Genomic DNA, 57,094 nt, shown 5'->3' with positions numbered 1-57,094 from the left:
CGAACACTCCGCCGATCCGCCGTGCACGTCTTATGAACAACTTTCTGGCTCTGGTGCGTGAGCACAAGGACGAATTGGCGCGCGCGATCACCGTCGAGCACGGCAAGGTTTTCACCGACGCCCAAGGCGAGGTTGAGCGCGGTATTGATATCATCGAGTTTGCCTGCGGCATCCCGCAACTCCTCAAGGGCGATTACACGGAGCAGGTCTCCACTGGCATGGACAACTGGACCACGCGTCAGGCGTTGGGGGTTGTCGCCGGGATCACTCCCTTCAACTTCCCGGTCATGGTGCCGATGTGGATGTTCCCGATCGCCATCGCCGCAGGCAATACCTTTATCCTGAAGCCGTCTCCGACCGATCCGTCGGCCTCTCTGCTGTACGCGAATCTGATGCAGAAGGCGGGTTTCCCTGATGGTGTGTTCAACGTCGTACAAGGTGACAAGGTCGCCGTGGACGCGTTGTTGGAGAACGACGACGTCAAGGCCGTGTCCTTCGTCGGTTCGACCCCGATTGCGAACTATATCTACGAAGTTGGTGCTCGGCACGGCAAACGGGTTCAGGCTCTGGGTGGCGCAAAGAACCACATGCTGGTGATGCCCGATGCCGACATGAACAAGGCTGCCGACGCCCTGATTGGTGCGGCCTTCGGGTCGGCGGGCGAACGCTGCATGGCGATTTCTGTTGCCCTGTTGGTTGGCGATGCCGCCGACAAACTGATGCCGGTCCTGAAAGAGCGCGCCGAAACTCTGAAGATCAAGAATGGCCTTGAACTGGACGCCGAGATGGGCCCGATTGTCACCGCCGCTGCGCGTGATCGGATCAAAGGCTACATCGACTCTGGTGTTGCAGAGGGTGCTGACCTGCTAGTCGATGGTCGCGACTATACCGTCGAAGGGCACGAAGAAGGGTTCTTCCTGGGCGGCACCCTGTTCGACAACGTCACGCCCGACATGAAGATCTACAAGGAAGAGATCTTTGGCCCCGTCCTGTCCTGCGTCCGCGTCTCGAACTTTGCCGAAGGCCTTCAACTGATCAACGACCACGAGTTCGGCAACGGCGTGTCACTGTTCACCCGTGACGGCAACGTTGCGCGTGAGTTCGGCAAACAGGTTCAGGTCGGCATGGTCGGCGTCAACGTCCCGATCCCGGTTCCGATGGCATGGCACGGCTTTGGCGGCTGGAAGAAGAGCCTTTTCGGCGACATGCACGCCTATGGCGAAGAGGGCGTTCGTTTCTACACCAAGCAGAAATCCATCATGCAGCGCTGGCCCGAGAGCATCTCGGAAGGTGCCGAATTCGTCATGCCAACGGCAAAATGATCATCCGATCCAAGGAGTGAAGAAAATGTTCATTGGTGTTCCCAAGGAAATCAAGAACCATGAATATCGGGTTGGCCTGACCCCCGAAAGCGTCGCGGAACTGGTTTCTCATGGTCACAACGTCATCGTGGAAACCAATGCCGGCATCGGCATCGGCGCGGATGATGATGCGTACCGGGCCGCGGGCGCAGAGATCGCCGAAACCGCAGCCGATATCTTTGCCAATGCAGAGATGATCGTGAAGGTGAAGGAACCTCAGGCTGTGGAACGCGCCATGCTGCGCGAAGGTCAAATCCTATACACCTATTTGCATCTGGCCCCCGACCCGGAACAGACCAAAGATCTGGTCAACTCGGGCGCTGTCTGCATCGCTTACGAGACAGTCACCGACGATAATGGCGGTCTGCCCCTGCTGAAACCGATGAGCCAGGTTGCCGGTCGCATGTCGATCCAGGCCGGTGCCAGCGCTTTGGAGAAAGCAAAGGGCGGTCTGGGCGTATTGCTGGGCGGCGTGCCCGGCGTGAAGCCCGGCAAAGTTGTGGTCATCGGTGGCGGTGTTGTTGGGTTCAATGCGGCTCAGATGGCTGTTGGCTTGCATGCGGACGTGACTATTCTAGACCGCAATCCGGCAGTTCTTGAGAAGTTGGAGAACCATTTCGAGGCGTCCGCCAAGGTTGTCTATTCGACCAAGGCTGCGCTGGAGGAAGAAGTCACCAATGCCGATCTGGTTGTGGGCGCGGTTCTGATCCCGGGTGCCGCTGCACCCAAGCTGGTCACGCGCGAGCTGATCTCAAAAATGAAACCCGGTGCGGTCGTCGTGGACGTGGCGATCGATCAGGGCGGCTGCTTTGAAACGTCCAAAGCCACCACTCACGCAGAGCCCACGTATGTTGTCGACGATGTTGTTCACTACTGCGTCGCCAACATGCCGGGCGCAGTCGCCCGAACGTCGACCTATGCACTGAATAACGTCACGCTGCCGCATGCTCTGGCCATTGCCAACAATGGGTGGAAGCAAGCACTCGCAGACAATCGTCACCTTATGAACGGCCTGAACGTGGCCCACGGGAAGGTGACATACAAAGCTGTGGCCGATGATCTTGGATATGAGTTCATCGCCCCGGAACTTTGCTGAATTGAAGCAAAGAAACGTCCCGCCGCGCGCAATGCGGCGGGAGACCCACCACTGAGGAGGAAACCTAATGATTACGAAGATTAACCGCCGCGCCCTTGGCGCGATGGGTGCCGCGGCTTTGCTTGCTGCAACCACAATCTCAACAGAAGCCGCAGCAGAAGACATGACTCTGCGCTTTGCCGGTGTGTTCCCGATTGACCATCAGGGCACGAAAATGATGGAGCAGGTCGCAGCGGATGTCGCGGCAGCAGACGTCGGCTTGAAGATCGAAGTATTCCCGGCAAACCAACTGGGTTCGGGTGAGGCGCTGTTCGAAGATGTTGCGCGCGGTAATATCGACCTGGCATCGGCGTTCATCTATGCCGATACCGATCCGCGTTTGGAATTCCTATCAATGCCGTTCCTGCTGGGCGGCTGGGATGACATGGAAAGCACGCTTTTGAACATGGATTCCGAGTTCAACACCATCCTGCAAGAGATCACCGACGAATACGGTGTTCGCGTGATGGCACAGAATCCGGAGGGGTTCATCGGTATCGTTGCTTCGCAAGAGCCCGACAACTGGAATACCTTTGACGACAAAGGCATGAACATTCGTGTCTGGTCGTCCAGCGTCGTGAAGTCGATGGTCGAAGAACTGGGTTACCAGGCGACCACCATGGCATGGGGCGACATTTTCCCCGCACTTCAGGCCGGCATTGTCGATGGGGCCATCTGCTGCACCAAGACTGCGACCTACTCGATCTTCGCAAAGTCGGATGTTGGCACTCACTTTGTCGAATACAACTCGATCTCAGAGCTGACAACTTTCTATGCGTCGCAGCGGACGCTCGACAAGTTGAACGACGAACAGCGTGCCGCGCTGCAGGCCGCGATGACCAAGGCGTCCGAAGACTTCTTTGCCTACAACCGTGAGAATGACGAGGTGTTCGGCCAGAAACTACTCGACAAAGGCTACACCATCCTGCGCCTGAGCGACGAAGAACAAGCTGCGATGGCCGCTCATGTCCAGGAAACGGTCTGGCCCGCGATGGCACAAAACGTCGGTCAGGACATCATCGACCGCCTGCTGGCAGCAAAGGAACAGCAATAAACACTGAAAAGAAGGGCCAGCAGATCAGCTGGCCCTTCTTTGGTCTTTGGCGCAACAAAGGGAGGGAGAAAGATGTCTAGTTCTGAAGCTGAACGTCCGTTGGTCGTCGAAAGTGCAGAAAAGAAGAGCTCGCAAAAAATCACTGACGAGTTGCCGGTTATTATAGGATATCCGCTGAAAGCAGTGGCCTTTGTCATGAGGCAGATCGTTATGTTTGCCGGTTTCCTGATGGCTTTCACATTTGGGGCAGTTGTTGTCATCCGCTATGGATTTGGCGGTGATCTGTTTGCCTACGAAGAGTGGCTTTTGGGCATTAGCATCATCGGGTTTTTTGCAGGCGCAGTGCTGGCCTCTGCCCGCAACCTGCATATCAACGCGGATATTCTGGGCATTGTAATCCAAAACCCCCGGTTGATCTGGTGGCGCGGCTTTGTCGTCCTGACAGTCGAGGTGCTGGTGATCCTGTTTCTCATGTATGCGTGCTACGTTTCGCTGCTTGATGACTTCTCATTCCCGCGGTTGCGCGCAACCCCGGTGCTGCGCATTCCATTTGTGACCTGGCGGATCGCAATCATGATTGCCTTTGGCCTCATGGCAACGTTCACGGCGGCATACTTGTACGTACACATCCGCAAGGGGCTCGGGCTTCCCCTGAGATCAGAAATGCAAAAAGGAGAAACCCAATGATCATCGGAGGAAGTCTCCTTATTGTCTGCTTTATGCTGCTGTTGGGCGTTAGCGTTTACGTGGCATTCGGATCGGTCTTGATTTTCATCGCAATTGTTGGAGATCAATCCATCACCGGCTACCTGCCGACCGGCTCTACAGGCATCCGTTCATTGGTGCTTTTGGCGATCCCGCTCTTCATGATCGCTGGTGGCATCATGGAAAAAGGCAAAATTGCCGCCCCTCTTGTCTCATTGGCTGAAATGTTCATTGGCCATATCAAAGGGGGATTGAGCGCGGCAGGAGTACTGGCCTGCGGTGTGTTCGGCTCTATCTCCGGCAGTGCGAACGCAACGCTGACCTGTATTGGCGGCATCATGATGCCCCACCTTAAAAAGGCCAACTATCCGGGTGGGCAATCTGCGGCTTTGATCGTAGCGGCCAGCCCCTTAGGTCTGTTGATCCCACCGAGTTCGTCGCACATCCTTTATGGCTGGGTCGCACAGCAGCATGTACTAAAGTGCTTCTTGTCCACGGTCATTCCGGCGATCATCCTGATCACGCTATTGATAATCGTTAATCAGTTCATGCTGCGGAAGTATGACGACATTAACCTGACGGAACGTCCTAAACCGTTTCTGCCGACATTCGGAGTTCAGGCGCGCCTGGCCGGACCTGCGCTTATGATGCCTCTGATCATTCTGGGCGGAATCTATGGCGGTATCATGACACCGACCGAAGCCGCCGGTATCGCAGTGGTCTACTCGATCCCAATCGCGATCTACTTCTATCGTGGCCTGACCTGGAAAACTCTGGCCCAGACCATCCAGAATTCCGGTGTTACGATTGGTGTGGTCATGGTCATGATCTTCATGGTTCTGATCGTGTCGGACAACCTGATCTCGCAGGGTGCCCCTCAGTTGGCCAAAGATCTGGTCTATTCCGTTTCGGATAATCCGGTCGTCATCCTTCTGATGATCAACGTCGTGATGATCCTGATCGGGATGCTGATGGACGATATCTCGGGTTTGCTGCTGGCGACACCGATCTTGCTGCCCATCGCGCAGAGCACTGGAATGGATCCGATCCATTTTGCGGCTGTGATTGGCGTGAACCTGGGTATGGCGAACATCACCCCTCCAACTGCGCCGCTGCTTTACCTTGGAGCTCAGGTCTGTGATGAGCCGGTTTCGCGCATGCTGTGGCCGACTTTGATCTTCATTGTCTTTGCATGGCTTCCGACGCTGATGCTGACGACTTTTGTACCAGAGTTGGCTCTCTTCCTGCCTGATCTCCTGCTCAGCCGGTAGTGGCAAGAAAGCGCAAAAGCCCAAGACGAAATAGCACGCACCCCAACCTTTCGGCTGGGGTGCCTGAGCGCCCTCCTAAAGATGAAGTGGGAGAGGCCAGTTCGCAGAAGAAAACTGAAAACCAAAATACGGAGGTTTAAAATGTACAAAAATATTCTAGTCGCGCTGTCGCTGGAGCATGGCATCAGTAAACACGCGCTTGCGGCGGCACATGCCCTTGTATCCGAAGGTGGAAAAATCACTGCCGCGCATATCCATGAGCCCCCAAACAGACAGATAATGTACTATATGGATGAAGGGATTGCAGAAAAATCTCTCCAGAAAGCAAAGGCGCGCTTGGCCGAGCGCCTAACAAGTGAGACCGACGTGTCGTCTATCCTGCTCGAGAGCCAATCGGCAGGTCGCGCAATCACCGAATACGCCAACAAACATGGCATCGACTGTATCGTCCTCGCTTCACATAAACCTGGGATGAAAGAGTTCTTTTTGGGTTCCACGGCTGCTCTCGTTGTTCGCCATGCTCAGTGTTCGGTGCATGTACTACGTCTGTGACGCTGGCACCCACAATATTTAGCAACTTTGCCCTGAGAAATCTGCGGTGATAAGCACGTCTCAATGCGACCTGGGGTCAGGATTCATAACCAATAGATGACGGTTGCTGCAAGTGCGATTGCGGAGAGGAAGACTTTGGGACAGCGATCATAACGTGTCGCTACGCGCCTCCAGTCCTTGAGCCTATTGGGCCTCCATAGAAGTGCGCGCAAACCATGCCGCTCAGCAGGATGGTTCTGTCGCAAACTTTGTTCCCACCTGTCAGGTCAAGCTTAGTTTTGGTAGCGCATGCTCTAAATGACAGGAGCAGACTGTGACAATCTCATTCAAAGGCGCACATTTTCCGAAAGAAATGATCTTGTACGCGGTTTTCTTCTACCTACGCTACGGTGTTTCATACCGGGATCTGGAAGAAATCATGGCGGAACGCGGCGTTGAACTCGATCACGCGACCTTGAACCGCTGGGTGAGCCGATATGCCGGTCTTGTCGCTGATGCTTCGCGGCACAAAAAGCGTCCTGCCGACCGTTCATGGCGCATGGATGAGACCTATGTGAAGGTGAAGGGTGAGTGGGTTTATCTCTATCGCGCCATCGACAAACACGGCAAGACCCTTGAATTCATGCTATCCAAGCGCCGAAATAAAGCGGCTGCGACCAAGTTCTTCGCTCGTGCGCTTGAGGTAAACGGATTACCACGGAAAATTGTCATCGACAAAAGCGGTGCAAACACAGCTGGCATCAAAGCAATAAACAAGATGCTGAAAGGCTTTGGTTGCCTGGTACCGATTGAGATGGTGAGGCGGAAGTATCTCAACAACATCATTGAACAAGACCATCGCTTCATAAAACGTCGGATCAGGCCAATGCTGGGTTTCAAGTCTTTCTCTTCAGCTGCATCTGCCCTAGCTGGTATCGAAATGGTTAACATGATCCGCAAAGGTCAATTCACGCCCGAACTCCGTCCGTTTCAGCAGTTTGCTCAACTGGCAGGATAATCAACCTGCCTACGCCATCTCCTCAGCCTTCAAAGGAATTTGCGACAGAACCATGCTCGGGTCAACAACTTGGCAATACCCAAGAAACCGTTTCCCAAAAATTATCGTGTCGCAATCCCCATACCTGCTTTACGCGCAAAAACAGACTATTTTGATCGTTACTTTCGTCATGCCATCAAATTTCAATAAAACCTGATAAGTATCGCTTATCAGATGTGATTGATTTCCCGCCGATTTGCGCGCAGAGTGGCCGCCATGAAGCCCGTGTTCTCGCGTCACATATTGCAAATTGCAATCTCGAGCCAGAATCGAGGCTCCTACCGTGACCTGAACGTACGAACCCGGACAAGACGCCGTGATGTTAGGCCCCGACAGCACTCCGCGAAACCGACTGTTCCAGAACCAACGTTAATGGCTGACTCCACATGCCTCGACCTCAAGCCCCTGCCCCGCCGGTTTCAGGTCACAGCTTCAAGGCAAGAAGACATATGACAGGAATCCACTGCTGAGAACGCCCTGGCTTTTGCGACAAGACAAAGGCGCCGGATTCGACCGGCGCCTTTTCTCAGACCTTCAAACCAAACCTTACCCGTGGGTAAGATCGTCTTCCTCGGGAAGAGCATCGATGAAAGCAGCTATTGCCGCCTCAAGTTTGCTGCGATCAACACGCGTAAAGTCCAAATCGTATCTCAACTCAATTCGACCACTGGATGCCGAGCACTTGGCGATCCCTGCCCGCCCTGATACCTGAAACGTGGTCTTTGCACGTCGTGGTTTATCGGCGCTTTCAACCGGGGCCTTCTTCGCCACGCTTGTTTCCGGCGCGCCCAGAAATGACCTGAGGATAGCAACCTCCCGCGCTCCGTCACGGTCCGGCTCGCTCATGACCGCGGCACTCACCTGGCGCACCAAACCGGGCGTTGCATCCAGTTTGCGCTTCAGCTCTACGCCTACGTTGCGCGGAATGTCGTTCGGATGTTTCAGAACCTTGTCCAACATCATCAGCAAACTGGCAAATGACCTAATGTAACTCCGCTTTGTGTAACTGGCGGATTTGAACAGCGTGGACACCGCCTTGTCTACATCCGGGCAATCATTTGCCGGGTCCTCGGCATACGCGCGTGCCAAAGCACCCATTTCCGCAAACGAGATATCCTTGCGGATCAGGTTCTCATCCACCATGCGCCGGTAGCTGCTGTCGAGATCGCCCGCCTCTGAAATTCCCGCTGGAATTCCGGCATAGGACTCATCGCCCGTTTCTTCATATAACGCCCGATAGGCAGACAGGCGCCGCATCCCCTGGATCAGTTCAAATCGTCCATCTGAGCGTCGCTCAAGTCGGATGGGGTTGGACAATCCAATTTCCTGAATTGACGCTTTTAGCTCGTCCAGTTCCGGATCCGGCCCTGGTTTGCGATCCCGCGTCAGCTTTTCAAACAGAATGTCATCCAGTGCTACGCGTTCGGTCACAAGACCTTCGGAACGCAGGCGCACAAGTTCATGCGCAAGACGATCGTTTTCTGCGCGAATGGTTTCTTCCGTCGATTGCTGGTCGCGCAGCGCATCGGCATTTTCCGAAATGGCCGCAGCCATCGGGCCCCGCCGCTTTTCAAGAACCTTGTCCGGAACCTTGCCGACAGGAATGTCATCCATTGCAGGCAGGTCGATATCAAACATTCTGCGCTTGCGGCTCATGCGTCATCCTCCAGCTTGTCCCAGGCAGACAGCATCACTCCCCGGAATTCTTCGTAAACATTGTCGAATGTCGAGCGGGCCCGACGCCAGGTTTCACGGGTCATCTCTCGGTAATCCATCTCGTAAACCGAGCTCAGAAAACGGCCGGATTGTTCGACCGCGCGGGTCATTTCAACAGGGTGCTGGGCGACGTGGTCTCCGAAAACCTTCTGAAACGCGTCGAACATCGCCAGATGCAACGCGTTTCCGGGCTCGTACCGTGTAAGCAGGAACCGCAGCTCGCAGAAGGTTTTGGGAAGACCAATCTTACCCGTGGGTAAGGTTTTGTCGAACCCGTAGGCCAGGTCCTCCAAAGCTTCTGCCAGCTGACCTATAAAGGACGTGGTCGAGTCGTATTCCCAGTATCCCGGTCCGGACGGGATGTACAACATGTCTGCCGCGAACACCGCGTTCATGGACTGATACCCAATGGCCGGCGGGCAATCGAACAGAATCAGGTCATAGGCGTCGTCGGGAATTTGATCCAGATACCGGGACACTGCGGCAAAGAAAGACCATTCAGGGTTCAAGTGGCGATACTGTGCCGAGGCAAATTCGACGAAGGCTGCGTTCGCACAGGAAGGGATCGCATCGATGGTGGACCAAGACGTCCGTCTGATGAAATCGCTGATCCGCAGATCTCCAAGCCCCATATCGGTGATCGCCGGGGGCAATTCCCGGCGGGGCAGGGCGGTGCCGGACTCGGCCGCGGCAGGCCGGTTGTTCATGCGCTCGGTCTCGCGGATCAGGTCACGCGCCATGATCCCCCAGACAGTGTAATCCTCGGCGACATCGGTCAGGCCCATTGAATGGCTCAGCGTGGCCTGCGGGTCGAAGTCAACGACAAGAACACGGTACCCATCAAGCGCGGCGGCATGCGCAAGATGCAATGCCACCGTTGACTTGCCCGCCCCGCCCTTGAAGTTCGCCACGGCTGCACGAATAGCCCGCTTGCCCTCGGGACGCGGCGGCATGAGGGACTTGCGGTTCACCTTGAGCCGCCGCCGCAACTCATTCACCTCTTCCAGGCTGAACCAGCGCTGCCGCCCCTCGGGCTCAACCTCGCCTCCGGGCAGAGACGGATCAGCGGCCAGCTTTCCGCGAAAGGTTGACTGGTTGACCCGGAAGATCAGCTCGGACACTTCCCAGCTCGAAAACCGGCGGAGTGTCTTCTCCATCTCCGGGCTAAAGGTCTGCTGACGAATCCACCCCTGGAGTTTGAGAGATTGATTGCGCAATGCATTCAGGTCTTCGTGCGTGTACATGCCTCATGTCTCTTTGTTTGGAACGTAAATTTATGTTCGTTTCTTATTTACGCCCGATTTGCGCTTTACGCAAAAGAAAATATGATGAAACTCAAATCTTACCCGTGGGTAAGAAAACAAGGCCCTGCAAGGCCATCGCCGATTCGGCAGTGCAGAAGAAGAAGGGTGACGATTCGCAACACGTCCTCAACCGTATTTAGGGGGGTATTCTTCCAGGACCGGCGACATATAGGGGGACATAACAGGCAAATAAGGGGTCATACAGAATGTCCCCCATCACCAATACTTCACCAGATTTCTTTTATTTTTTGATCTGGATTGGCGCAATTTTCTGACCTGTTTCAGACTCTTCTTGACAGAATCGAAGCTTTGGACGCTAATTAGGCCAAGATGACGAAAAGCGTTGGCAAACAGCGCAAGAACGGCGGGACACACCCGTCTGAGGCAGACAGAGCGGTGAGAACGGGTATGCAGCTGGCTAAACCGGTCGGGCGAAATGCGGCGGCCTTAAAATACGATATACTTTCTGCGCTCACCATATATGCGTTGTCAGGCGACAAGCATCGGCAACGCAGCGTACTTCGTATCATCGCATTGATCACGACACGATATAACTGGCGAAACAACGAAGTATCGATTGGGCGCGAAGAAATTTCGCGCCTTTGGTCAGTGAATGAAAGGACTGTAAAGCGCGAAATGGCCAGATTTCGCGCATTAGGTTGGGTAACGGTCAAACGGCCTGCTGCACGGGGTCGGGTCGCGGTCTATGAAATCGACCTCAAACAGATCATGATCGATACACAGGAGGTCTGGCCGATCATAGGTTCCGATTTCCAGGCCCGGATGACCGCGGATTCTGAGCCCGTTACAAATGTCGTGCCTTTCGCGGCAAAACCCCAGGGGCCAGAAATCGACACCCCCGAAGCCAAGCCCGAGGATGTCTGGTCGCAGGTGCAGTCAATCCTTCACGGGCGCGATCCCGAGTTGTGGGCAAGTTGGTTCCAGCATCTGTCCGAGTCGGAAAGGGCAGGGGGGCGCGTCATTTTGGTTGCCCCCTCGCGGTTCATGGCTGATTACATTGCACAGAAGTGGACGGCACGTTTGCTGGCCGCCTATAGCCGCGTCGATCCCAGTATCAGAACGGTTCATGTAAACGCAGCCGATTGAGGCTGTCAGGTGCGCAGCACGGCCCAGCAAAGGATGCATCATGATCAACCGAAATTTTCAACCATTTAGGGTCGAACAGTTCCTGTCCGAGACGGAACACGGGGTGGTCTTCAATTTCTCGGAAAGCGGCGTTCATCCCATGTCGTTGCAGGGATTGGTAGAACTGGCCGGGATTGATCTCGGCGCGCTGCTGAAGACGATGATCGACTATCCGCAAGTCAATGGAAAGCAATCCCTGCGCGACACCGTCGCAGGCTTGTATCCGGGGGCCTCGGCAGATGGGGTATTGGTCACGGTCGGCGCAACCGAAGCGAACACTCTGGTGGCCAACACCTTGTTGGAGCCCGGCGACAATGTTGTGTGTTTCCGACCGACCTATGAACAGATTTCAGGAAACGCCGCCAATCTAGGCAACGAAGTGCGTTGGGTAGATCTGATCGAATCCGAAGAGTGGGCCATAGACGCAGAGGCGCTTGAGCGGGCGGTCGATGACAGGACCCGCATCATCCATGTGGTGAACCCGAACAATCCAACGGGCCGTATTCTGACCGAAGCGGATCGCGCCCGTATCGTATCGGCTGCCGAGCGCGTTGGCGCCTGGATCGTTTCAGACGAGGTTTATGCCGGAACCGAGCGGGAAGGTGACACAGAAACCCCTTCGTTCTGGGGAAGTACGGACAGGGTTCTTGTGGTGAATTCCATGTCCAAGGCCTATGGGCTTCCGGGGCTGAGGCTGGGATGGCTGGTTGGGCCCGAAGACATCATTCAGCACTGTTGGCGGCGGCACGAATATGCCTCGATCGCGGCATCCATGTTGTCGATGGAGCTGGCGGACAAGGCGCTTGCCGAACCGGCACGGTCAAAGTTGAAGGCCCGCGCGCGCTGTCTGATCCGCACGGGGTTCGACGTTCTGACGGAAGAACTGGCGCGGCATCAGGGGGTGTTTTCCGTTGTACCACCTCAGGCGTCGGCCATGTCGTTCGTGCGGTTCAATCTACCGATCGCATCCGAGGCGTTCAGCATGCGCCTGTTGCGCGAAAAAGATGTGCTGGTCATTCCGGGGTCACGGTTCGGGGTCGAGAACCATTTTCGGTTCAGCTCGGCCCTGCCCGAAGATCATCTGCGCAACGGGTTGGCAAAGTTGAATGATCTTACAGGAGACATCCTGAACGGACGCTGAGAGTTTGCCGCCGAACTGGTGCGAGTGGTTCGGTGACATTTCTTTTGCCTTTTTCATACGTGTCGATAGGCTTCGCAAATGGAAGATTCACCTGTGCTTTCCGCCGAAAAACCGCCGCTGGATCACCTGGTCGGGGCCGCAGTGAAAACGCATCGCGCGCTGGCCGGATTGACTCTGGCCGAACTGTCTCAGCGGTCCGGCGTGTCCACGGCGATGATTTCCAAGATCGAGCGCGGTCAGGTGTCAGCCTCACTGGCGACACTTGAGGCCTTGGCCGGCGGAATCGGCGTTCCGCTGATCAACTTCTTTGCCGGCACGGTCGAACGCACGGATGTGTCATTTGTGGCTGCGGGTGAAGGTGTAACCGTGCAACGGTTGGGCACCGGTTTCGGGCACAGTTATAAGCTGATCGGTCGGGCGGAAGCGAAACATGTCAGTTTCGAGAGTTTCAGCGTTACATTGGAAGGTCCGCTGGACGAACGCCCGCTTTACCAACATCAGGGTGTCGAATTCATCCACGTCACCGCCGGCGAGATGGTCTATGGCTGCGGTGAAGCCGCTTATCACATGCGGCCGGGCGACAGTCTGAGTTTTGATTCAAACGCCACTCATGGGCCGTTGGAGTTGAAAACTGACACGGTCAGCTTTGTCACCGTGGTCGCCAAGGCCGTGTCGGGCGACAACTGAAAAACGCCCGGCGACCGGGCCGGGCGTTTGGGAATCAAGGTGATCCGAGAAGAGTCAGAGACCCCATTTCTTGCGGTTTTCCTCGAAGAACCCTTGCGCCTTTTTGACTTCGATCCAGTTGTTTACATAGTTGATCCACACCTGATCGGCCTGTGGCAGGATCATCGCGATGGGTGACGGCGAACGCGGGCCTGCGTTCTTCACGCGTACCACCGGAAATTTCGCCTCGAGGGTCGAACCTTCGATGTTCGACGTAATGAAGACATCCGCGCGTCCTGCGATTACTTCCTGAAAACCGCGGGCCGGGGCCTCGACCACCTTGATTTCTGCGTTCGGGAACCATTCGCGGACGCGCTTTTCGAACGTTGTGCCCAGGGTGGTCGCGACTTTTACTCCGGGCTGGTTGATCGAGTCATAACCGTCGAATTGGTCGGCCTTGTCCTTGGTCGTATAGGGGAAGAGTTCCACCGAAATATAGCTGTCGGAAAAGCCCGCGACCTTCATGCGCGGTGGCGAAATCGATGCCGATCCGGTCAGGTGATACTTGCCTGCCACCACACCGTTGACCAGTGTTTTCCAGTCGGTGGGGACATATTCGACCTCGACCCCCAGATCGGCGGCCAACTCGTTCATGATGTCGATGTCGTACCCTTTGTAGCTGTTGGTTGCAGGGTCGCGGAGCGACATGGGATTCCAATCGCCCGTGGTGCCCACCTTGAGCACGCCGGAATCCAGCACCTCGTTCAGTGCAGATTGCGCCTGCGCAGCGCCTGACAAGACAAGTCCAAGCGCAGCGGCTGCCGCAGCTTTCCAAAATGTGTTCATCGGTTTCTCCCGTTGGTGGCATTTCTACCTTGTGGCCGTATTCTTCATTGATTTAAGCCCAAAGGGAAAGATAACCTCAAGAAAATATTATACTGGGACTAAAAACAGGGGCAGTTCATCTTATGCCAGACGCCGCAATCGAACTTGTGGGCGTGAACAAGTGGTTCGACACGTTTCACGTTCTCAAGGACATCAATCTGACGGTCAACAGCGGCGAAAAGGTGGTGATTTGCGGGCCTTCCGGGTCAGGAAAATCCACCGTTGTGCGATGTATCAACCAGTTGGAAAAACATCAGAAAGGAACCATCCGCGTAGACGGGATCGAGTTGACGGATGACGAGAAATCCGTGGCCAGGATCCGGTCCGAGGTTGGAATGGTGTTCCAGCAGTTCAACCTGTTCCCGCATCTGACCGTTTTGGAAAACCTGACTTTGGGCCCGATCAAGGCGCGCGGTCTCGGCCGCAAAGAGGCAGAGGAAAAAGCACGTCACTATCTGGACCGGGTGCACATTCCCGATCAGGCCGACAAAAAGCCCATTCAGTTGTCGGGTGGTCAGCAGCAACGCGTCGCCATCGCCCGGTCGCTGTGCATGGAGCCGCGTGTGCTGCTGTTTGACGAGCCGACCTCGGCACTGGACCCCGAGATGATCTCGGAAGTGTTGGACGTGATGGTCGAGTTGGCCAATGAGGGGATGACCATGGTGGTTGTCACGCATGAGATGGGGTTTGCCCGAAAGGTGGCCGACAAGATGATCTTCATGGATGCCGGTGAAATCGTCGAAGAAGGCAACCCCGAACATTTCTTCACCAATCCTCAGTCCGATCGGTGTCGCAAATTCCTGTCCCAGATCCTGCAACACTGAGAGCGGCCGATGAAAAAACTTCTTCTCATATTGCCTCTGCTTCTGCTGGCAGGCTGTTCGTCGTCACAGACCTGGGGCTGGTACGTTATCGATCCGACCACGGCCTCGGGGTGGACCAATGTGAAATTCCTGATCTCGGGGATGGGCGCGACGATCCAGATTTCCCTGATCGCCGCCGTTCTGTCGATCGTCATCGGATTGCTGGTCGCCCTGCCGGGATTGTCCGAAAAACGTGGCTGGCGGGTTGTGAACCGGGTTTACGTGGAGTTCATCCGCGCCATTCCCCTGTTGCCGATGCTGTTCTGGGTGTTTTACGGCTTGCCCATCGTGTTTCAGTCGATGGGTCTGAACATCCCCATCGATCCCTTTTGGGGGGCAATCATAACGCTGGCGATTTCAGACAGCGCCTTTACGGCCGAGATCTATCGCGCAGGTATTCAATCCATTGCGCGTGGACAACGCGAGGCGGCGCAGACCATCGGGCTGAACTATGTGCAGACCATGCGCTATGTGATCCTGCCGCAGGCGATCCGGCGCATTCTGCCGCCTTTGGCAAACCAGTTCATCTACATCGTCAAGATGAGCGCCTTTGCCAGCGTCATCGGGATGCAGGAACTGACCCGCCGTGCGAATGAACTGGTGGTGACGGAATACCGCCCGCTGGAAATCTATACCCTGCTGATTTTTGAATACCTGATCCTGGTTTTGATCATCTCAGCCGGGGTGCGCTGGCTGGAGCGTCGCATGGGCGCGGACGAGCGCGGATAAGGAGTGAAGAAATGAACTGGAAAGATTTCATGGCCGAGACCGAGGCCAATATCGGAACCTTCTCGAAAGAAGTGCCGGAAACCGTGCGCGGCTTTGGCATCATGGGCAAGGCGGCCAAGACTGACGGGGCGCTGAGCGAGAAAACCAAAGAGTTCATGGCGCTCGGCATTGCGATCGCGACCCGCTGCGACAGCTGCATCGGATTCCACGTGCGTTCGCTGGTTCGGCTGGGCGCCACCCGCGAAGAAATGTGCGAGGCGTTGGCCATGGCCACCTATATGGGCGGGGGGCCGTCCTATGCCTACAGCGCCAAGGCGCTCAAGGCTTTTGATGAGTTTTCGGAGTAAGAAACATGCGTCCTGATCTGGCCGGAGCAGAGGGGTTTATTCGCAACAGCTGGTACGTCGCCGGACGGTCCGAGGATTTTGGCCGCAGCCTGAGCGCCGTGCGAATGCTGGGCGATGAGATCGTAATCTATCGTGACACAGCGGGCAAAGCGATCGCGTTGGAGGATGCTTGCCCGCATAGAAAGCTGCCGCTGTCTCGGGGCACCATCGAAGGGGATCATGTGGTTTGCGGCTATCACGGTCTGACATTCGGCTGCGGCGGTGAATGTGTCAGCGCCCCGACACAGCTGGACAATCCTCCGCGCCGCGCCGCCGTGCATGCATACCCGGCCGAAGACCGCTGGGGATTTCTTTGGCTCTGGATGGGGGATTCGGACAAAGCCAGCACAGACGATATCATCGACATCCCTAATTTCGACAGCCCGTCTTGGGGCAAGACCCGGACCGGTGCGATGGAGATGGCGTGCCACTACCTTTACATTATCGATAACCTGCTGGATCCAAGCCATGTGGCCTGGGTGCATCTGACCTCGTTTGCCGGGGCGGGAACCGACAACCGCCCGCTGGATCTTGAAGAAACCGAAAGCGGCGTCATTGTTTCGCGCTGGATCGCGGATGAACCCGCGCCGCCCTACTATGCGCCGATACTGCCGTTCGGGCCAAGCTGCGACCGCAAGCAGCATTACGAATGCCGTCTGCCGTCCACTGCGATCAACATGTCCATTTACACTCCGGCCGGAGAAGGAGGGGCGGATCGGCCGATGTCGCCCAATGCCTTTGTCAATATTTCGTACAACTTCATCACACCGGTCGATGCGGAAACATCGCGGTATTTCTGGTTCCAGCACCGCAACATGCACGCGGATGACACAGCCATGTCGCAGCGCATGTTCGAAGGCGCGGTCATGGCTTTCAACGAGGACAAAGAGGTTCTGGAACACGTTCAAACCGGCATGGCGCGGCGCAAGACCGGCTATATCAACCTCGGGCTGGACGCAGGCGCGATGCGGTTTCGCGCACGGGTTGCAAAGCTGATCGCGCAGCAGGCCGGCTGATCATCAGGCCGACAAGCGCCCGTTCGCGCCCTGGCCCACGTGTCGGGCCGGGGCGTCGAACACCGCTTTGATGCAGGGATACCGGTCGAGAATTTCAGCCCCACCGGGCAACAGATCGGCCCGGAGAACACCGGCATCCCAGATCGCAACGCCATCCACCCGGATCGTCGGGTCCAGAACGTTCAGCGAAATCTCACCCGGCGCGTAATGCCCGCATGTGTGAAAGTGCAGCAGACGCGGATTGCCAAAGGCCGACCCGCTCCAACGTTCAAAATTGCTTCGGGCCGGGGTCTTGTAGGCGCAGCCCGGGTGGATGCCTGCGTGCCAGGAATGCATGGTCAGGGGGTCAAGGTCGAACATCTTGCCGACTTTTTCGTAATGCATCTGCGCGCAATGCACATCCATGGGATGGCCCTCAAAGCCGGTCAGGCGGTTGTTTTCGAACCGTATGGTCAGCGGTTCGCGCAGATCACAGCCGTATGGTTCGTAGAATTTCGAACCGGTGCCGACCAGAAACCCGTCCTGAACCAGCACTCCGGAAAACCCCTGCACGGGAACCGGGGCAAAGACCGACATCGGAAAACGCGCCACGCTGACATCCGCGGCACCTGCTGGGGGGAAGGCGGCGCCGGGGCCAGCGAAGTCGGTGCCCAATGGGCAGGTTACGTGGATGTGCCCGGCACTGGCCAGCAGCCGGTTGACCGCGTTTTTCAGTTCAACGAACCCGGTGTAGTTGGCGCGCCCAAAACCCGAGGCCAGCATTCCGGCGTCCAGCGCATATGACATGATGGGTCGAACGTCCCTCATTCCCGCGTCGAAACGAATCTGATCGCCGGTGCGGGACAGAAACAAGGTGCGATCCGCCGTTTCCATCGCCGTTTTCAGATCCGCTGGCAGCGATGAACCCATGGGATCAAATGCAAGGGTTCGAACTGCGATCTTGATCCGGTTTTCCCGGGCGCAGTCCACGATAGCCTCGGTGATCTCGGCATCGTAATACCCGTTGGCCGCATCTTCGCAGACCACAAGCAACTGGTCGCCCGCCGTCAGGCCACCGCATCTGAACAACAGGTTTTCGGCACCCGCCATAAGCTCTGGACTGTGCATTCGCGTCGATCCTCAACAAATCCCTCGCGCTGATATTTTACATCTTTCACGTTTCTGTGATCCAGAAAAATTTCACCTTAAGAAAAAAATTAACTGACATGCCTGTGGGCTTTGTACATAAGCTGAGCCCGAACAGGACAGGAGACACAGCAATGAGCGCTTGGATCGAGATGATCTCGGACGACAAGGCCAACGGCCGCCTGAAAGAGCTGCTGGACAAGGCCCGCACCCCTCATGGCACCGTGGACACAGTTATGCGTGTGCATTCATTGCGGCCCGAAACGATGAACGGGCATGTGACGCTGTACCGTTCGGTCCTGCATTCCGATGACAACCGGTTGCCATTCTGGTTTCTCGAGGTTGTCGCCAGCTATACCTCGATCCTGAACGATTGCACCTATTCACTGACCCATCACTTCATGAACGTGCGCAACCTGCTGAAGGACCAGCCGCGCAGCGACCGGATTTTCGTCGCGCTCAAGGCGCATCGGCCCGAGGATGAATTCGAGGGCAAGGAACTGGCGCTGCTGCGCTATGCCGCCAAGCTGACGACGGATGTTGGCAAAATGGTCAAGTCCGACTTCGAAGCGCTCAAGATTGCAGGCTGTGAGGATGGCGAGATCCTGGAGGTCAATCAGGTCTGCGCCTATTTCAACTATTCAAACCGGTTGCTGAACGGGTTGGGTGCAACGACCGAGAATGATGTGATCGGCTATTACAAAGGTGACGACTGACGGGTTGCGCCGGGTCTGGCCTTCGTGCCGAGGAACATCGTTTCGGGCGGGTCAGCCTGTTGTTTCAGGCTGAGGCGGTTTCACGCCCCACGTGTTTTCTTCGGCTGTTTTGCGGATGATCGCGCCGATCTTCAACAGGTTTTCGCTAAGCGGGTTGGTCTTTCGCCAGATCAGACCAATCGTCCGCGTCGGCGGCGTGTCCTGAAACCGGGCAATGGACACATCCGCGGATCGGGTTTCCAGCCCGACCGCCATTTCCGGTATCAGGGTCACACCGATGCCGGCGCCGACCATCTGAACCAGTGTGGAAAGCGAACTGCCCTCCATGATGTGCTGCGGTTCGATATTGCGGATCGAACAGAAGGACAGGGCCTGATCCCTGAAGCAATGCCCTTCTTCCAGCAACAGCAGGCGCATGGTTCTGAGCTGCGAGGAACTTGGCATTGGCAGGTTGGCATCCTGCGCCGGGCGAACCAGCAGAAAATCTTCGTTGAACAGCGAGAACTCTCGGAGTTTGGGTTCCGAGACGGGCAGGGCAACGACACCGAAATCCAGTTTGGAATCCAGAATTTCGCCGATCAACGTCTTGGTTATCGTTTCCTTGGGTTCGATGGTCAGTTGTGGGAAACGCTGCGACAGAGCTTTGATGATCGAGGGCAGCAGATAGGGCGCGACCGTGGGAATGACCCCGATTCTGATGCGGCCGGACAGGGCGCCTGAGGGAGATTGCACCAATTTCCCCAAATCCTCGACCCGGGTCAGGATTTCGCGGCCATGTTTCAGCACGTCTTCGCCAAGTGCTGTCAGGCGGGTTTGCCGGGCCGCGCGTTCGACGAGCGGCCCCCCCATGATTGCCTCCAGCTCTTTGATTTGTATGGAAAGCGCGGGCTGCGATATTGCACTGGCCGCTGCGGCCTTGCCAAAGTGGCCGTGCGTGGCGAGCGCCTCGAAATAGCGCAGATGTTTGAGGGTGAGTGCCTTCATATGAAAAATTAATCACAACGATAGTAATTACAAATTTCCAATTATCGAAGCCGTGGGGTACGAGTCAAGATATCTGAACCCCTAGGTAAATACTCAGGAGATTTACAATGGACGGTACCCCCCACAATCATCAATCCGGCGGCTGCCCTGTCATGCATGGCGGCAATACTGGTACGGGCAATTCCGTCACCAAGTGGTGGCCGGATGCGCTGAACCTGGACATTCTGAGCCAGCACGACACGCGCACCAACCCGATGGATGCGGATTACAATCACCGAGAAGCGGTCAAGGGGCTGGACTTCAAGGCGGTTCGTGCCGATGTCGAGGCGTTGCTGACCGACAGCCAGGACTGGTGGCCGGCTGACTGGGGTCACTATGGCGGGCTGATGATCCGTCTGGCGTGGCACTCGGCCGGGTCTTACCGTCTGGGGGATGGTCGAGGTGGCGCCGGTTCGGGCAACATCCGGTTCGCGCCGCTGAATTCATGGCCGGACAATGCAAGCCTGGACAAAGCCCGCCGTCTGCTGTGGCCGGTGAAAAAGAAATACGGCAACGCGCTGTCCTGGGCCGATCTGATCGTTCTGTCGGGCACGGTGGCCTATGAATCCATGGGATTGAAGACCTTTGGTTTCGGTTTTGGTCGCGAAGACATCTGGGGCCCCGAGAAAGATGTTTACTGGGGTTCTGAAAACCAGTGGCTGGCCCCGTCCGAGAATCGCTATGGCGATCTGGAAACCCCCGGCACGCTGGAAAACCCTCTGGGTGCGGTGCATATGGGCCTGATCTATGTGAACCCCGAAGGCGTGAACGGCAATCCGGATCCGGCCAAAACCGCGCTGCATATCCGTGAAACCTTTGCGCGTATGGCGATGAATGACGAAGAGACCGCAGCATTGACCTGCGGGGGTCATACCGTCGGCAAAGCCCATGGTGCGATGCCCGGTGACAATATCGGCGCCGAGCCCGAAGCCTGCCCCGTGTCCAGCCAGGGTATGGGATGGGAAAACCCTGATCAGAACGGTAAAGCGGCCAATGCCTTTACCTCGGGGATCGAAGGGGCGTGGACGAAAGAGCCGTTGAAATTTGACATGGGCTATTTCGATTACCTGTTCGGTTACGAGTGGGAACTGGGAAAATCACCCGCAGGTGCCCATCAGTGGCAGCCCGTCGACATGCCCGAAGACGAAAAGCCGGTCGACCCGACCGACCCCACTGTTCGTCGCATGCCGATGATGACCGATGCGGATATGGCGATGAAGGTCGACCCGACCTACAACGCGATCTGTCAGAAATTCATGGCGGATCCGGACTATTTTGCCGATACATTTGCACGTGCCTGGTTCAAGTTGACTCACCGCGACATGGGTCCGCGCGTCAACTATTATGGCCCGGACGTGCCGTCGGAAGATCTGATCTGGCAGGATCCGATCCCGGCTGGTTCGACAGATTACGACATAGATGCCGTCAAGGCCAAGATCGCAGACAGCGGTCTGACCATCGCCGAGATGATCACCACCGCCTGGGACAGTGCCCGAACCTTCCGCGGTTCGGACAAGCGTGGCGGCGCAAATGGGGCGCGCATCCGACTGGCGCCGCAAAAGGACTGGGCGGGCAACGAACCCGAACGTCTGGCGAAAGTGCTGGGTGTGCTGGAGCCGATCGCGGCGGAAACCGGCGCCTCGGTTGCCGACGTGATCGTTCTGGCGGGCAACGTCGGGCTTGAGCGGGCGATCAAGGCCGCAGGCTTTGACGTGGCGGTTCCGTTCTCGGCCGGTCGCGGCGACGCGTCGATCGAGCAGACCGATGTGGACAGCTTCTCGGTACTTGAGCCGCTGGCGGACGGGTTCCGCAACTGGCAGCTGAAGGAATACGCGGTCTCGCCAGAGGCGATGATGCTGGATCGCGCGCAACTGCTGGGTCTGACCGCGGCCGAGTTGACCGTTCTGGTCGGTGGTCTGCGTGTGCTGGGTGCCAACCATGGCGGATCGCCGCATGGCGTCTTCACCGACCGGTTGGGCCAACTGACAAACGACTTTTTCGTCAACCTGACGGATATGTCGCTGAGCTGGCATCCGGTTGACGGAGGCACCTTTGAACTGCGCGACCGCGCCTCGGGTGAGGTCAAGTTCACCGCAACCAGCGCAGATCTGGTCTTCGGTTCGAACTCGATCCTGCGCAGCTATGCTGAGGTCTACGCCCAGGACGACAATGCCGAGAAGTTCGTGCGCGACTTTGTGGCGGCATGGACCAAGATCATGAACAACGACCGGTTCGATTTGGTTGCCTGAATCATGTAATAAATCAGGCGGGGACACCCTCGCCTGATTTTCTTTTCAGGGGGTGCATCCGCTGATCCCCGCTTTGCCGAGCCTCGCTCACACGGTCATGAAGAGATCTTTGTATCGGTCACGCAGAATGTTCTTTTGAACCTTGCCCATCGTGTTGCGGGGCAGTTCATCCAGAACGATCAGCTTGCGCGGATGCTTGAACCGGGCCAGACCTTCGCGGACCGCGCCCGTTATCGCCTCCGGATCAGGGGTCTGGCCGGGCTCTGCCACGATGACACCAACAACCGTTTCACCGAAATCGGGATGTGGCACGCCGATCACGGCGCTTTCCAGAACACCGGGTTGATCATCGAGAACCATCTCGATCTCTTTTGGGTAAATGTTGTAGCCGCCCGAAATGATCAGATCCTTGTTGCGACCGACGATATGGACGTACCCATCCTCGTCGATGCGGCCCAGATCGCCGGTGATGAAAAAGCCGTTGTCGCGCAGTTCGGCAGCGGTTTTTTCAGGCATCTGCCAATACCCTTTGAAGACGTTGGGCCCGCGCACTTCAATTGTGCCGATCTCGCCCACAGGCAGGGTATTGCCGTCTGAATCACAGATCTTCAGTTCGACCCCGGGCAGCGGGTGCCCGACCGTTCCGGCGCGCCGCTCGCCGTCATATGGGTTTGACGTGTTCATGTTGGTTTCAGTCATGCCATAGCGTTCAAGGATGCGATGACCCGTTCGTTCTTCGAACTGCACATGGGTTTCCGCCCGCAGCGGTGCCGATCCGGAAACGAAAAGGCGCATATGGGTGGCCAGTTCCCTGGTAAAACGCGGGTCGTCCAACAGGCGCGTATAGAAGGTTGGGACGCCCATCATCGACGTGGCACTGGGCAATTTGTCGATGATCTGGTCCAGATCGAATTTCGGCAGCCAGATCATGCATCCACCTGCGGCCAGCATGATATTGGTCGCGACGAACAGCCCGTGCGTGTGAAAGATCGGCAGGGCATGCAGCAGCACATCCTGCGAGGTGAAGCGCCATTCCTTGACCAGTGTCCGTGCGTTCGACAGCAGATTGTTCTGGGTCAGCATGGCGCCCTTGGACCGGCCTGTGGTTCCCGACGTGTAAAGGAACGCTGCCAGATCCTCGCCATCGCGGGCGACGGTTTCGAAACGTGTCGGCATGGTCGCGGCCAAATCTGTCAGAGACCCGGTGCCATCCGCGTTCAGCGTCTCAACCCGGGCGCCCAGCTGCGCGCCGACAGGGGTGAGTTTTCCTTCTCTTTCGGTGTCGCAGATAATCAGCGAGGCCCCGCTGTTTTCGATGAAATAGGTCAATTCATCGACCGTGTAGGCGGTATTCAGCGGCAGGAACACCAGACCGGCCTGGGCGCAGGCAGCATAAAGCGCCAGCGCCTCGGGGGTTTTTTCAACCTGCGCCGCAACGCGGTCACCGGGATTCAGGCCCAGATGCGTGGCCACATGCGCAATCTGCGCCGCTTTGCCGAGGAAATCCTGGTGAGAGATCGTTGTCCCGTCCAGCAACTGCAAAAAAGGTGTGCCTTTGCCGGCGTGGATGCCGAACAGGCCTTCATACAGAGGGTTAGCCATCAGGTTTACCTTTCTTGAGATATGAAAAGAGAGGTGGATGCAGCGAGGAAATTGATCTCGAACGAGGCGATCATCTCATGGGTCGTGGCGAATTGGTCTTGGTACTGGGCAACACGGGTCATTTCATACAGGCAGTTCACCAAAGTGCCAACGGATGGGGCCGTGATTGCGTTGCCCTGAACAGAATGAACAAAAGCACTGTTACCCAAATGAAACTGTGCAATTGAATCCAGAGGCGTGTGCCTCATTCCCCTGAGGCTCGGCAGTTACACCCGCCGACACCCTGCTGCGCATCGTGCTTTTAGAGTATCGGCGCGTGTCGACTGATTTCCCTATGAGAAGTGTTCTGGCAGCAATGCATCCGGCAGATTCTGATAGCAGACAGGACGCAAGAAACGCCGGATCGACAATGTGCCCACGGATGTGGCTCCGAAATTGGTCGAAGCCGGGTAGGGGCCGCCATGGACCATGCTGTCACATACCTCGACCCCTGTGGGGAAGCCATTGGCCAACACGCGTCCGGCCTTGCGTTCAAGGATCGGCAGCAGGGATCGCGCCATGCCCATGTCGGCCTCGTCCATATGCAGGGTGCAGGTCAGCTGCCCGTGCAATCCGCTCGCGACGTCGTACATTTCGTCGGGTGTCTCGGCGGTCACGATGATGCCCAGCGGGCCGAACACCTCTTCCGCGAGGGACGTGTTGGCCAGCCAGGTTGCGGCGCTTGTTCGATAAAGGAAAGGGGTCGCATTGCGCTGATCGCATGTCGAAGCCAGAACCTCTTGAACGCCAGCGGTTTCAGCAACACGGGTCTGACCGTTGCGATAGGCTTTGGCGATGCCGTCGGTCAGCATGGTCTGCGCTGGAACTGCGGTCAATGCCGCCTGTGTGATCTCGGCGAAACGGTCCGTTGCTTCACCTGCCGGCATCACGACGACGCCCGGGTTGGTGCAGAACTGACCAGCGCCCATGGTCAGCGAGCCGGCCCAGCCTTTGGCGATATCTTCACACCGGTTTGCCAGTGCCGCATCCAGAATGAACATGGGGTTGACCGATCCAAGCTCACCAAAAAACGGAATCGGTTCGGGGCGCGCGGCGCACAGGTCGAACAGGGCGCGGCCGCCCGCAAGCGATCCGGTGAACCCGACCGCCTTGATCAGAGGGTGCTGCACCAAGGCTGAACCCACAGCCGGTCCGCCGTCCTGGATCAAGCTGAAAACGCCGGGATGAATGTTGCAACGGCGGATGGCCGCAAGGATGGCTTCGGCGATGATCTCGCCGGTGCCCGGATGGGCGCCGTGGCCTTTGACGACGACCGGGCAGCCGGCAGCCAGTGCGGCGGCCGTGTCCCCCCCGGCGGTGGAAAATGCCAGCGGGAAATTTGATGCGCCGAACACACCGACCGGGCCGATCGGGCGCTGGATCATTTTCAGATCGGGCCGGGGCAGGGGTGCACGGTTCGGCAACGCGCTGTCGTGGCGCCGGTCCAGATAATCGCCGCTGAGGATATGCGTTGCGAACAGCCTCAGCTGCCCCGACGTGCGGCCCCGTTCACCTTGCAGCCGAGCCTCGGGCAGGCCGGTTTCCTGAGTGCCAATCTCGGTGATTTCATCGGCGCGCGCTTCGATCTCGTCGGCAATGGCGTTCAGAAAGACGGCGCGTTCTTCCCGAGTGGAATAGCCATAGCTCCAAAACGCCTCTTCCGCGGCCTGCGCAGCGGCGTCGACGTCTGAAATTCGACCTTTCGAAAAGTCATGCGATGGCCCATGTGCGGGTTGTGATGCAAAGAAATCGTCACCGGCAAGCCAGTTGCCGGCGATCAGATGTTTGCCATGCGGAGTAAAGGTCATTTGGGCCTCGTATTTCGGGATGTCCAGATTAATGGATAATGTATCCAAAATGACAGGACATGCAAGACCGCCCTAGGGTTCGTCTGTCCCGCGCTTCGAGGCGATCATTTCCAGAAGCTGTTCCTTGGTCCGGCGAATATGCTGCGCCAAGACCTCGCAGGCTTTGTCCACATTGCCTTCCCGGGCTAGCCGCAACAGATCACGATGTTCCTTTTTTGCGGGTTCGCGCTGTTTCATCACGCTCAGGTGCATCCTGACATAGCGATCCGATTGCAGGTTGACGCGGTCCAGCAATTCGTTGGTCAGCTTCCGCTGTGACGCCGCATAAAGCGCCGAGTGATACTGATAGTTCAATATCCCCCACTTGCCGACGTCATTTTCATCATATGACGCTTCCATCTGCTTGAGGATTTCGTCGCAACGCGCAAATTCCCTTGGGCCCATATTCGGGATGGCCCGGCGGAACAGATCGACTTCGATCAGGATGCGAAGATCGAAAATTTCACCGATTTCGTCGAGGGAATGCTTGGTCACCGAGCCGCCGCGATTGTTGGCCCATTGCACCAGACCTTCGGCATTCAGGCGTTTCAGCGCCTCGCGGATCGGCATGCGAGAGACATCATATTCCTCGGCCAGTGCTTCCTGCCGGATCGTTTCACCCTCGGCGAGTTCGCCGCTCAGGATACGTTCACGCAGATCATTTGCGATGACGTCCGGTAGGCTTTGTTTCGTGATCGCGCGTTTTCCTGCCATTTCCAATATCCCGCCACGGTTTTTTGGATACAATTACCCGTAATCACCAACTTTTCCAAGCCGAACTTGGATTTCGACCCATGTTCGAATCCTGTCCGAGATTTGGAAAAAGCCTGAATCTGATGATGAAACCGTAACGAGGACGCGTATCTTCAGACTTCTCCGTTTTTGAAAAACGTGCCTGCTGACATCAAACACCCCAGGTGTCAGACAGGCGATATCCACCGGGCCATGGATCTGCGGGGTCCAACATGTGCTGATGAATTCCGGTGATCCAACCGCGACCGCTGATTTCAGGAACGATCGCCGCGCGGCCACCGACCTGCGCAGTGTCAATGATCCGCCCGGTAAATCGTGATCCGATGATCGAGACAGCCTCGAAGGTCTGGCAGGGTTTCATCACCCCCTTGGCCGCCATCAGGGCCATGCGCGCGGACACTGCGGTGCCCGTCGGCGAACGGTCGACCTTACCCGGCTGGATTGCCACGGCGGACTTGCCGCTCAGACCGGTTTCCGTTTCATTCAACGGGCCGCAAAAGGCGCAGAACGATATATGATCCCAGTCCGGGTTCTCGGGATGCGAGAATCCAAGCTGCTCATTGGCGGCGTTTGTGATCTTTACCCCCAGCCGGGCTATGTCGCGGGCCTCGTGGTCGAGGATTGTGAACCCAAGCGCCTGCGCATCGACGACCACGAAACTGTCGCCGCCATAGGCGGTGTCTACCGTGATCGTGCCCAGTCCGGGTACCTCGAGCGGGACGGACAGCTTGTCGGCGAAGCTGGGCAGGTTCTGGACAAAGATGCGTTGTGCCTTGCCATCGCGGCATTCCGCACGTACCCGGACCAGCCCACCCGGTGCCTCGAGCACCATGTGGGTTTCCGGCTCGTGCATTGGAATGATCCCGCCATCCAGCAACACGGTTGAGACACAGATCGAGTTGGACCCCGACATGGGCGGCGTGTCTTCGGGTTCCATGATGATCCAGGCGGCGTCTGCCTCGGGGTGTTTTGGCGGAACCAGAAGGTTGACATGCCGGAACACACCGCCGCGTGGTTCGTTCAGAACAAAGTTGCGCAGGGTCTGGTCCCGCGCAATGAAGCTTCGCTGTTCCCAGAGAGTGTCGCCCGGCGGTGGGGCGACACCCCCAACGATGACATCTCCAACCTCACCTTCGGCATGGGCCGAGATCACATGTACGGTTTTTCTGCTGCGCATGTTTACCTCAGCTATATTGCGCGACGGGGGCACCCAGCGCATCGAAGATCGGTGTCACGCCCAGACCCGGACGATCTGCTGCGGTCATCCGGCCATTGACACGCTTTGGCGCGCCTTCGGCGATGTCCACGGTACCATAGGAATTAAAATCGGTGGCCGAGAACGTGAACTCGGACGGTGTCGACCGCGCCAGATGAGCGATGGCGGCGGTGGTGATATCGCCCCCCCAGGTGTCTTCGATGGTCATCGGGATACCATGCGCGACGCACAGATCGCGCATCAGCCTTGCTTTGCTCAAACCTCCTACCTTGGAGATTTTCAGGTTGATCACGTCCATGGCGTCTTCGGCTATGCCGCGGACCAATGTGTTGGGCGTGTCGATGACCTCATCCATCACGAAGGGCAGCGCGGTGCGCCGGCGGATCGACACGCATTCCTCATAGGTCAAACAGGGTTGTTCCACATAGACATCCATGCCCGCGATGGCGCCTACGACACGCGCGGCCTCGTGCCGGGTCCAGCCAGTGTTGGCATCCGCCACCAGCAGGTCGGTCTTTTTTAGAACCGCGCGGGTGGCGTGAATGCGGTCGATGTCGTCATTGGCGTCGCCGCCCACTTTCAGTTGAAACTTCGTATAGCCTTCGGCCGCATAACCTTCGATCTTTTGCGCCATGATTTCCGGTGCTTCCTGGCTGATCGCGCGATACAGCACCACGTCCTGTTGCGCGTCGCCGCCCAACAGGGTGTAAAGGGGTTGCCCGGTCGCCTTGCCCAGCAGATCCCAGCAGGCAATATCAACAGGCGCCTTGGCATAAGGGTGGCCACGCAGGGCTGCATCCATGGTGCGATTGATCTGGCCGATATTCAGCGGATCCTGCCCGATCAGATGTGGCGACAATTCCGCCAGCCCGGCCCTGACGCCCAGGGCAAAGGACGGAAGATAAGCCGATCCCAGCGGGCAGCATTCGGCATACCCCTTGAGACCTTCATCCGTGATGATCTCGAGAACGGTGCTGTCGAAGACCTCGACATAGTTGCCATTGGACCAGCTGTAGCGGCCTTCCTTCAGCGGCAGATCCACCTGATATACGTTCAGTGCAGTGATTTTCATAAGGTGTTCTCCTGATCAGAAGCGTGTGGATGCGAAAGGCTTCATGTCGAGCGCGGGCTTTGTGTCCGTGACCAGATCCGCGACCAGTTCCGCCGTGCCTGCGGATTGCGTCAGACCCAGATGGCCATGTCCGAAGGCGTAAAATACCTGTGGCGCACGCGCCGAGCGGTCGATCAGCGGCAAACTGTCGGGCAGTGACGGCCGAAAGCCCATCCATTGCGTGCCGCCTTCCAAGTTCAGGCCAGGCATGAAGTGCCCGGCCTTTGCCAGAAGCGCGTCGGCGCGTTTGTAATTGGGTGGCAGTTCCAGCCCGCCCAACTCGACCGCGCCACCGATACGCACGCCGCCGTTGATCCGCGTCACCACAAAGCCGTGGCCACCGAATGTTAGATGGGTGCGCAGATCAAAGGCCCCTTGGGGCAGGGTCGTGTTGTACCCGCGCTCGGTTTCCAGAGGGATGCGATCGCCCAGGGTTTTCGCCAAGTGATGAGACCACGCCCCGGCAGCCACGGTCACCTGTCTTGCATCAATTTCACCGATCGAAGTCGTCAGGCGAACGCCCGCATCCATGGGCGTGAGCGCGCTGATTGTCGCGATTTCGACCTGACCGCCACGGGCGGTGAACCGGGTGGCCAAATGTCTTGTCCAGCTGGCCGGATCGACCGTGTTCATCCAGGTGGGCGTAAAACCCGCATGGGTAAATCGTCGGTCAAGCCCGGGCTGGATTTCCGCAATCGCGTCGGGGCTGTCCAGCAGGTCAAAGGGGATGCCGTGATCCTTGCGCCTGTCCCATGTGGGCAGACTGGCGCGGAATTCACCTTCACCCTCGAACACCTGCAACTGGCCGTCGCGTTGCATCAGCGCTTGGCCGTCGACATCCGCGATCTGGCGTTCCAGCGCCGTGCGGCTGTGATCCATCAAAGCAGCCTGCGCAGACAAGGCCGCAGCATAGCGATCCTGCCAACTGGCCCGCCAGAACCGCAGCATCCACGGCGCGATGTTCAAAGCGTAGGAGGGTGGAATTGAAAGCGGACCCAGCGGATCAAACAGCCATTTCGGAGCCTTGCGCATGATCCCGGGGGTGGCCAATGGCACGATGTCGGTAAAGGCAAAGGCTCCGGCGTTGCCCTTTGACGCCCCGGCTGCAACGCCTTCGCGATCCAGCACCAGCACGCGCCGGCCGCGTTTTTGCAATTCAAGTGCGGTGCTGATGCCGATGATACCGGCACCGATCACAACGATATCCGTCGGGTTGTCTTGCAGCATGGCCAGATTTTCTCAAACTGTGGCTCGGTTCCGGGGGCTGGATTGCGCCAGTCCCCGATAATTTTGTCAAAGAAGGATCCCACCGCGAAACGGATCGTTCTGCGCGAAAATCAATGTGGCCTCGGCCATGATATGCGCCTGCCCGGTCAGGGTCGGAATGACGCCGCCGATGGGACCGGGCTGATAGCTCAGCCGGTAAGAGCTGCCGATCACGCTTTCCTGCACGATCTCTTGCCCCGGAACCAGAACCCCATCCGCCGCCAGACAGGCCAGACGCGCCGAACTGCCGGTCCCGCACGGGGATCGGTCATATTGATCGTCCGGGCACAGGACGAAATTCCTGCTGTGAACGTCTTTGTCCGGGGATTTGTCCTGCAAGATCACGTGGTCCACCGGTTCCCCGTTCTCGCCACGCACGTTCTGGTCGATGCAGGCTTTGCGAATTGCAATGGTCAGATCGGTGAGGGCACGGATGTTGCCGGGCGTCACGTCCATCGGGCTGGGATCGACAATGAAGAACCAGTTGCCACCATAGGCCAGATCGCCGGTCACTTTTCCATGGCCTTCGACGTCAACCGACACCGAAGCCTTGACCCGGCGGCTTTCGATATTGGTGACGCGCACCGTATTGGCGTCCAACAGGTCAACCGAGATGACGCCGGCCGGCGTTTCGACCCTGTGCGTCCCAAGACCGATCCGGCCCAGATGGGCCAGAGTGACCCCAAGGCCGATGGTGCCATGACCGCACATGCCCAGAACGGCGTCGGCATCGAAATAGATCACGCCGGTTTCGCAGCCGGACGTTTCCGGGGCGACCAGAAGCGCCCCGACCATGCCGGGTTGACCGCGTGGTTCCAGAAGGACCGATTTGTAGAAAGCCTTGTGCTCGGTGGCCAGGCGTTGCGCGCGCTTGGCCAGCGGGCCCGACCCCAGATCGGGGCCGCCGTTCAGGATGACCCGCGTGGGCATGCCTCCGGTATGGCTGTCGATCACATGCATTCAGCGATGACCCCGCCCTGGCTGGACCAGTCGGCAAACCAGGTGCGGAACAGTTTGTATTGCTGTTCGCAATAGTTGCGCTGGGCATCCGTCAGCTCGTCGGTTTCGTTGAAGTGCAAGCGGTATTCCTCTTCACCGTTCAAGACCAGCAGGTGCTTGTAGTACAGCACCAGATCGGTGCCTTCGTCAAAGCTGGCCAGCACGCCAAAGGCTTCTTCAAGCTCGCGCGCGCGCAGGCGCGCTTCGGCGTGGCCCGCCGCCGCTTTCTGACACAGGGCGGCCAGCAGCAATGCTTCTTTGGGCAGGGCGGTGCCGATACCTGTAATCGAGCCCGTGGCGCCGCAGTTGACGAAGCCATGATAAACCTCGGTGTCCACGCCCACCATCAGCGTGACCTGATCATCTTTCGAGGTGATGTGTTCCGCGGCGTAGCGCAGGTCGCCTTTGCCTCCGAATTCCTTGAACCCGACAAGGTTCGGATGATCTGCACGCAATTCCAGGAACAAATCAGCGCGGGTGGCGAAGCCGTAGACGGGGCTGTTGTATATGATGGCCGGGATATCCGGCGCGGCTGACAGGATTGCCTTGAAGTGGTTGCGCTGTGCCGGGATGGACGATCCGCGCGACAGCACACGTGGGATGACCATAAGCCCTGCCGCGCCGACCTTTTGCGCATGTGCAGCTAGCGCCACGGCAGATTTCGAGTTTATCGCACCAGTGCCGACGACGACAGGAAGGCCGGCGTCGATCAGGCGTTCGACACCTTGCATACGTTCGGCATCCGACAGCAACGGCCAGTCGCCCATCGAACCGCAATACACCACGGCCGACATGCCGGCCTCGATCATTTCCTTGCCCTTTTTCACCAGGGCATCGAAGTCCGGGGTCCGGTCGGCTTTGCACGGGGTCATCAGGGCTGGCATGGTGCCGGTGAAGATATTCTTGGACATGAAGGTGATCTTCCTCGTTGTTTCTGGGGGCCAGTGCACTCAGCGCACGTTGGCCAGGAATTTACGGGTGTGTTCGGATTGCGCAGCACCGAATATCTGCCCGGGCGGGCCGATCTCTTCCATCACGCCCTGATGGAAGAAAGCAACCCGGTCCGACACATCGCGTGCGAAACCCATCTCGTGCGTGACACAGATCATGGTCATCCCTTCTTCGGCCAAAAGGCGCATCGTGTCGAGAACCTCGCCCACCAGTTCGGGATCCAACGCTGACGTCGCCTCATCAAAAAGCATGTATTCCGGCTCCATCGCCAGCGCGCGGGCGATGGCCAGACGCTGTTGCTGGCCACCCGAAAGGGCAGATGGGTAGACGCCCAGCTTTTCGCCCAGGCCAACATGGGTCAGTTGGTGGGCCGCGATATCGCGGGCTTCTGATTTTGACAGTCCTTTGACGATCTTGGGGGCCAGCGCGACGTTTTCCAATGCGGTCAGGTGGGGAAAGCTGTTCCATTGCTGAAACACCATTCCCAGCTTTGTGCGCAGCTTGTTGATATCGGTGCCTTTGGCATGAACATCTGTGCCATCGACCCTGACCGAGCCTTGCTGGATCGGTTCCAGCCCGTTGATGCAATACAGCAGGGTCGATTTGCCGGAGCCCGATGCGCCGATCACCGACAGGACCTCTCCTTTCTGCACATCCAGATCGATGCCCTTCAGCACATGCAGCGCGCCGAAATACTTGTGCAGGTCGCGAATTTCGATCATTGGGCCCACCTTTTTTCAAGAGACGCGGAATAGCGCGAAATCGGATAGCTGAGCGCGAAATAGAACGCGCCCGCGATTGTCAGGATCAGGAAAGGTTCCTGCGTCCGGGTGATCAGGATCTGACTGGCCTTGAGCAGTTCGACATAGCCCAGCACCGAAACCAACGCGCTGTCCTTCATCACTCCCAGTGCGACACCGACCCAGGCCGGGAACACCGCGCGTCCGCCAATCGGGAAGACGACATAGCGCAGATCCTGCCAATAGGTCATGCCCAGACTGCGCGCGGCACGGCGCATCGGCGCACCGACGGCCTCGATCCCTCCGCGTGCGACATTCGCAACCAAAGCGGCCGTGTAGATCGACAGGATCACCACGCCCGAGGCGAAGGGGTCCAGATTGAGCCCGACGATGGGCGCAAAGTTGTAGAACAGCACCAGTTGGATGATCAGCGGGACGGAACGGAAAACATCCAGAAACGGGGCCACTGTCAGGGCTGCGGCCAGCTTGCCCTCGTACAGGATCCACCCGCATACCACGCCAAGAAGCGTTCCGATGGATATCGACAGAACCGAAATCCAGAGTGTCCGCAGGGCAGCTTCGCCCAGGAACCACAGATCATTGATGGTGAAGCCGCTGAAAAAGCTGACAGTGGGTTGCATCCGTGCCTCCTTCAATAGCGGAAAAGCCGGGACGCCAGCAGGCGCGAGGCAAGAAGGATGATTTTGACGATCACGTAATAAATGACCGCGGTGACGGCGAAATATTCAAAGATGCGGAAGGTGCGCGAGGCAAAGAACTGCGTCTCGCCGGACAGCTCGCGGAAACCGACCAGCATGCCCAGCGAGGACATGAGCACGGCCCAGACCATCTGATTGGTGATCGGGTGATATACGATGCGAAACACCTGCGGGATCACCACGCGTGTGTAAGCCTGCCACGCGGTCATGCCCAGAGAACGAGAGGCCCGCAACTGCGTCTCGGGGACGGCCTGGAAACCTCCGCGAAAGTTTTCGGCCAGATAGCCGGCGCAATTGAAGGTCAAACCCGCCAGCACGATGAAGTAAGGCGACAGGTGCAGGCCGAATGCGCCAAGCCCGAAGCCGAAAAAGAACAGCTGAAACAGGGCGGGCGTGTTTCGGGCCAGTTCGACCCAGGCCGACGCGAACCAGTACAGCGGCCCCTTCAGGTGCAGCCGCGTCAGCGCAAGACACAGGCCGATAAGGATACCCAGGATCATCGCCAGAACCGAGACTTGCAAGGTCAGCAGCGATGCCTCAAGCAAGTCCGGCAGGCTTTTCATGACCGGCCGCCAGTGGAAGTTGTAATCGAACACAGGTTTTTTCCGAATTGACCGGCTCTTTCGCCCGGCCGAAACCAGACGAAAGAGCACTGGGGGGTGAAATCAGTACATCACGCCGGGGATGCGCAGCTCGGGTGCTTCACCTCCGACATATTTGCCCCACAGTTCCTGGTACCGGCCCGAGCGCACCTGATGCGTGACAAACAGGTTCAGGAAATTCAGCCAGGTGACGTCCTGTCGTTTGCCCACGACCGAGGTGTAGTCGGTGGTCCAGGGCATACGGGGGCCGGCCAGCACGGTTTCATACTGCTGGGTGATCGGCAGAACGGCGGTGTTGGTGGTGATGCCGATATCGGCCTTGCCCTGCGCGACCGCCAGAAACACCTCGTTTTCCGACTGGTAGCCCTGATAATTGCCTTCCTCACCCCATTCGGCGGCAATCTTCAGCCATTCCTGTTCCGGCACGGTGCCAATCGCGGCGGCGACGCGTTTGCCGCGGATGTCTTCGAAGGTTTCGATCCCGCTGTCCGCGTTCACGACGCCCTGCGCATAGTAGATTGCATAGGGAATGCTGAAGCCCACGGTCCGCGCCCGTTCAAGGCTGTCCGAGGTTGCGCCGAACACGACGTCGGCGCGCCCGGTCACGATGACCGGCAGGCGTTCGGCCCAGGTCAAAGGCAGGATTTCCGCCTCAACTTCAAGCGCTGCGGCCAGATCATTGCAGTAATCCACGTCAAAACCCGCCGGTTCGTTGTTGGCGTCGCGATACCCGATCGGCGGAAAGTCCAGAACAACGCCGCAGCGAAGAGTCCCGCGATCCACGACATCGTCGAGCGTGTCCGCCATCGCAGGACCTGTTGTGAAAGTGGTGAAGGCCGCCAAAGCGACGAGTTTCTTGAGCATGTGATCCTCCCTGAATCAAAGATGCGATCACGAATAAAGGATATTGGATCCAACATCCATAAAAAATTTCCACCGGCAACAGAAACGGGCCCGTACCCGGCTACAGGATGGATCAATTGTTCAAGAAACGCCCTTCGCTGATTGATCGTCTTGGGGGGCAAGCCGATCATCCAATCGTTCAAAACGTTGTGGAGACGCTTTTGGCGCAACATCCAATGAAGGACCGGTCATTCTGATCCGGTCCGCGTTGCGCAGCTTGAACCGGGCCAGGATGGACGAAGACAACCCCAACACGTTCTGGAACCGTCCGCCAGAAGACTGGGTGCCCGAGGTTCACGGAACCGACCTGCACAAATCCGGACAGGTGCCACAATTCGCTGTCAGACAAAGCGCAGGGAGATTTTCCGTTTCCCGATGCTGCCAATGGCGTTCAGTCTGTTCGGATGACGCCGGTTTCCACCCACGTGTCAAATCGCGACAGAACAGCTTGACAGAAAGCCGCGTCGTTGATGTGAACATCCAGCTCGGTCATCGGCACCCGGCCGGGCATGACCTTGCGCGCCTCGTCCACCATTTCGGCCAGAGCCTCTGGATCATGCGCCTCTTCGCCTTCCCTGTCCCAGGCCTCGACACCCTGAACAGGCAAAAAGAAATGCACCGGCCCGGTTGCGGCTTCCAGCCGGTTGGCGAGTTCCCGAATCCAGGCGCGCCGTTCGGCGCCGTTGAAGACCGAGCTTTTGATCAGGCGGTTGTGTTCGTGGAACGGGCGATCGGCATATTGTTCGGGGATGTCCTGCCAACCCGCAAAATCCAATAGATCCAGCGCACCGGGCGCCACCATCTGGGGCGTTCCTACGCGCCCGGCATTGGTGACCCGGTCATCGCCGCTGGATACGACAGAGCCCGCCATCAGGTTGCCAAATTCCTGCATGCAGAAGTCCATCACGCAGGCAAACGCGCCTTCGCCCGCCAGTTTTTCATAGGCCATGCCGCCCATGCCGGTAGAGTGGAACACGGCCACTTCAAAGCCGCGGTCTTCTAGTGCCGGTTTCAGAATTTTCATGTAGCGAAGGCAGGACGAACCAAGGCTGGTCATCCCGATCAGAGGTTTGCTGCGATCGGGGGCGGTCGCCGCCTTGGCTGCGCCCACGACGGCCCCGGCAGCCTGGCTGAGCGACGATTTGCAGATCGAATTCATGCCATACAGGCCGCCGGCCCACAGGATCATCTGAACATCCGGCGCCAACCGGTGCGGAGGGATCAGAGGCGAGAAGCTGACCGTTGACACGATATATTTGGGAACCCCCATCGGCAAAGCCTGTGCACAATCAAGTGCAAGGTCTGTGCCCATGGTCCCGCCCGTGGCCAGCAACCCGTCAAATCGACCTTCTGAATAGGCCTGTGCAACAACTTTTGCGGCCCCTGCGGACATCACGCGAAAGGCTTTGTTCTCGTCTCCTTGCGCGATGACCTGTTCTATTGTCATGCCACCGGCAGCGGCAACGTCGTGTTTCGAGATATCCGTCGGTTCGGACGGATCACCCAGAACCGATACATCCATGGTCAGCACGTCAGCGCCCTGCGCTCTGACCGCCTTTTCGATGAACCGCATTTCGGGCTCTTTCGTATCATACGTACCAATCAGCAGGATTGTCTTTTCGGCCATCGGTGCCTCCTGTCTAGATGTGCTGTTGAAGGTATTGGGACATCAACGCCCGGGCGGTTTCAATGAACCGCTCATTGCGTAAGCCCGATCCATCTTCGTTCAGTCGGGATGCAACCCATCCCACATAGGTTACGGCGCGCAGTGCCATGAACAGGTCGAGTTGTTGGGTACAGATCGTTCGTTCAGATCGATACCCCGCCAGCAAAGCACCGCGCAGCCAGATGAAATCAGGTTCGTGCAGGTTCTTGAGAAGCGTCGTTGCGATATCAAACAGGCGAAAACCGAACCCGGCATCGTCGAAGTCAATCAGCCACAGTTTGTCACCGTCAACCATGACGTTTTCGCGGACAAGATCGGCGTGGATCAGCCCGTAATCCAACTGATTTTCCACGCGCCGAAGGTCACGATCTGCGATATCCCGAAACGCCAGGAAAAGGGCCCGGTCCGTTTTTCCAAGCGTTGGGTTTTCCCAGAAACGACCCCAGACAGGGGCGGCTCCAAGCAGCCCGCTGCGATCCCATGACCAACGCACGAAGCCCTGAGGGGGTGCCCATTGGTCGCTGATGTGGTGCAGCCGTGCCATTTCCCGGCCAATTGAACAAAAGACGCCTGTCCGGTCCTGATGCGTCAAAGCCTTTTCGGTCGCACCCAGAGGGCGGCCCGGCAGCCAGTCGAGCATGTCGACCTGAATGTCGTCCACCAGATGCAGATAGCGCCCATCCGCGGCCGCGACGGGCGTTGGAACCCGGACCCCGTTTTTGCCGAGAACGGCCATCCACTGTAGCTCTGACCGGAGTTCGGCATCCGTTCGCAAGCCCTTGCGATGCAGTCTCAGGGCATAGGCGGTCTGGCCTGCCTGAACGCGATAGACACGGTTTTCCCGAGCCGCCACGAGAGACGCCTGGCCATCAGCCAGCCCCCAAAGGGACAGCGCATGTTCCACGATCTGCTTCATGCGACCCGTGGCGTTTCCGCCAACACGTCGTCCAGTGTGTCGAAAAGAAGATCCGCGTTTTCGACAGAGAATGGCATGGGCGGGCGAATTTTCAGAGTATTCTTGTGACGCCCAAGCTTGGAGTGAATGATCCCGCGCTGGCGCATGGCGTTGATGATACGGTCAGTGAATTCACCGGCGGGTTCCTTGCTGTCGTGATCAAGGACCATTTCAGCCCCGAATATCAGCCCCGAGCCGCGTATGTCTCCGATGACGTCATACTTTTCTTTCAAAATGTTCAGCCGTTTTCGCGCGTGGTCGCCAACGGATCTGGCATGTGCGACCAGGCTATGGTCTTCGATCTCTTCCAAAACCGCCATCGCGGCAGCACAGGAAACAGGGTTTCCGCCAAACGTGTTGAAGTACCGATATCCCTTGCGGAATGCCGAAATGATCTCGGAACCTGTGACCACGCCGCCCACCGGATGGCCGTTGGCCATGGGTTTGCCCAAGGTCATGACATCCGGCACAACGCCCAACTTCTGATGCGCCCACATGTGGGTGCCGGTTCGGCCAAAGCCTGATTGCACCTCGTCGCAGATCAACAGGCCCCCGGCCTGGCGCACGACCTTGGCCGTGGGTGCCAGCCAACCGTCCGGTTTGTCGGGAAACCCCTCGTTCAGGAAATAAGGGCAGAGGATCAATGCGGCAAAACCGATGCCGGCCTTTTCGTGTTCCGCAATCTGTTCCGCCACCGCATCGGCGAATTTTGACCCGTCCGGGTCGGGATGGCGATAGCTGTCGGGCGCGCTGACAAAGCGGAAGTACCGGCCCAGACCGAAGCCGACTGTCGGAATGTTCGATCTGCTCAACTGGCTGACCAGCGCGGTATTGCCGTGATAGGTGGCGTCGGTGCCAATGATCCCTCGTTTTCCGGTCATCGCCTCGGCCATTCGCAGAGCAATGTCATTTGCCTCGGAGCCGGTACAGGTGAGGATGGCCGAATCCAGGGATTCGTCCATCGTTCCGGTCAGTTTTTCCACATAGTCCAGAATCCCGTCATGCAGATACCGGGTGTGCGTGTTGAGTGTGCGCGCCTGACGACAGATCGCCTCGACCACGCGCGGGTTGCAATGCCCCACATGAGGCACGTTGTTGTAGCAATCCAGATATTTGCGCCCGTCCGCATCCCACAGCCAGACACCTTCCCCTTTCACGAAATGAACGGGCTCGTCATAGAAGGTCGACACATTGGGGCCCAGCAACCGGGCCCTGCGTTCAATGAGTTCCGCAGATTTCGCTGAAAGGGTCATGCGGGCGGCCTTTTCTCAGAGTTTTATCCATGCGGTTTTCAGATCGAAGTATTTCTCGATCGCGTGCAGCGATTTGTCGTGCCCGTTTCCGGATTGGCGAACGCCGCCCAGCGGAACGGTCAGGTCGGCACCGCCATATGTATTGACATGCACAACGCCGGCGCGAATGCCGGCCACCATGCGATGCGCGCGGCCGAGGTTCGAGGTCCAGACACCACCGGCCAGCCCATAAACGGTGGCATTGGCAAGGCGCAGCGCTTCGTCTTCGTCCGCAAAGGGTGTGACGGCCAGAACAGGGCCAAAGACCTCATTTTGGAACAGGGTGTCGGTCTCTTTCACGTTGGCCATTACGGTCGGCGCCATGTAATAGCCTCCGGTCTTTGTCAGAATGCGGTTTCCGCCGGTACGGCGCTCGGCGCCTTCGGCCTCGGCCTTGGTGACGAAATCCAGATTGGCCTGAAGCTCTGGCAGGCTGTGGACCGCACCGATCTGGCTGTTCAGATCCAGCGGGTCGCCGACGCGAAAGCCTTCGGCGTGGCGGCTGATCTCGGCGACGAAGTCCTCGTAGATCTCTCGCTGGACCAACAGGCGCGATCCGGCGACGCAGACCTGACCAGAGTTGCGGAAGATGCCCGCCGCGGAAACCTTGGCCGCTTCGGCCAGATCAGGGGCGTCGGCAAAAACGATGTTCGGGGATTTTCCGCCCAGTTCAAGATAGCAGCGTTTCAGGTTCGACCGCGCCGAATACTCCAGCAGCCGCCGCCCGGTTGTACCCGACCCGGTAAACACCATGATGTCAACATCCATCGACAGGGCCAGCGCCTCACCCACGACCGAGCCACGCCCGGTCACGACGTTGAACACCCCATCGGGCACTCCGGCTTCCGCGGCAAGCTCGGCAATCTTGAGCAGGCTGAGTGAGGCGCTTTCGGCAGGTTTCAGCACGATGGAATTGCCGGCGGCCAGTGCCGGTGCAATTTTCCAGCTGCCGATCATCAGTGGGAAGTTCCAGGGCACGATGGCCCCGACAACCCCGGCCGGAGCGTGATGCACAAGACCCAGGACGTCACCGCTTGTCGGGGCGATTTGTCCGTAGATCTTGTCGATCGCCTCGGCATAATACCGGAAAGTGGCAGCCGCCGAGAGCGTCTCGGCCTTGTAGGCCATGGTGATTTCGGTTCCGTTGTCGCGCACGCCCAGCACGGCCAGTTCAAGCGCGCGTGCTTCAATCAGGTCGGCCAGCTTCAGAAGCACTTTCTTGCGGCCGGCAGGGGCCATGCGCGACCATCGCCCGTCCTCGAAAGCACAGCGTGCCGCGCGCACGGCCATGTCGACATCGGCCGGTGTGCCTTCGGCGATCAGCGCCAGAGGTTGGCCGTTGATCGGAGACAGAACCTGATGCCGGGCCCCGGTTTCGCCATCCTGACTGCGGCCGTTTATGAAATGCCCGCGCGGAGCAATGTCCTGCGCGCGCAGCGCATCAATCGAGGATTGGTCCATGGGGTTATCCTTGCTGAGTTGAGTCTTCGTCGAGAACCGGCTGCGGTCTGATACGTTCCTTGTGTTCCTTGATCAGCGAGCGAACGTGCAGCAGAAGGATCCCGAGGATCATGATGAAAAGCATTGCGGCAATCGGTCGGTCGATGAAATCAAATGGCGACTTCACCCGCGCCATGGCGCTGCGCAGTTTGACTTCCATGATCCCGCCCAGAACCATGCCCAGAATGATCGGAACAATGGGCAGGTTCAGGCGCTTCAGGATCAGCCCGAACACGCCGAACCCGGCGGCAATAGCGCAGTCCGTGACTGAGTTGCGCAGGCTGAATACCCCGACAAAGGACAGCGTCAGGATCATGATCCCCAGAAAGCGCGTCGGGATCTGAATGATCTTCAGCAGCAGGTTGGTCGAGAACAAAAGAAAGACCAGAACAATCACGTTGAGCAGGATCAGCGACATGTACAGCGCCATGACAAAATCCATCTGGTCGGCAAAAAGCTGCGGTCCGGGGATCACGTTGTGAACGTAGAAGACGGACAGCATCATCGCGGTCAGCGCCTCGCCCGGAATACCCAGCGCCAGCAGTGGAATCATCGCGGCCCCGGGAACGGCATTGTTGGCCGCCTCGGACGCCACCAGACCTTCGGGTGATCCATCGCCGAATTTGTCCGGTTCCTCAGAGGTTTTCTGTGCGTATGTGTATGACAGGAACTGTGATGTGAATTCGCCTGTGCCCGGTATCATGCCCATGAGCACACCCAGCGATGACGAAACCGTCGCGATGCGTTTCAGGCCCAGCAGCTCTTTGAGGCCCGCGAAGATGCTGCCGCGCACATGGGCTTCGCCCGGCGCGTGTTCTTTGTCGACCAGCAACAGCAGCGCCTGACTGATGGCGAACAGCCCAAGAACCACCACGATCAGATCGACACCTGACGAAAGCCAGGTTTGGTCAAAGGTGAAACGTTTGGTGTATTTGACGGGTTCCAGACCGACGGTGCTGAGGAAGATGCCGAAGAACGCCAGCATCGCGGCCGAGAAGGTTTGCCCTCGATGGGCCAGGATCACCAGAAGGATGCCCATGAGTGCGGCCAGAAAAATCTCGCGGCTGCCGAAATGCGGGGCAACCCAGGCCAATACGGGCGACAGGATGATCAGACAGAGGATCGAGAAGATGCCGCCAAAAAACGACGCTGAATAGGCCAGCGACAGGGCCCGGTGGCCCTCGCCGCGCTTGGTCATGGGATAGCCGTCATAGGTGGTCAGTGCGTTGACGGCCGTACCGGGCGTGTTGATCAGGATGGCGGGGATTGCGCCGCCATACATGGACGACCCGTAGATGCCCAACAGAAGGGTCAGGCCGACGATGGGCTCGAACGCGAAGGTGGCGGGCAGCAGGATGGCAATTGCGACAGCGGCGCCGACGCCGGGCAACGCGCCGATGATGACCCCGCCCACCGATCCGATGATCAGTGCCACGACGACCTGCCACTGTGCCAGAATTGCAAAGCCGGAAATCAGATTGTCCATCTTGGCCTCACAAGTAGGTCAGCGCAAAGGCGCGCAGTCCGTCGGGCAGATATTCGTATATCCGACCGGCAGGAATGTTCACCTGAAGCAACGCGCGGAAAACGACTGCCACGACCGCGCCGAAGCCAAGTGCAACGCAAAAAGCCCCGGGCAATCGAAACCCCAATCGTATCGTCAGCAGGGCTGCAAAAAGCATGGTCGATGTCAGGTATCCAAGCCACGGAACCGCCACGACATAGATCAGGAAGTAGGCAACGTATTCGAGGGACATCAACCAGAACGTCACCTCTCGCAACCGTCCGGGAATGCGTGGGGACAGGAAGGAGCCCAGCAAGTGGAGGCCGCTGAACAAAACCATGCCCCAGATCGCGATCTTGGGCCAAAGGGCGGGCTGGGCAAACCACTTGGTTCGTTTGACGGCCTGAGTCTCAGCGCCGATCTGGCTGAGAAGGAACAGGGAGAAGCCGAAGAAAAGGAAGGCAAAGACAATATCGCCAGGACGTCGATACCGTCGGAACATGTCTTGCAGCGTCTTTGCTATCATCTTGGCCTCCTGTTTGAATCAAACAGACCCGGCGTTGTTCGATCTGGCCGGGCCTGTTTCGGATTATTCGCCCAGAATCTCTTCGATCTTGGCGAAAGAGGCTTTGTCCTGCTCGATCTGAGCATTCGAAGCGTCCGGGTCCTGCCAGTAGATCAGGGCGCCCGTTTCCTCAGCCAGCTTTTTGGCCTTGTCCGAGGTCAACGCTTTCTGCGCGGCAGCCGAGATCTTTTCACGCGCGTCGGCGGGCGTGTCCTTGTGCACGAACAGCCCGTTCCAAAGGGCCAATGGCAGATCCGGATTGAGTTCCACGATCGTCGGCGTATCCGGAACCAGTGAAATCCGCTCGCCGCCGATGCTGGCGAGGACGTTCACCTGATCAAGGCAGGGAAGGATAAGCTGTAGCGTCGTATTGATGACATCCACGTCGCCTGAGGCCAGCGTGTTGCAATCCAGGGCGTCGAAAGCCGCTTCGCTGGCAAAGTCGAACCCGCTGCTGACCGCAGCTGCAAATGTGACCTGAGTGGGGGGCAGAACCGATCCGAAATGGCCAAGCGCCACGTCATTTTCCTTGCCGTGTTCGGCCAGTTCTTCCCAGCTTGAAAACGGCGCGTCTTTGCTGGCCGCGATGACGAAGGGATAGGTCAGGAAGATACCAATTGGATCAAAAGGATTCGGGTTGAGTTCGGGAATTCCGATTTCGGGGCCGATGACAGGTACGCCGATGACGAATGAGCCGATGGTGTAGCCATCCGCCGGAGCGGTTGCCACCTCGACCGCGCCGGGGAATGGGCCGCCTCCGCCGCCGGGTTTGTTCACGACAGCGGCAGGCACACCGTACATGGCCTGGAATTCGTCGGCGATCATCCGGGTAAGGACATCTTCCAGATCACCCGGAGGCCAGGGGACGACAAAACTTACCGGCTTTTCAGGGTATTCAGCCAGTGCGGCAGTGGCCGAAGCCGCAAAAGCGGCGGCTGTTAGAAATTTCTTCATTGACACCTCCCGATACTGGTTCATTAAATGAACCGCGTTAACAATAATAATGTTGCTTTGTTAAGTTAGTTCTGTCAAGTAATACCTGAGCAAGAGGACCACACGCACATGGGTACAGCCCTTAACGCCTTAAAAATGCTGGACTACTTTTCCAATGCCCGCCCAGAGATCGGGTTGAGTCACCTTGCGCGGTTGTCCGGGCTGAACAAAGCAACGGCATTGCGTCACCTGCGCGCGCTTGAGGAGTTCGGGTTGATCGAACAGAATCCGATGACGAAATCCTATGCGATCGGGCCGGCGGCTTTGCGTTTGGCCGCGCTGCGAGAGATCGCCAGGCCCGGCATTGAGGGCGCGCGCCAAAAGATGCAGGCCGCTATGCAGGTGGTCGGTGAATCCCTGCATCTGTCATTGCTTGAGAAAACGGGGTTGCAGACGGCGCTTGTGGTGGAAACAACGCAGCACAGTGTCCGCGTCAGTCTGGATCCCAGCGAGATGCTTCCGCTCAATGCAACGGCATCAGGTCTTTGCATGCTCAGTTTCGGGCCGGCTCACCTTTTGGAGCAGTTGGATCAGCACGTGCAGGCACGGTTTACGCAAGCGACGCTTACTGATCCGAAGCTTATCAGGGAACGGGTCGCAAAGATCAGAGTTTCAGGCTGGGCCGACAGCCGTGGCAGTTACGAAGAAGGTGTTTTTGGATATGCCGCGCCGATCTTCGGCATCGATCAGGTCGCATTGGGAACCATCGCGATAGCTGTCCCGGAAACCCGGGCAACCAGCGACCGCCTTCCGGCAATACTGTCCACGTTGCATTCACTTTCGGTTGATCTGACTGCTGGTTTTGGCGGCCAGTTGCCCGACTCCTTTCCAACCGGATTCCACCCGTGACCCGGGGCGGATTCAATACTCGGAGACCCGCGACATGAAAGACTCCAACTTTCTGAAGGAAAACAACGCCCGGTATTTCTGGCACCCGATGGCGCACCCCGCCGACAGCCGGAAGAACCCGCCGACCATTCTCAGCGGCGGTGAAGGGGTCAACATCACTGATGTCGATGGTCACACGGCGCTGGACGCCGTAGGGGGGCTGTGGAACGTCAATCTGGGCTATTCCTGTGAACCGGTGAAACAGGCCATAGCGGATCAGCTGAACGCGCTGCCCTATTACTCGACCTTTCGCGGCACCAGCAACGACAAGGCGATCGAGCTGTCCTATGAGCTGGCCCAGTTCTTCGAGGCCGACGGGCTGACCCGTTCATTCTTTACGTCGGGCGGGTCGGATTCCGTCGAAACTGCGCTGAAGCTTGCGCGTCAATATCACAAGGTTCGGGGTGAAGCAGGGCGCACCAAGTTCATCAGCCTGAAGCAGGGTTATCACGGCACCCATTTTGCCGCCGCTTCCGTCAACGGCAACCAGAAATTCCGCGCGGTGTATGAGCCGATGATGCCCGGCTGTTTTCACGTGCCGGCGCCGTGGACCTATCGCAACCCGTTTGACGAAACCGACCCCGAGCGTCTGGCGCAGCTTTGCGTCAAGGCGCTTGAGGCCGAGATCGCTTTTCAAGGTGCAAACACTGTTGCCGCCTTCATCATGGAGCCGGTGTTGGGCGCGGGCGGTGTGATCCCGCCACACAAGAGCTTCATGCCCATGGTGGGCGAGGTCTGTTCGAAACATGGCATCCTGCTGATCTCGGACGAGATCATCACCGCTTTTGGTCGCACCGGCAGCGAAAGCGGTGCGCGGCACTGGGGTGTACAGCCCGATATCATGACGACGGCCAAGGCGATCACCAACGGGTATTTCCCTTTTGGCGCGGCCATGATTTCCGGTGCGGTCGCAGAGGTATTTGAAAGCGATACCACGGGCCTGGCATCCGTGGATCAGGGGTACACCTATTCTGGCCATCCGGTCGGGGCGGCCGCGGCCTTGGCCGCCCTGTCCGAGATCAACCGGCTGAGGATCTGGGAAAACGCTGCTGCGCGTGGGGATGAGTTGTTTGACGGCTTGCAAAAGCTGGCCGACAAGCATGACGCTATCGGGGACGTGCGGGGCGGCGAGGGACTGATGTGCGCATTGGAACTGGTTTCGGACCGGGCGACCAAGGCGCCTGTCGCAAAACACCTGCCGCTTCAGGTTCAGAAAGCCGCATATGAAGATGGCGTGATGGTGCGTGTGTCTGGCAACAACATCATTCTATCGCCGCCGCTGATCGTCACTTCGGAAGATGTGGCCAAAATTCTGTCGGCGCTGGATACCGGTCTTGCCACTTTGTAGGCGGTTGAACGACCCCTTCGGAACCTGGCGGGGTCAGACTTTGATAGCTTGCAGATCCTCGAGCAGGTCCAGCAACTGATTCAGTTTCTCCTTGCCCATCTGCGCTTCGATATTGCTGGAGATCGCAAGTGAAGTGGCCAGGTTTTCCCTGAGGATGGTGCGGCCTGCTTCGGTGATCTTGACCATGGTGCGGCGTTTGTCTTCGCTATCCTGACGGCGGGTAATCTGGCCGTCAGCCTCCATCGTGCGCAAAATGCGGGTCACGCTGGGCAGCAACAGGCACGCCTCGTGCGCGATGGTGCTTTGCTCCACTTCGCCCAACTCGTCCAGAACACGCAGGATGCGCCATTTCTGCTCGGTCAGTTGAATGCCTTGCAGCATATCCCGGATCGGAGCCATGACGGTTTCGCGGGCACGCAGCAGCGCGATCGGAAGGGACCGGGCAGTGCTTTTGGAGTGGCTTTGAGTGTTCATGCGGCCTTCTAGAACGCCGTTTTGGGAATTGCAAAGATTAACAAAGCAATCTCTTGACAGGGGGTGCATTAAAAACTAAACATGTTAACTAATAAAGGAGAGACCATGCCTCACTTCCACGTCGAATATTCCGGCAATCTTGAAGACAGGATCGACATGGATGGCCTGTGCGAGTGCATTCGGTCAACGGCGGCCGGGATCGAGACCTTTCCCATGCCCGGCATTCGTGTGCGCGCGACACGGGTCGATCATTACGCCATAGCGGACGGCAACCCGGCGCATGGGTTCATTGATATCTCGATCCGCCTGCGGGCAGGCCGATCCGCGGATGTCAAGGAAGATGCGACACAGCGCATATTCGAGGCGGTCAAAACATATCTGGCGCCGGTTTTTTCACAGCATTCCATCGCGCTCTCGCTTGAGATGCGTGACATCGACCCCAAGCTGTCGCCCAAGGCCGGTACGATCCGCGACCACCTGTCGGCGACCACGCAGGAGACCTGACGCATGAGCGCACTGGACACAAACATCGAAAAGCTGAACGGCTTTCTGGACCGGTTCCGGGAAACGGGCATCCACAACCGTATAGCGGGTGAAGACCGGGACGGATCCGCCGGAGTGTTTCAGTCGGTCTCACCCGTCGACAAATCCGTGATCTGTGATGTTGCCCATGGCACGGCAGATGACATCGACGCGGCAGCCAAGGCCGCCCACGCAGCCTTTGCAGAGTGGCGAGACATGCCCGCCACCCAACGCCGTCGCATCTTGTTGAATGTGGCTGATGCCATTGAAGCGCGCGCCGAGGAAATTGCACTGTGCGAGTGCTGGGACACGGGGCAGACCCTGCGTTTCATGTCAAAGGCAGCTTTGCGCGGGGCAGAGAACTTCCGGTATTTCGCGGATCAGGTGATTCAGGCGCGGGATGGGCAGCACCTGAAGTCTCCGACGCTGATGAATGTGACGACCCGTGTGCCGATTGGCCCGGTTGGCGTGATTACCCCGTGGAACACGCCGTTCATGCTGTCGACTTGGAAGATCGCGCCTGCCCTGGCTGCGGGTTGCACGGTGGTTCACAAACCCGCCGAGGATTCCCCTCTGACGGCCCGTCTTCTGGTGGAAATCGCCGAGCAGGCAGGGCTGCCCAAAGGTGTGCTGAATACGGTCAACGGGTTTGGCCCCGACGCTGGCAAGGCTTTGTGCGAGCATGCGCTGATCAAGGCCATTGCCTTTGTGGGCGAAAGCCGTACCGGCAGTCTGATCGTCAAGCAAGGCGCAGATTCCCATAAGCGCAACCATTTGGAACTGGGTGGAAAAAACCCGGTTGTCGTGTTTGATGATGCGGATCTGGACCGTGCTTTGGATGCCGTGATCTTCATGATCTATTCGATCAATGGCGAGCGCTGCACCTCGTCTTCGCGGCTTTTGGTGCAGGACACGATCAAGGAAGACTTCGAAGCCAGATTGATTGAGCGCGTCAACAACATCAAGGTGGGGCACCCCTTGGACCCCGAGACCGAGATCGGGCCGTTGGTGACCGAAGAACACTACACCAAGGTCACGAGCTATTTCGACATCGCCAAGGAAGATGGCGCAACTGTCGCCGCTGGCGGCGTCACGGTGGGGGATGCGGGCTATTTCGTCCGGCCGACCCTGTTCACCAATGCCACCAACCAGATGCGCATTGCGCGTGAAGAGATATTTGGCCCTGTCCTGACCTCGATCCCGTTCTCGACCGAGGATGAGGCGCTGGAGATCGCCAACGACACGCCATATGGCCTGACCGGCTATGTCTGGACCAATGATCTGACCCGCGCGCTTCGGTTTACAGACAGGCTGGAGGCTGGAATGATCTGGGTGAATTCCGAGAACGTGCGTCACCTGCCCACGCCGTTCGGTGGGGTCAAGGCGTCCGGCATTGGCCGGGATGGCGGCGACTGGAGCTTTGAATTCTATATGGAACAGAAACATATCGGCTTTGCCACCGGTCAGCACAAGATCATGCAGTTGGGTAAATAGATCACGCAGGCCGACCCCGGCCGGGGCAAGCCCATTACACGAGGAGGAATTGCCATGGGAAAGATAGTACAGGCCGCAAAGATCACGCATGTACCCAGCATCTGGATGTCCCACACGATGCAAAAGTACAAGGGCATCCGGCAATCCGCCATTGATGGATATGCACGCCTGCGTCAGGACGCGATCGACCGCGGGGTCGAGACGTTCATCGTGTTCGACACCCATTGGATCACCAATCAAGGGTTTCACCTGAACACGAAGGAACATCACAAGGGCCGGTTCATAAGTCACGAACTGCCGCATATGTTGGCGGATATGGAGTTCGACTATCGCGGCGATCATGAACTTGGGGAAACCATCCTTGACGTTCTGCGCGAACGGGGAGAGCGGGCGCTGGGCCATTCGCACCCCGACATGGGCATGGAATACGGCACCCTGCTGCCGATGCATTTCATCAATGATGGCGTGAATGCCCGGGTTTTGCCGGTGGCGGTCAATCAATTCTCGTCGATTGCGGAAAACCGGGCCTGGGGCGAGGCCATTGCCGAGGGTATCCGACGTTCGGACCGCAATGTATCCATTCTGGCGTCCGGCTCGCTCAGCCACGACTTTACGCCGAATGAACGCTCGGTCGACGGGCTGAATGCCGTGAATGGCGAGTTCAACCGCCAGATGGACATGCGCGTTCTGGAGCTGTGGCAGCAGGGCCGATTTGAAGAGTTTCTGGAAATGCTGCCGGACTATGCAAAAAAATGCACCGGTGAATGCGCCATGAATGACACTGCTTTGCTGTTTGGTGCGTTGGGGTGGGGAAGCTACAAGGGTGAGATCGACATCTACACCCCGTATTTCGGCAGCTCTGGCACCGGTCAGGCCAATGTCAGCTTTTCGGTGTGACGCACGCAACGGAACAAAAGGGTTTGGCGGTGATCCCGTCACAAAGGAAAGTCAGCAGATGAACTGGGACACGTTTTCGCATTGGGGTCAGCACATCTCGAAATGGGCGGCGGATTATCACAAGACACTTGCTGAACGTCCCGTGCGGGCGCAGACCGCGCCGGGGGAAATCGCGGCCCAGCTTGTTGCAACTCCACCCGAGACAGGCGAGCCGATGGACGCCATCATGGCCGATTTCGAACAGATCGTGATGCCGGGCATCACCCATTGGCAGCATCCGCGCTTTTTTGCGTATTTCCCGGCCAACGCTGCACCCCCGTCCATGTTGGCCGAGATGCTGGTGACGACCATCGCGGCCCAATGCATGTTGTGGCAGACCTCGCCTGCCGCGACCGAGGTCGAGGGCGTCATGGTCGACTGGCTGCGGCAGGCCCTCGGATTGCCCGAGGGTATGACCGGCGTCATACAGGACAGCGCCTCTTCGGCCACCTTGTCGGCGGTACTGACCATGCGGGAACGGGCCACCGGCTTTACCGGCAACCGGGAAGGCCTGAACGCCAAGGGGGCGCTGCGGATCTATTGTTCCGATCAGGTGCATTCGTCGATTGACCGGGCATGCTGGGTTGCCGGGATCGGTCAGGACAATCTGGTCAAGTTGCCCACGCAGGGGCCGAATTTCGGGATTGTTCCCTCGGCGCTTGAGGTCGCCATTATGAATGACGTCGCCGCCGGACATATCCCGGCCGGGATTGTTGCAATTACCGGTGGCACAGGTGTGGGGGCCTGCGATGATCTGATGGCCGTGGCTGATATCGCCCAAAAATACGACCTCTACGCCCATCTTGACGCCGCCTGGGCGGGTTCGGCCATGATCTGCCCCGAATTCCGCAGGGCTATGTGGCAGGGCGCCGACCGCTATGACAGCATCGTCTTCAACCCGCACAAGTGGATGGGTGCGCAATTCGATTGTGCCATCCAGTTCCTGAGGGACGCCACGCCGCAGCTCGATACGCTGAAAATCGAACCGGAATACCTCAAGACGACCGGAGCCGAGGTGACGAATTACTCGGAGTGGACTATCCCGCTGGGCCGCAGGTTCCGGGCGTTGAAAATCTGGTTCCTGTTGCGGTCATATGGGTTGGAGGGATTGCGCGAACGCATCCGCAACCATGTGGCATGGGCCAGCGAACTGGCGGAAAAGATTGGTGCGATCGAGGGGTTCGAGATCACAACCGGCCCTATCCTCAGCCTGTTTTCCTTCCGCTGCCCAGGGGACGATGCTCAGCAGCAGCGTCTGGTGGACGCGCTGAATGACGATGGCCGGATTTACCTGACGCAGGGCATGTTCGACGGCCGCAAGATCATCCGCTTTCAGGTCGGGCAGTTCGATACCACCCGCGACGACGTGTTGATGGCTGCGGACGTGATCCGGGACGTGTGGGAGACCATGAAATGAGGTTTGCCACTTTCGTATCGGGCGAAGAACGTTTCTTCGGGGCAATCACCGACGGTGGTGCCATTGCCTTGAACCAGGAATTCCCGGAACACGACAGCCTTTATGAGGTGATCGCGGCCGGGGCGTTCGATCAACTGGCAGAGGCGGCCGGGGGGAAACCTGTCACCCATCCCGATTTCATCTACGACATGGTGATGCCGGATGCGCGACGTATCCTTTGCGTCGGGGTGAACTTTCCTGACCGGAACGCAGAATACAAAGATGGCAGCGCGCAACCCAAATACATGTCCCTGTTTCCGCGTTTCGCCAGTGGCTTTACCGGCCATGACCGGCCTCTGATCCGCCCGCCGGAAAACCACACGCTGGATTACGAAGGCGAAGTGGCCATCGTGATTGGCAAGGCTGGCCGCCGCATTCCACAGGAAGACGCGTATGATCACATCGCCGCGCTGACGTTGTGCAATGAGGGAACCATTCGAGACTGGGTTCGGCACGCCAAGTTCAATGTCACACAAGGCAAGAACTGGGACAGGTCCGGGGCCATTGGCCCGTGGCTGGTTCCGTTCACGGATGTGGCTCAGCTGGATGAGGCGCGTCTTCAAACCCGCGTGAATGGCGAGCTGCGACAGGATGATACGCTGAACCGCATGATGTTCCCGATCCGGCGCGAGATCGAATATATCTCGACTTTCATGACGCTTCAGCCCGGCGATATCATTGTGACCGGTACACCGACTGGGGCGGGCGCGCGGTTCGACCCGCCAAAATACCTGGCACCCGGTGATGTGGTCGAGGTCTCGGTCGACGGTATCGGTATTCTGCGAAACACGGTTGAGGATGAAATAGTATGACGCCCGAAGACCATGCGCGCGCGGCCGCTGACCTTTTGCAGGCGGAACGAACGCATCAGCAGATTGGCCTGCTCAGCCTGCGCCACCCCGAGATGGGCATGGATGACGCTTACGAGGTGCAGAACGCCATCTCTCGCCAGAAACTGTCCGAAGGGCGCAAGGTGATCGGGTGGAAGATCGGCCTGACTTCGAAAGCCATGCAATACGCGTTGAACATCGATATTCCTGACAGTGGAATTCTGTTTGACGACATGGTGTTTGCACAGGGTGCCACCGTTCCGGCCGGGCGTTTCATTCAGCCGCGGATTGAGGCCGAAATTGCCTTTGTCATGAAATCGGCCATAGGCGGGAAAAACGTGTCCCGCGCAGATATCATCGCGGCGACGGGTTATGTCGCGCCGTCCATCGAAATTCTGGATACGCGGATTCAACGGGTGGATCCCGAAACCGGCAAAGCCCGCACGGTTTTTGACACGATCAGTGACAATGCCGCCAATGCCGGTATCGTTTTGGGCAACGATCGCCACAGGGTGGATGTCTTTGATCTGCGATGGGTTGGCGCGCTGACCTTCCGCAATGGCGAGATCGAAGAAACCGGTCTGGGCGCGGGGGTGCTGAACGATCCGGTCGAAAGCGTCGTGTGGCTGGCGCGTCGCATGGCGCAATACGGTCAGAGCATCGCGCCGGGCCAGGTCGTTCTGTCCGGCAGCTTTATCCGCCCGGTCGAATGCCCCCCGGGAACAGAAATCCACGCGGATTTCGGACCGTTCGGCTCAGTCGATATCAATTTCGCCTGAAAGGAGCGCCAATGCCTGCGCCAATCAATTCGTTCAGGGCCGCGCTGACGTCTGGAACCCCTTTGATCGGGTGTTGGATCGGCTTGGCCAATGCCTACACCGCCGAGATCGCCGCAACCGCGCAGTTTGACTGGCTGCTGGTCGACGGTGAGCATGCGCCAAACGATCTGCGCTCGATCCTCGAGCAGGTGAGGGTGATTGAAGGATCTGGCAGTACCCCCGTCGCACGCCTGCCGATTGGCGAAACCTGGATGATCAAGCAATATCTCGATGCCGGTGTGCAGAACATACTGGTGCCGATGGTGGAAAGCGGCGATCAGGCGCGCGAACTGGTGCGGGCCGTGCAGTATCCACCTCGTGGCGTTCGGGGCGTAGGTTCCGCTTTGGCGCGGGCTTCGCGTTTTGCGGCTATCCCGGATTATCTGAAAACGGCGGACGAGCAGATCTGTCTTTTGGTGCAGGTCGAAAACAGGCTTGGGCTGGAGGCGCTGGACGACATACTGGCGACCGACGTCGATGGGGTGTTCGTCGGCCCGTCGGATCTGGCCGCAGATATGGGCCATATCGGCGATGCCGGGCACCCGGACGTGATCGAGGCCGTTCTTGATGCGATCCGGCGCATCGTTGCGGCAGGCAAGCCGGCAGGGATATTGTCACTGGACCCGGTCATGCAGCGAAAATGCCTGGATCTGGGGGCAACATTCGTGGCCACGGACATCGATGTGACTTTGTTCGCCAAGGCAATCCGGGCCGCTGCTACTGATGGGCTCAGCCTGCTGCCCGATCAGGTGGCTTCGGGAAGCGCACAGACAGGCGCGGCGTCGAAATACCTGCAACAGCTTTGCAAACACTGGTCGCGCAAGGCTCAGGTAACATTTGATGAAACGCAAGGCAGCGTGAGCTTTCCGGACGGGAACCGCGTCACGCTTTCGGCAGGTGATACCAGCCTGACCGTAACCGCCGCCACCCGGGCGCGCGGTGATCTGGCCCGATGGCAACAGGTCATCGAGGCTCATCTGGCGCGTTTTGCGTTTCGGGAAGAGTTCCGCATTGATTGGTCAGGATGAGGAAAACACGTTGCGGCCCTGAATCCGGCTCTGTGGCAACAGGACAAAGGCAGGCACACCTGCGTTGGATTTGAAACGGTTTTGCCCGAAAGGCCACAACTAGAGCTTGTGGATACCATGGACGGTCAGCGTACTGACCAGATCGGCATAGTCTTCGCGGGCTTTGGGGCCCGCGCCGGTGTTCCACATGTAATACCAGTTCAGCATCCCAAAAACTGACATCGTGGTGCCGCGCAGCTTGTCCTTGTCATCATTGAAGGCTGTCGGGGCCAGCTCTTTCAGGATATCGCGCACAAAATTTACCAATTCCAGCTGATACCCGCGCAGAAGTTTCTGCTGTTCCTCGGTCAAGGCGCTCATGCCGCTGATCTGCACCCGGTGTTCGTCATCTGCGCCTTGATAGGCAAACAGGATTTCGCGCACCGCTTTCCGCAGCTTCTGTTCAGACGTAAGACCGTTCAGATCCACATTGCAGATACGGTCGCGAAGCTCGCGCAGGTAGGTTTCAAGGATGTCATACAAGATGGCATCCTTGCTGTCGTAATAGTGGTAGATGTTTGCCTTGGAAATCCCGCACTCTTTTGCCAACAGGGTCATCGAGGCGCGATCAAACCCTTGGTCGGCGAACACTTTGGCAGCCATTTTCAGGATTTGCTTCCGCTTCTGGTCGTGATCTTTGGCGATTGTACGGGCCACGGCTTATTCCTTATCGCGATTGTCGACGACGCGCTTCGCCTTGCCCTGAGAGCGTTCGACGTCGCCGGGGTCACCTACAACAATTTCCGTTGAGACGCCAACGACGTCCTTGATCCGCTTGGTCAGCATCCGTGCCGCGGCCGTCTTGGACAGTTCGTCGGTGGAATCCGGGGACGATTCAACATAAACCCGCATGGCGTCCATGCGGCCGGATTTGTACAGCTCTATCTGATAATAAGGGGCAAGGCCCCCCGTCGCCATGACCTGTTCTTCAATCTGGCTGGGAAAGACGTTGACCCCGCGCAGGATCATCATGTCGTCGCTGCGACCGGTGATTTTGGCCATCCGGCGCATGGATCGTGCTGTCCCCGGCAGCAGGCAGGTCAGATCGCGCGTGCGATAGCGGATCATCGGCAAACCTTCCTTGGTCAGGGTCGTGAACACCAACTCGCCGGTTTCGCCATCGGGCAGGACCTCTCCGGTCGTGGGATCAATGATTTCAGGCAGGAAGTGATCTTCCCAGATCACCGGGCCATCCTTGGTTTCAACGCATTCATTGGCCACCCCGGGCCCCATGATTTCGGACAGGCCATAGATGTCGACCGCATGCATATCAAACGCATCCTCGACTTCGGCGCGCATGGCGTCCGTCCAGGGCTCGGCACCGAACACGCCAACCTTCAGCGAGCTTTCACGCGGGTCGAGCCCGGCCTTGTGGAACTGTTCAAGGATATTGAGCATATAGGAAGGTGTAACCATGATCCCGTCGGGCCGGAAATCGTTGATCAGGTTGACTTGCTTTTCGGTTTGCCCGCCGGACATGGGGACGACGGTCGCGCCAAGCCGCTCGATCCCGTAATGTGCGCCAAGACCGCCGGTGAACAACCCGTAACCATAGGCATTGTGCACCATGTCCCCCTTGCGCAACCCTGATGCGCGCAGGGACCTTGCGCCCAGATCCGCCCAATTGTCGATGTCGTTTTTGGTGTAGCCCACCACCGTCGGCTTGCCCGTCGTACCGGACGAGGCGTGCAGACGAATGATCTGGCTGCGTGGAACGGCGAACAGGCCGAACGGATAGTTGTCACGCAGATCATTCTTGTACGTGAACGGAAACTTCGCCAGATCCGAAAGCTGCTGAAGATCGTCGGGATGCACACCGGATTCGTCAAACCGTTGCTTGTACATCGGAACGTTCTCGTAGGCGTGGCGAACGGACCATTTGAGGCGTTCAAGCTGCGTCGCGCGGATTTCGTCGATCGAGGCGATCTCGATCGGGTCCAGATCCGCTTTGTTTGGGGAAAGGTCTTCCATCGCGTCACTCCTCCAGTCGCGAAGCTATTCCTGAAAATTCTGCCCGCCGACCGCGCGGGACATTCCGCGAAACTCGGCGATCAGGGTGTTGTCTTGGTTGGTGACGTGCACGTCATAGATGCCACTGCGGCCGGTGACGGCAACCTCTGTCGCGGTTGCGGTCAGATGGTCCCCTTTTTTTCCGGGCGCGAGGTAGCTCATCATCGTATGCTGGCCGACGGTTGCCACGTTGCGGCTGTTGCAGGCGAAGGCAAAGGCGCTGTCGGCCAGGGCATGAGTGACGCCCCCGTGGCAAATGCCGTGCCCGTTGCAGTGATGGTCCCCGACTGTCAGGGTCAGAACTGCACGGCCTTCGTCGACTTCGACCAGATCCATCCCGAACCATTTGCTGGCTTGGTCATTCGCCCACATCGCTTCAGCGGATTTCGTGGCACGTTCCTTGGGTGTCATCATCAGCGTCCCTGGAAATTCGGTGTCCGCTTTTCAAGAAAACTGGATACGCCTTCGGCGTAATCCGCGCTTTCCCCGCAGGTCTTCATTGCGTCTGCTTCGATCTCAAGCTGATCCGAGAGCGACGTGGTGGCAGCGGTTTGAATGCACTGTTTTGTCAGCCCGAGCCCGAGGGTTGGGCCGTTTGCCAATTGCGCGGCAAGTGCGCGCGCTTCGGTCATCAATTGATCATCGGCCACCGCCTTCCAGATCAGCCCCCAATCTTCGGCTTGCTTGGCCGGAAGGGGTTGGGCTGTCAGGGCCAGCCCCTTGGCGCGCGCCTCGCCCAACAGGCGCGGCAAGTGCCAACTGCCGCCCGTGTCGGGAATCAGGCCCACCTTGGAAAAGCTCTGAATGAATTTTGCACTTTCCGCGGCCAGAACCATATCACAGGCCAGCGCCAGATTTGCACCCGCCCCGGCGGCTACTCCGTTCACGGCGCAGATCACCGGGATATTCACTGACCGGATCAACCGGACAAGAGGGGCATAGAATCTGCGTACCGTTTTGCTTAAATCCGGCGGGCCATCCATTTTCGACGGGTCGCGATCGCCGAGGTCCTGACCGGCACAAAAGCCTCGTCCGGCACCGGTCAGCAATATCGCGCGGGCCCCGCCGTCGCGCGCGGCTTTCAGCGCATCCTGAAGCGCCAGGTGCATTTCTTCATTGAACGAGTTCAGCTTGTCCGGGCGGTTCAGGGTGATTTCGGCCCAGTTCCCGTTGTCTTGTACAAGAATCGTATCGCTCATGACTGTCTCATCTGGTCTCGTTTCAACTTAATCATTGCATTAACCGAACGGTTGGTCAATATATAAACCCGAACCGAATCTGAACCGATCAAAGGGATTGCAAATGTCGCAGTCGTCGCTGGTGAGCGTTGAATTTAAGGGCGACGTGGCGTGGGTCACCATTGGCAACCCGCCGGTAAACGCGACGTCGACAGGAGTTCGCCAAGGGCTGTCTGACGCCGTTGATGCGGTCAAGGGGGCGCGGGTGGCGGTGCTGTGTTGCGCTGGAAAAACCTTTGTCGCAGGCGGCGACATGTCCGAATTCGATGCGCCGCCGGTCGAGCCGCACTTGCCCGACGTGGTTCAGAAAATCGAAGACAGCGAGGTTCCGTTCATTGCCTGCATGCATGGCAACGTGCTGGGTGGTGGGTTCGAAATCGCCATGGCCTGTGCGTGGCGGATCGCAGCGCCGGGAACGGGTTTTGGTCTGCCGGAAGTCAATGTGGGCTTGATCCCCGGGGCAGGGGGCACACAACGATTGCCGCGTCTTGTCGGGATGCAGGCTGCAATTGACATGGCTTGTTCGGGCAAAATTTTCAAGGCAGAGACACTGGCCGAGCTTGGCGGCGTCGACCGCGTCGCCGAAGACCCCAGGGCTGCTGTCCTGGAGTTGATTGCCGACCTGCCCGAACGCCCAATACCTGTCAGCCAGCGTGCTGTGGCGGAATTTGCGCCGGATCTGTTGGAGACGAGCCGCGAGGCTTTGAAGAA

The 57,094-nt window shown here is 58.1% G+C and carries 55 protein-coding genes and 1 pseudogene (2 of these 56 running past the window's edge); 26 read left to right on the top strand and 30 right to left on the bottom strand.

Annotation, left to right across the window (positions count from 1 at the left end; translation table 11 throughout):
- The 6 genes from GS611_RS13955 to GS611_RS13930 all read left to right on the top strand — a co-directional run.
- Positions 1-1,322 carry the 3' portion of a CoA-acylating methylmalonate-semialdehyde dehydrogenase gene (locus tag GS611_RS13955; RefSeq protein ID WP_216598284.1) on the top strand. Its footprint begins 190 nt before the window's first position, so only the last 1,322 of its 1,512 coding nucleotides appear in the window; its start codon lies beyond the left edge, outside the window; the stop codon is at positions 1,320-1,322.
- 25 nt (positions 1,323-1,347) lie between these two features.
- On the top strand, positions 1,348-2,457 hold the full coding sequence (gene ald / locus GS611_RS13950) for an alanine dehydrogenase (protein ID WP_171636599.1): 1,110 nt from the start codon (positions 1,348-1,350) through the stop codon (positions 2,455-2,457).
- Between the two features lie 103 nt (positions 2,458-2,560).
- Positions 2,561-3,550: a TRAP transporter substrate-binding protein DctP gene (dctP, locus tag GS611_RS13945; protein ID WP_171636643.1), complete on the top strand. Its 990-nt coding sequence runs from the start codon at positions 2,561-2,563 to the stop codon at positions 3,548-3,550.
- Positions 3,551-3,589: 39 nt separating this feature from the next.
- Positions 3,590-4,237 carry a TRAP transporter small permease gene (locus GS611_RS13940; RefSeq protein WP_245218091.1) on the top strand — a complete coding sequence of 216 codons (648 nt, stop codon included), beginning with the start codon at positions 3,590-3,592 and terminating at the stop codon, positions 4,235-4,237.
- On the top strand, positions 4,234-5,526 hold the full coding sequence (locus GS611_RS13935; protein ID WP_171636597.1) for a TRAP transporter large permease: 1,293 nt from the start codon (positions 4,234-4,236) through the stop codon (positions 5,524-5,526). Before GS611_RS13940 ends, GS611_RS13935 begins: the two co-directional genes overlap by 4 nt.
- 141 nt (positions 5,527-5,667) lie before the next feature.
- Positions 5,668-6,078, top strand: a complete 411-nt coding sequence (locus GS611_RS13930; RefSeq protein WP_171636594.1) for a universal stress protein — start codon at positions 5,668-5,670, stop codon at positions 6,076-6,078.
- An 83-nt stretch (positions 6,079-6,161) separates the two neighbouring features.
- Here the strand turns inward: GS611_RS13930 and GS611_RS13925 are convergent.
- Positions 6,162-6,263 (bottom strand): annotated as a pseudogene (locus GS611_RS13925) (IS5/IS1182 family transposase); the annotation flags it as partial.
- 128 nt (positions 6,264-6,391) lie between these two features.
- On the opposite strand from GS611_RS13925, the gene GS611_RS13920 reads away from it, so the two are divergent.
- Entirely contained in the window at positions 6,392-7,075 is a 684-nt protein-coding gene (locus GS611_RS13920) for an IS6 family transposase (RefSeq protein WP_171636592.1), read from the top strand.
- A 585-nt stretch (positions 7,076-7,660) separates the two neighbouring features.
- Here GS611_RS13920 and GS611_RS13915 read toward each other — a convergent pair.
- The gene (locus GS611_RS13915) at positions 7,661-8,770 is read right to left on the bottom strand and encodes a ParB N-terminal domain-containing protein (RefSeq protein ID WP_171636590.1); all 1,110 of its coding nucleotides are present in this window, start codon (positions 8,768-8,770) and stop codon (positions 7,661-7,663) included.
- Positions 8,767-10,074: an AAA family ATPase gene (locus GS611_RS13910; RefSeq protein WP_171118234.1), complete on the bottom strand. Its 1,308-nt coding sequence runs from the start codon at positions 10,072-10,074 to the stop codon at positions 8,767-8,769. The genes GS611_RS13915 and GS611_RS13910 overlap by 4 nt, the downstream gene beginning before the upstream one ends.
- A gap of 696 nt (positions 10,075-10,770) precedes the next feature.
- Between GS611_RS13910 and GS611_RS13905 the strand changes: the two genes are divergently transcribed.
- The 3 genes from GS611_RS13905 (at position 10,771) to GS611_RS13895 (ending at position 13,108) form a co-directional block, all read left to right on the top strand.
- Positions 10,771-11,241 carry a DnaA N-terminal domain-containing protein gene (locus GS611_RS13905; protein WP_253285052.1) on the top strand — a complete coding sequence of 157 codons (471 nt, stop codon included), beginning with the start codon at positions 10,771-10,773 and terminating at the stop codon, positions 11,239-11,241.
- Positions 11,242-11,281: 40 nt separating this feature from the next.
- Positions 11,282-12,421, top strand: coding sequence for an aminotransferase class I/II-fold pyridoxal phosphate-dependent enzyme (locus GS611_RS13900; RefSeq protein WP_171636586.1), 1,140 nt, complete (start codon positions 11,282-11,284; stop codon positions 12,419-12,421).
- Positions 12,422-12,499: 78 nt separating this feature from the next.
- Positions 12,500-13,108: a helix-turn-helix domain-containing protein gene (locus GS611_RS13895; protein WP_171636584.1), complete on the top strand. Its 609-nt coding sequence runs from the start codon at positions 12,500-12,502 to the stop codon at positions 13,106-13,108.
- A gap of 54 nt (positions 13,109-13,162) precedes the next feature.
- On the opposite strand, the gene GS611_RS13890 is transcribed toward GS611_RS13895, so the two are convergent.
- Entirely contained in the window at positions 13,163-13,933 is a 771-nt protein-coding gene (locus tag GS611_RS13890) for a transporter substrate-binding domain-containing protein (protein WP_171636582.1), read from the bottom strand.
- 122 nt (positions 13,934-14,055) lie between these two features.
- Between GS611_RS13890 and GS611_RS13885 the strand changes: the two genes are divergently transcribed.
- From GS611_RS13885 to GS611_RS13870, 4 genes are read left to right on the top strand one after another with little or no spacing between them, the layout of a single operon-like run.
- Positions 14,056-14,796, top strand: a complete 741-nt coding sequence (locus GS611_RS13885) for an amino acid ABC transporter ATP-binding protein (protein ID WP_171614720.1) — start codon at positions 14,056-14,058, stop codon at positions 14,794-14,796.
- 9 nt (positions 14,797-14,805) lie between these two features.
- Positions 14,806-15,564 carry an amino acid ABC transporter permease gene (locus tag GS611_RS13880; RefSeq protein ID WP_171118222.1) on the top strand — a complete coding sequence of 253 codons (759 nt, stop codon included), beginning with the start codon at positions 14,806-14,808 and terminating at the stop codon, positions 15,562-15,564.
- A gap of 11 nt (positions 15,565-15,575) precedes the next feature.
- Positions 15,576-15,911: a carboxymuconolactone decarboxylase family protein gene (locus GS611_RS13875; RefSeq protein WP_171636580.1), complete on the top strand. Its 336-nt coding sequence runs from the start codon at positions 15,576-15,578 to the stop codon at positions 15,909-15,911.
- 5 nt (positions 15,912-15,916) lie between these two features.
- Positions 15,917-16,966: an aromatic ring-hydroxylating dioxygenase subunit alpha gene (locus GS611_RS13870; RefSeq protein ID WP_171636578.1), complete on the top strand. Its 1,050-nt coding sequence runs from the start codon at positions 15,917-15,919 to the stop codon at positions 16,964-16,966.
- A 3-nt stretch (positions 16,967-16,969) separates the two neighbouring features.
- On the opposite strand, the gene GS611_RS13865 is transcribed toward GS611_RS13870, so the two are convergent.
- Complete coding sequence (locus GS611_RS13865; RefSeq protein WP_171636576.1) at positions 16,970-18,073, bottom strand: hypothetical protein; 1,104 nt, start codon at positions 18,071-18,073, stop codon at positions 16,970-16,972.
- Positions 18,074-18,225: 152 nt separating this feature from the next.
- On the opposite strand from GS611_RS13865, the gene GS611_RS13860 reads away from it, so the two are divergent.
- The gene (locus GS611_RS13860) at positions 18,226-18,807 is read left to right on the top strand and encodes a carboxymuconolactone decarboxylase family protein (protein WP_171636574.1); all 582 of its coding nucleotides are present in this window, start codon (positions 18,226-18,228) and stop codon (positions 18,805-18,807) included.
- Between the two features lie 51 nt (positions 18,808-18,858).
- On the opposite strand, the gene GS611_RS13855 is transcribed toward GS611_RS13860, so the two are convergent.
- Positions 18,859-19,791 (bottom strand): hydrogen peroxide-inducible genes activator, encoded by a 933-nt coding sequence (locus GS611_RS13855; protein ID WP_171636572.1) that lies wholly within the window; start codon positions 19,789-19,791, stop codon positions 18,859-18,861.
- 107 nt (positions 19,792-19,898) lie between these two features.
- On the opposite strand from GS611_RS13855, the gene katG reads away from it, so the two are divergent.
- Entirely contained in the window at positions 19,899-22,079 is a 2,181-nt protein-coding gene (gene katG / locus GS611_RS13850) for a catalase/peroxidase HPI (protein WP_171636570.1), read from the top strand.
- An 87-nt stretch (positions 22,080-22,166) separates the two neighbouring features.
- Here katG and GS611_RS13845 read toward each other — a convergent pair whose 3' ends face one another.
- From GS611_RS13845 to GS611_RS13755, 19 genes are all read right to left on the bottom strand, one after another.
- The gene (locus GS611_RS13845; protein ID WP_171636568.1) at positions 22,167-23,681 is read right to left on the bottom strand and encodes a malonyl-CoA synthase; all 1,515 of its coding nucleotides are present in this window, start codon (positions 23,679-23,681) and stop codon (positions 22,167-22,169) included.
- A 332-nt stretch (positions 23,682-24,013) separates the two neighbouring features.
- Entirely contained in the window at positions 24,014-25,528 is a 1,515-nt protein-coding gene (locus GS611_RS13840; protein ID WP_171636566.1) for an aldehyde dehydrogenase (NADP(+)), read from the bottom strand.
- Positions 25,529-25,600: 72 nt separating this feature from the next.
- The gene (locus tag GS611_RS13835; RefSeq protein WP_171636564.1) at positions 25,601-26,281 is read right to left on the bottom strand and encodes a GntR family transcriptional regulator; all 681 of its coding nucleotides are present in this window, start codon (positions 26,279-26,281) and stop codon (positions 25,601-25,603) included.
- 190 nt (positions 26,282-26,471) lie between these two features.
- A complete protein-coding gene (locus GS611_RS13830; RefSeq protein WP_171636562.1) occupies positions 26,472-27,497 on the bottom strand; it encodes a proline racemase family protein in 1,026 nt (341 codons plus the stop codon).
- Positions 27,498-27,504: 7 nt separating this feature from the next.
- Entirely contained in the window at positions 27,505-28,608 is a 1,104-nt protein-coding gene (locus GS611_RS13825; RefSeq protein WP_171636560.1) for a cis-3-hydroxy-L-proline dehydratase, read from the bottom strand.
- A gap of 15 nt (positions 28,609-28,623) precedes the next feature.
- Entirely contained in the window at positions 28,624-29,874 is a 1,251-nt protein-coding gene (locus GS611_RS13820) for an FAD-binding oxidoreductase (protein WP_171636558.1), read from the bottom strand.
- 66 nt (positions 29,875-29,940) lie between these two features.
- Positions 29,941-30,873, bottom strand: a complete 933-nt coding sequence (locus GS611_RS13815) for a proline racemase family protein (protein WP_171636556.1) — start codon at positions 30,871-30,873, stop codon at positions 29,941-29,943.
- Positions 30,864-31,823, bottom strand: coding sequence for a dihydrodipicolinate synthase family protein (locus tag GS611_RS13810; protein WP_171118193.1), 960 nt, complete (start codon positions 31,821-31,823; stop codon positions 30,864-30,866). Before GS611_RS13810 ends, GS611_RS13815 begins: the two co-directional genes overlap by 10 nt.
- Positions 31,824-31,862: 39 nt before the next feature.
- On the bottom strand, positions 31,863-32,585 hold the full coding sequence (locus tag GS611_RS13805) for an amino acid ABC transporter ATP-binding protein (protein WP_171636554.1): 723 nt from the start codon (positions 32,583-32,585) through the stop codon (positions 31,863-31,865).
- Positions 32,582-33,244: an amino acid ABC transporter permease gene (locus GS611_RS13800; RefSeq protein WP_171636552.1), complete on the bottom strand. Its 663-nt coding sequence runs from the start codon at positions 33,242-33,244 to the stop codon at positions 32,582-32,584. The genes GS611_RS13805 and GS611_RS13800 overlap by 4 nt, the downstream gene beginning before the upstream one ends.
- A gap of 11 nt (positions 33,245-33,255) precedes the next feature.
- Positions 33,256-33,918, bottom strand: a complete 663-nt coding sequence (locus GS611_RS13795; protein ID WP_171636550.1) for an ABC transporter permease subunit — start codon at positions 33,916-33,918, stop codon at positions 33,256-33,258.
- Positions 33,919-33,987: 69 nt separating this feature from the next.
- Complete coding sequence (locus GS611_RS13790) at positions 33,988-34,788, bottom strand: transporter substrate-binding domain-containing protein (protein WP_171636548.1); 801 nt, start codon at positions 34,786-34,788, stop codon at positions 33,988-33,990.
- A gap of 430 nt (positions 34,789-35,218) precedes the next feature.
- A complete protein-coding gene (locus tag GS611_RS13785) occupies positions 35,219-36,454 on the bottom strand; it encodes a Tm-1-like ATP-binding domain-containing protein (protein ID WP_171636546.1) in 1,236 nt (411 codons plus the stop codon).
- 13 nt (positions 36,455-36,467) lie between these two features.
- Positions 36,468-37,409 (bottom strand): phosphotransferase enzyme family protein, encoded by a 942-nt coding sequence (locus GS611_RS13780; protein WP_171636544.1) that lies wholly within the window; start codon positions 37,407-37,409, stop codon positions 36,468-36,470.
- Positions 37,406-38,701 carry an aspartate aminotransferase family protein gene (locus GS611_RS13775; RefSeq protein WP_171636542.1) on the bottom strand — a complete coding sequence of 432 codons (1,296 nt, stop codon included), beginning with the start codon at positions 38,699-38,701 and terminating at the stop codon, positions 37,406-37,408. The genes GS611_RS13780 and GS611_RS13775 overlap by 4 nt, the downstream gene beginning before the upstream one ends.
- A gap of 15 nt (positions 38,702-38,716) precedes the next feature.
- Entirely contained in the window at positions 38,717-40,201 is a 1,485-nt protein-coding gene (locus GS611_RS13770) for an aldehyde dehydrogenase (protein ID WP_171636540.1), read from the bottom strand.
- A gap of 4 nt (positions 40,202-40,205) precedes the next feature.
- Positions 40,206-41,726, bottom strand: coding sequence for a tripartite tricarboxylate transporter permease (locus tag GS611_RS13765; protein WP_171636538.1), 1,521 nt, complete (start codon positions 41,724-41,726; stop codon positions 40,206-40,208).
- A gap of 7 nt (positions 41,727-41,733) precedes the next feature.
- Complete coding sequence (locus tag GS611_RS13760) at positions 41,734-42,270, bottom strand: tripartite tricarboxylate transporter TctB family protein (protein WP_171636536.1); 537 nt, start codon at positions 42,268-42,270, stop codon at positions 41,734-41,736.
- Between the two features lie 63 nt (positions 42,271-42,333).
- Positions 42,334-43,263, bottom strand: a complete 930-nt coding sequence (locus GS611_RS13755; protein WP_171636534.1) for a tripartite tricarboxylate transporter substrate binding protein — start codon at positions 43,261-43,263, stop codon at positions 42,334-42,336.
- Between the two features lie 108 nt (positions 43,264-43,371).
- On the opposite strand from GS611_RS13755, the gene GS611_RS13750 reads away from it, so the two are divergent.
- Together GS611_RS13750 and GS611_RS13745 are read left to right on the top strand one after the other, a co-directional pair.
- Positions 43,372-44,151 carry an IclR family transcriptional regulator gene (locus GS611_RS13750; protein WP_171636532.1) on the top strand — a complete coding sequence of 260 codons (780 nt, stop codon included), beginning with the start codon at positions 43,372-43,374 and terminating at the stop codon, positions 44,149-44,151.
- 34 nt (positions 44,152-44,185) lie between these two features.
- The gene (locus GS611_RS13745) at positions 44,186-45,538 is read left to right on the top strand and encodes an aminotransferase class III-fold pyridoxal phosphate-dependent enzyme (protein WP_171636530.1); all 1,353 of its coding nucleotides are present in this window, start codon (positions 44,186-44,188) and stop codon (positions 45,536-45,538) included.
- A gap of 33 nt (positions 45,539-45,571) precedes the next feature.
- Here GS611_RS13745 and hpaR read toward each other — a convergent pair whose 3' ends face one another.
- A complete protein-coding gene (gene hpaR, locus GS611_RS13740) occupies positions 45,572-46,012 on the bottom strand; it encodes a homoprotocatechuate degradation operon regulator HpaR (protein WP_171636528.1) in 441 nt (146 codons plus the stop codon).
- A gap of 105 nt (positions 46,013-46,117) precedes the next feature.
- On the opposite strand from hpaR, the gene GS611_RS13735 reads away from it, so the two are divergent.
- The 7 genes from GS611_RS13735 to GS611_RS13705 are packed head-to-tail and all read left to right on the top strand — an operon-like array spanning position 46,118 to position 53,096.
- Positions 46,118-46,516: a 5-carboxymethyl-2-hydroxymuconate Delta-isomerase gene (locus GS611_RS13735; RefSeq protein ID WP_171229363.1), complete on the top strand. Its 399-nt coding sequence runs from the start codon at positions 46,118-46,120 to the stop codon at positions 46,514-46,516.
- 3 nt (positions 46,517-46,519) lie between these two features.
- Positions 46,520-48,028, top strand: coding sequence for a 5-carboxymethyl-2-hydroxymuconate semialdehyde dehydrogenase (gene hpaE / locus GS611_RS13730; protein ID WP_171636526.1), 1,509 nt, complete (start codon positions 46,520-46,522; stop codon positions 48,026-48,028).
- Between the two features lie 54 nt (positions 48,029-48,082).
- Positions 48,083-48,925, top strand: coding sequence for a 3,4-dihydroxyphenylacetate 2,3-dioxygenase (gene hpaD / locus GS611_RS13725; RefSeq protein ID WP_171636524.1), 843 nt, complete (start codon positions 48,083-48,085; stop codon positions 48,923-48,925).
- Between the two features lie 58 nt (positions 48,926-48,983).
- The gene (locus tag GS611_RS13720) at positions 48,984-50,381 is read left to right on the top strand and encodes a pyridoxal-dependent decarboxylase (RefSeq protein WP_171636522.1); all 1,398 of its coding nucleotides are present in this window, start codon (positions 48,984-48,986) and stop codon (positions 50,379-50,381) included.
- On the top strand, positions 50,378-51,232 hold the full coding sequence (locus GS611_RS13715; RefSeq protein WP_171636520.1) for a fumarylacetoacetate hydrolase family protein: 855 nt from the start codon (positions 50,378-50,380) through the stop codon (positions 51,230-51,232). Before GS611_RS13720 ends, GS611_RS13715 begins: the two co-directional genes overlap by 4 nt.
- Positions 51,229-52,029: a 2-oxo-hept-4-ene-1,7-dioate hydratase gene (gene hpaH / locus GS611_RS13710; protein ID WP_171636518.1), complete on the top strand. Its 801-nt coding sequence runs from the start codon at positions 51,229-51,231 to the stop codon at positions 52,027-52,029. Before GS611_RS13715 ends, hpaH begins: the two co-directional genes overlap by 4 nt.
- An 11-nt stretch (positions 52,030-52,040) precedes the next feature.
- The gene (locus GS611_RS13705; RefSeq protein WP_171636516.1) at positions 52,041-53,096 is read left to right on the top strand and encodes an aldolase/citrate lyase family protein; all 1,056 of its coding nucleotides are present in this window, start codon (positions 52,041-52,043) and stop codon (positions 53,094-53,096) included.
- 99 nt (positions 53,097-53,195) lie between these two features.
- Here the strand turns inward: GS611_RS13705 and GS611_RS13700 are convergent, their stop codons facing one another.
- The 4 genes from GS611_RS13700 to paaG are packed head-to-tail and all read right to left on the bottom strand — an operon-like array spanning position 53,196 to position 56,344.
- The gene (locus GS611_RS13700; RefSeq protein ID WP_171636514.1) at positions 53,196-53,792 is read right to left on the bottom strand and encodes a TetR/AcrR family transcriptional regulator; all 597 of its coding nucleotides are present in this window, start codon (positions 53,790-53,792) and stop codon (positions 53,196-53,198) included.
- A 3-nt stretch (positions 53,793-53,795) separates the two neighbouring features.
- On the bottom strand, positions 53,796-55,106 hold the full coding sequence (paaK, locus tag GS611_RS13695) for a phenylacetate--CoA ligase PaaK (protein WP_171636512.1): 1,311 nt from the start codon (positions 55,104-55,106) through the stop codon (positions 53,796-53,798).
- 24 nt (positions 55,107-55,130) lie between these two features.
- Entirely contained in the window at positions 55,131-55,556 is a 426-nt protein-coding gene (gene paaI, locus GS611_RS13690) for a hydroxyphenylacetyl-CoA thioesterase PaaI (RefSeq protein WP_171636641.1), read from the bottom strand.
- A 2-nt stretch (positions 55,557-55,558) separates the two neighbouring features.
- Positions 55,559-56,344, bottom strand: a complete 786-nt coding sequence (gene paaG, locus GS611_RS13685) for a 2-(1,2-epoxy-1,2-dihydrophenyl)acetyl-CoA isomerase PaaG (protein ID WP_171636510.1) — start codon at positions 56,342-56,344, stop codon at positions 55,559-55,561.
- A 103-nt stretch (positions 56,345-56,447) separates the two neighbouring features.
- Here paaG and GS611_RS13680 point away from each other — a divergent pair, with 103 nt between their 5' ends.
- On the top strand, positions 56,448-57,094 hold the 5' portion of the coding sequence (locus GS611_RS13680; protein ID WP_171636508.1) for an FAD-dependent oxidoreductase. It continues 1,387 nt past the right edge of the window; the window shows 647 of its 2,034 coding nt (coding positions 1-647); it begins with the start codon at positions 56,448-56,450; its stop codon lies beyond the right edge, outside the window.

The organism is Ruegeria sp. HKCCD6119 (assembly GCF_013110585.1).
In the GTDB taxonomy this organism is placed as follows: Bacteria; Pseudomonadota; Alphaproteobacteria; order Rhodobacterales; family Rhodobacteraceae; genus Ruegeria.
The sequence above is the reverse complement of the archived record's forward strand: the minus strand, read 5'-3'. Positions and strand labels throughout refer to the sequence as shown.

Coding starts and splice junctions, on each gene's coding strand:
- ald (WP_171636599.1), top strand. CDS start 1,348: ATGTTCATTGGTGTTCCCAAGGAAATCAAGAACCATGAATATCGGGTT.
- dctP (WP_171636643.1), top strand. CDS start 2,561: ATGGGTGCCGCGGCTTTGCTTGCTGCAACCACAATCTCAACAGAAGCC.
- GS611_RS13935 (WP_171636597.1), top strand. CDS start 4,234: ATGATCATCGGAGGAAGTCTCCTTATTGTCTGCTTTATGCTGCTGTTG.
- GS611_RS13930 (WP_171636594.1), top strand. CDS start 5,668: ATGTACAAAAATATTCTAGTCGCGCTGTCGCTGGAGCATGGCATCAGT.
- GS611_RS13915 (WP_171636590.1), bottom strand. CDS start 8,770: ATGAGCCGCAAGCGCAGAATGTTTGATATCGACCTGCCTGCAATGGAT.
- GS611_RS13910 (WP_171118234.1), bottom strand. CDS start 10,074: ATGTACACGCACGAAGACCTGAATGCATTGCGCAATCAATCTCTCAAA.
- GS611_RS13905 (WP_253285052.1), top strand. CDS start 10,771: ATGGCCAGATTTCGCGCATTAGGTTGGGTAACGGTCAAACGGCCTGCT.
- GS611_RS13900 (WP_171636586.1), top strand. CDS start 11,282: ATGATCAACCGAAATTTTCAACCATTTAGGGTCGAACAGTTCCTGTCC.
- GS611_RS13895 (WP_171636584.1), top strand. CDS start 12,500: ATGGAAGATTCACCTGTGCTTTCCGCCGAAAAACCGCCGCTGGATCAC.
- GS611_RS13890 (WP_171636582.1), bottom strand. CDS start 13,933: ATGAACACATTTTGGAAAGCTGCGGCAGCCGCTGCGCTTGGACTTGTC.
- GS611_RS13885 (WP_171614720.1), top strand. CDS start 14,056: ATGCCAGACGCCGCAATCGAACTTGTGGGCGTGAACAAGTGGTTCGAC.
- GS611_RS13880 (WP_171118222.1), top strand. CDS start 14,806: ATGAAAAAACTTCTTCTCATATTGCCTCTGCTTCTGCTGGCAGGCTGT.
- GS611_RS13875 (WP_171636580.1), top strand. CDS start 15,576: ATGAACTGGAAAGATTTCATGGCCGAGACCGAGGCCAATATCGGAACC.
- GS611_RS13870 (WP_171636578.1), top strand. CDS start 15,917: ATGCGTCCTGATCTGGCCGGAGCAGAGGGGTTTATTCGCAACAGCTGG.
- GS611_RS13865 (WP_171636576.1), bottom strand. CDS start 18,073: ATGCACAGTCCAGAGCTTATGGCGGGTGCCGAAAACCTGTTGTTCAGA.
- GS611_RS13860 (WP_171636574.1), top strand. CDS start 18,226: ATGAGCGCTTGGATCGAGATGATCTCGGACGACAAGGCCAACGGCCGC.
- GS611_RS13855 (WP_171636572.1), bottom strand. CDS start 19,791: ATGAAGGCACTCACCCTCAAACATCTGCGCTATTTCGAGGCGCTCGCC.
- katG (WP_171636570.1), top strand. CDS start 19,899: ATGGACGGTACCCCCCACAATCATCAATCCGGCGGCTGCCCTGTCATG.
- GS611_RS13845 (WP_171636568.1), bottom strand. CDS start 23,681: ATGGCTAACCCTCTGTATGAAGGCCTGTTCGGCATCCACGCCGGCAAA.
- GS611_RS13840 (WP_171636566.1), bottom strand. CDS start 25,528: ATGACCTTTACTCCGCATGGCAAACATCTGATCGCCGGCAACTGGCTT.
- GS611_RS13835 (WP_171636564.1), bottom strand. CDS start 26,281: ATGGCAGGAAAACGCGCGATCACGAAACAAAGCCTACCGGACGTCATC.
- GS611_RS13830 (WP_171636562.1), bottom strand. CDS start 27,497: ATGCGCAGCAGAAAAACCGTACATGTGATCTCGGCCCATGCCGAAGGT.
- GS611_RS13825 (WP_171636560.1), bottom strand. CDS start 28,608: ATGAAAATCACTGCACTGAACGTATATCAGGTGGATCTGCCGCTGAAG.
- GS611_RS13820 (WP_171636558.1), bottom strand. CDS start 29,874: ATGCTGCAAGACAACCCGACGGATATCGTTGTGATCGGTGCCGGTATC.
- GS611_RS13815 (WP_171636556.1), bottom strand. CDS start 30,873: ATGCATGTGATCGACAGCCATACCGGAGGCATGCCCACGCGGGTCATC.
- GS611_RS13810 (WP_171118193.1), bottom strand. CDS start 31,823: ATGTCCAAGAATATCTTCACCGGCACCATGCCAGCCCTGATGACCCCG.
- GS611_RS13805 (WP_171636554.1), bottom strand. CDS start 32,585: ATGATCGAAATTCGCGACCTGCACAAGTATTTCGGCGCGCTGCATGTG.
- GS611_RS13800 (WP_171636552.1), bottom strand. CDS start 33,244: ATGCAACCCACTGTCAGCTTTTTCAGCGGCTTCACCATCAATGATCTG.
- GS611_RS13790 (WP_171636548.1), bottom strand. CDS start 34,788: ATGCTCAAGAAACTCGTCGCTTTGGCGGCCTTCACCACTTTCACAACA.
- GS611_RS13785 (WP_171636546.1), bottom strand. CDS start 36,454: ATGGCCGAAAAGACAATCCTGCTGATTGGTACGTATGATACGAAAGAG.
- GS611_RS13780 (WP_171636544.1), bottom strand. CDS start 37,409: ATGAAGCAGATCGTGGAACATGCGCTGTCCCTTTGGGGGCTGGCTGAT.
- GS611_RS13775 (WP_171636542.1), bottom strand. CDS start 38,701: ATGACCCTTTCAGCGAAATCTGCGGAACTCATTGAACGCAGGGCCCGG.
- GS611_RS13770 (WP_171636540.1), bottom strand. CDS start 40,201: ATGGACCAATCCTCGATTGATGCGCTGCGCGCGCAGGACATTGCTCCG.
- GS611_RS13765 (WP_171636538.1), bottom strand. CDS start 41,726: ATGGACAATCTGATTTCCGGCTTTGCAATTCTGGCACAGTGGCAGGTC.
- GS611_RS13760 (WP_171636536.1), bottom strand. CDS start 42,270: ATGATAGCAAAGACGCTGCAAGACATGTTCCGACGGTATCGACGTCCT.
- GS611_RS13755 (WP_171636534.1), bottom strand. CDS start 43,263: ATGAAGAAATTTCTAACAGCCGCCGCTTTTGCGGCTTCGGCCACTGCC.
- GS611_RS13750 (WP_171636532.1), top strand. CDS start 43,372: ATGGGTACAGCCCTTAACGCCTTAAAAATGCTGGACTACTTTTCCAAT.
- GS611_RS13745 (WP_171636530.1), top strand. CDS start 44,186: ATGAAAGACTCCAACTTTCTGAAGGAAAACAACGCCCGGTATTTCTGG.
- hpaR (WP_171636528.1), bottom strand. CDS start 46,012: ATGAACACTCAAAGCCACTCCAAAAGCACTGCCCGGTCCCTTCCGATC.
- GS611_RS13735 (WP_171229363.1), top strand. CDS start 46,118: ATGCCTCACTTCCACGTCGAATATTCCGGCAATCTTGAAGACAGGATC.
- hpaE (WP_171636526.1), top strand. CDS start 46,520: ATGAGCGCACTGGACACAAACATCGAAAAGCTGAACGGCTTTCTGGAC.
- hpaD (WP_171636524.1), top strand. CDS start 48,083: ATGGGAAAGATAGTACAGGCCGCAAAGATCACGCATGTACCCAGCATC.
- GS611_RS13720 (WP_171636522.1), top strand. CDS start 48,984: ATGAACTGGGACACGTTTTCGCATTGGGGTCAGCACATCTCGAAATGG.
- GS611_RS13715 (WP_171636520.1), top strand. CDS start 50,378: ATGAGGTTTGCCACTTTCGTATCGGGCGAAGAACGTTTCTTCGGGGCA.
- hpaH (WP_171636518.1), top strand. CDS start 51,229: ATGACGCCCGAAGACCATGCGCGCGCGGCCGCTGACCTTTTGCAGGCG.
- GS611_RS13705 (WP_171636516.1), top strand. CDS start 52,041: ATGCCTGCGCCAATCAATTCGTTCAGGGCCGCGCTGACGTCTGGAACC.
- paaK (WP_171636512.1), bottom strand. CDS start 55,106: ATGGAAGACCTTTCCCCAAACAAAGCGGATCTGGACCCGATCGAGATC.
- paaI (WP_171636641.1), bottom strand. CDS start 55,556: ATGACACCCAAGGAACGTGCCACGAAATCCGCTGAAGCGATGTGGGCG.
- paaG (WP_171636510.1), bottom strand. CDS start 56,344: ATGAGCGATACGATTCTTGTACAAGACAACGGGAACTGGGCCGAAATC.